Here is a 55,149-nt window from a genome sequence, read left to right on the forward strand (position 1 = left end):
GGGCGACGCCGCCTATACCCAGGCCGCGATGGAAGCGGGCATGATGGAGCACCGCTACGATATCCAGGGCACGATCTACATGCTGGCGCTGCACCGCCTGCTGCGTGCTCGCCTGGGCCGGTCCTACCGCCCGCGCGAGCAGCTGGGCGGCGCCGTGTTCCTGTTCCTGCGCGGGATCGCCAACCCGGCCACGCGCGGCTGCTGCACCCTGGCGCCGGACCTGGAGCTGCTGGACGGCCTGGAACGACTGTTGAACAAGGAAGGCCATGGCGAAGACTGAAGGCAGCACGGTGGGGAGCACTGCGGCCCTGTGGGCCGAGATCGGCCGCCTGACGGACGAGGGCGAACTGCGCCGCCTGTCGGGCGCCTTCGCGCGCTTCGTCGCCTCCCTCGGCAACGCCGCGCCGCCGCTGGTGCTGGCCGCCACCGTGCTGTCCGAGCTGGAAGGCCATGGCCACAGCTGCCTGCAGCTGTCCGACCTGGCCGACGCCCAGGCCGCCGCCGTGCTGCTGGGCTGGAGCGAGGAGCAATGGAAGGCGCTGGCGGCCACCGCGGCGCCACTGCCGCGCGGCACGAAGGCCTGGGCGGCCCAGCTGGGCGCCTGCGAACAGGTCTGGCACGTGGACGAATTCGACTACGACCAGCCGCTGGTGCTGGACGGCGAACGCCTCTACCTGCGCCGCTACTGGCGCGACGAGCTGCTGGTGGCGCAATCGGTGCGCGAGCGCGCCAAGGCGCTGCGGCCGGTCGACAGCGAAGCCGTGCGCGCATGGCTGGACACCCTGTTCGCCTCGCAGCGCGCGGCCGAAAAGCCCGACTGGCAAAAGCTCGCCTGCGCCATCGCCCTGCGCGGCGCGGTGGGCATCATCACCGGCGGCCCCGGCACCGGCAAGACCTATACGGTGGCGCGCCTGCTGGCGCTGCTGTTCGCCACCGCGCCGGAAGCGGGCAGCCAGCGCATCGCCCTGGCCGCGCCGACCGGCAAGGCGGCCGCCCGCCTCAAGCAGTCGATCGACAAGGCCCTGAACGAACTGGCCGAGCGTGTCGGCGCCAAGCTGCCGCTGCGCGAACTCACCGCGCGCATGGGGGCCGCGCGCACCCTGCACAGCCTGCTGGGCGCGCGTCCGGACAGCCGCGCCTTCGCCCACCACCGCGGCAATCCGCTCGACGTGGACGTGCTCATCGTCGACGAAGCCTCGATGGTGCACCTGGAGATGATGGCCTGCCTGCTGGACGCGCTGCCGCCGACCGCGACCCTGATCCTGCTGGGCGACAAGGACCAGCTGGCCTCGGTGGAAGCGGGCGCGGTGCTGGGCGACCTGTGTCACAACGCCCAGGCCGGGGCCTATTCCGCCGCTACGCTGGCCTATGTGCGCGAGGCCAGCGGCGAAGAGCTGCCGGACGCCTTCCTGGGCAGCGGCGGCGCGCTGGCCCAGCAGACCGTGATGCTGCGCCACAGCCGCCGCTTCGGCGGTCCGATCGGCCAGCTGGCGCTGGCCGTGAACGCGGGCGACGGTCCGCGCGCCGAGGAGGTCTTGCGGGCGGGCGAGGGCGGCGTGCGCTGGATCGACCACGCCCAGCCGCAGAACCTGCTACAGCTGGCGCAGTCGGGCTATGGCCCTTACCTGGAACTGCTGCTGGCCGGGCCGCAAGGCGGGCATGAGGAATGGGTGCGCCAGGTGCTGCTGCGCTTCGAGTCCTTCCGCATCCTGTGCGCGGTGCGCGACGGCGAGTGGGGCGTTGCCGGACTGAACGACGCCATCGCCCAGCGCCTGGAAAGCGCGCGCCTGCTGCGCCGGGGAGGGGAATGGTATGTCGGCCGCCCGGTCATGGTGACCCGCAACGACTACGGCACCAAGGTCTTCAACGGCGACATCGGCCTGACCCTTGCGGACCCGGAGCGCCCCGGTTCGCTGCGCGTCTACTTCCTGGAGGGCGACACGGTGCGCAGCGTGCTGGCGACCCGCCTGCGCAACGTCGAGACGGCCTTCGCGATGACGGTCCACAAATCGCAGGGCTCCGAGTTCCGCCACACGGTGCTGGCCCTGCCGCGCGAACGCAGCGCGATCCTGACGCGCGAGCTGGTCTACACCGGCATCACGCGCGCCAGCGAAGTGTTCACCCTGGTGACCCCGGCTGGCGAGGTGCTGCTGGATGCGATCGGGCGGCGTACGCACCGCACCAGCGGCCTGCGCGACATGATCGGCTAAATGGAAAAGGAGCCTGACGGCCCCTTTCGTATGCTGCGTCCGCTGTTCAGTTGCGGCGCTTGCGGGTGACTTTCACCTTGGCTTTGCTGCGCTTCTTGACCACCTTGAGCTTGCCGGTGCTGGCGCTCGCCTTGATGCGGGCGCGGCTTGAGCTTGCCTTGAAGCGCGGGGCGCGGCTGGAAGCCCGGGCCACCTTGGTCGCCGGCTCGCCGGTGATGAAGCGGCGGATGTTGAGCGCATCCAGGATGCGGGTCGACGAGGCGCCGGCGTTGAGCAGCACCATGGTCGCGTTCTTGCCCGCGGCCTTGATGTTCATGATCAGGCAGCGGCCCGCTTCCGAGGTGTAGCCGGTCTTCGACAGGCCGATGTCCCAGCCCTTGGCGCCCACCAGGCGGTTGGTGTTGCGGTACTCGACCTGGCGGCCGTTGATGCTGATGAGATCCTTCGACACGGTGGTCATCTCGGTGATCTCGGGGTACTTGGTCGATGCGGTCGCCATCTTGATCAGGTCGCCGGCGGTCGAGCGGTTGTGCGGCGACAGGCCGGTCGGCTCTTCGATCACGGTCTGGCTCATGCCCAGGGAAGCGGTCTTGCGGCGCACGGCGGCCTTGAAGCCGGCGGTGCCGCCCGGGAAGGTGCGGGCCAGCGCGGCGGCGGCGCGGTTGTCCGAGGACATCAGGGCCAGATGCAGCACGTCGCGGCGCGAGATCAGCGCACCGACCGGCACGCGCGAGCTGCTGTGCTTGAAGGTGTCGACGTCGCTGCGGTCGATCTCGATCAGCTCGTCCATGTCCAGCCTGGCGTCGAGCACGACCATCGCGGTCATCAGTTTGGTCAGGGAGGCGATCGGCACCACTGCGTCGGCGTTTTTCTCGAGCAGGATCTTGCCGGTATCGTCTTCCACCACGAGCACCGATTGCGAACCGAAGGGCACGGCGAAAGCCGCAGCCGAGATCGACATCAATACGGTGGCGAACAATTTTTTGATCATTGTTGGGTCTGGAATCCGGGTTGAAGTTGACAGTCTGGGAGGCGCCGAGGCTGGCGCACAATCAACATCTATCTGTAGGGCAACTACAGGAAGGACGATAGCACCACTCCGCCGCGCATGTCTATGGCGTACAAGCAAAATCGCCCTTGGAAAGGGCATTTATCGCAGAAAATATGGCGTACATGCGTCATTCCTTGTCGAGCGCACTACAAAGCTGCTCAGCAGTATACCTCGACTCCAGAAACGACAAGCCCTGCACACGGCAGGGCTTGTGACACAATCGTAAGGACGCCAGGCGCTTACTTCGACTGGTAGATCTTGTCGAATTCGCCGCCGTCGTCGAAGTGGCGGTCCTGCGCCTTCTGCCAGCCGCCGAACAGCTCGTCCACCGTGAACAGGGTGATCGGCTTGTAGTTGGCCGCGTACTTCTTCATCACCGCTTCGTTACGCACGCGCAGGAAGTGCTTGGCGCCGATTTCCTGGCCTTGCGGCGAGTACAGGAAGTTCAGGTAGGCGGTCGCGGGCTTGCGCAGGTTGCGGCGGTCGACCACCTTGTCGACCACGGCCACCGGCGACTCGGCCAGGATCGAGACCGACGGGTAGACCACTTCGAAGTTGTCGCCAAACTCGGCGCGCACCATGCTCACTTCGTTCTCGAAGGTCACCAGCACGTCGCCGATCTGGCGCTGGGTGAAGGTGGTGGTGGCGGCGCGGCCGCCGGCGTCCAGGATCGGCACGTTCTTGAAGATGCGGCCCACCAGGTCGCGCGCCTGCTGGTCGTTGCCGCCTTTCTTCAGCACCGAGCCCCAGGCGGCCAGGTAGGTGTAGCGGCCATTGCCCGCGGTCTTCGGATTCGGGATGATGACCTGCACGCCGGGGCGGGCCAGGTCTTCCCAGTTGCGGATCTGCTTCGGGTTGCCCTTGCGGACCAGGTAGACCATGGTCGAGTAATACGGGGCGGCATTGTTCGGGAACTTCTTGGCCCAATCCTTCGTCACCAGGCCGCGCTCGGCCAGCATGTCGATGTCGTTGGCCTGGTTCATGGTCACCACCGAGGCTTCCAGGCCGTCGGCGACGGCGCGTGCCTGCTTGCTCGAACCGCCATGCGACTGCTTGACGCTGACCGTTTCCCCGGTCTGCTTCTTGTAGGTTGCGATGAAGGCCGGGTTGATGTCCTTGTAGAGTTCGCGCGCCACGTCGTAGGAAACGTTGAGCAGCTCGGTGTCGGCCGCGCTGGCTTGCAGGGGCAGGGCGGCGCCCAGGGCCAGGGTCAGGATCCAGCGGCGCAGGGAATTCGGGGAAGTCGTCATGTTCTTCTCGCTTAGGAAATTAATAGTGCACAAGGACCATGTTCCGCAATTTCGCACCGGAACGGAACGACAGATTTGTCATAACCATATACGGCTTACGCACGCGCGTTCCCCATTGTGCAGTGCGAAAGCAGAGCCTCCCCCTTTTGTGTATAGTCGAGGCCTTGCGACGCGCCGGCGGCGCCCGTTCGTTATGTTTCCAACGTTGATGATTGATGTCCACCCGTATTGACATTCGCAAGGCCGCCCCCGGGGACGCGCCTGCCGCCTGCTCCCTGCTGCGCCGCTCGATCGAAGAGGGGCGCCGGGACGACCACCGCGACGACCCGGAGGTACTCGGCCCCTGGCTCGGCAACAAGACTCCGGCCACCGTCGCCACCTGGTTCTCCACGCCCAGCAATTTCGCCCTGGTCGCCGAAAGCGAAGGCCAGCTGGTCGGCCTGGCCTTGCTGACCCAGGCCGGCAAGGTGGCCCTGTGCTACGTGCTGCCCGAAGCCTTGCGCTGCGGCGTTGGCCGCGCGCTGCTGGCCGCCGTCGAGGAGCAGGCCCGCACCTGGAATATCAACAAGCTCTTCCTGCACAGCCCGGCTGGCGCCAGCGCTTTTTTCGAGCGCCACGGCTACCTCAATGCCGGCAAGGAAACGTCCTGCTTCGGCCTCGAATGCGACCTGCTCTGGAAACGGCTCGACCAGGATTGCCAGCTTGAAGAGGGCGCCGCGCGCAAGCGTTTCTGCAACTGCAGCGGATAAGCAACATATCCCGCCTCTAGATTCCCATCTACAACGCTTCTCGGCGTGTTTCCAGCTTTTACGTGCTCCTGCCTTCAGCTATAGTACGCGTCTCGCATTGATGAGTTCGTTATGGCTTCACGTAGAGATTTCCTGAAACAGGGCGCCGGCCTGTGCGCCCTTGGCGCCCTTGGCGCTCAGATTGCCGCCGCCGCATCGTCCACCACCGAGATGTCGCCGCCGCCGGATTTGTTCGATGCGCAATTGCTCGACCTGGATTTCTGGGTCAAGCCGCGCACCCTGTCGGTCGTGCGTCCCGCCAGCGGCGAGCGCGCCAAGGTGCTGTACTGGAAGGACGGCGAGGTCATCGACTCGGCCTACCAGGAACTCTGCCACCTGCTGCGCGACGTCAACGGCCGCGAAACGGCGCCGATCGATCCCAAGCTGCTCGAAATGCTCTGGGGCACCCAGGCCTTCATCGCCCGCTACGGCCTGACCCAGCCGCTCGAGATCCTGTCGGGCTACCGCACCGAAGCGTCGAACAAGCGCCTGATCGAAGAGGGCGTCCCGGCCGCGCGCAAGTCGCTGCACATGCTGGGCAAGGCGGCCGACATCCGCGTCGCCGCCCTCAACGAGGAAGTGCTGGGCGGCCTGATCCGCAGTTTCCGCCAGGGCGGGGTCGGCTACTACTACCGCTCCGGCCCGAAGGGCGGCTGGATCCACGCCGATACCGGCCTGCAGCGCACCTGGAAAGGCTGATCCGGACGCGTGCGAGGGGCGCAAAGAACTTGCGCTAGTATTTGTTGTCATGGTCAGGGGGCCAGACCCTGGCTAATCATTTCCTTAAATTAAGGAGGCTGTGATGGCAACAATGAACGCACCAACGATGGACCGCAGGACCACCGGCGAGCGCCGGGTGTCCATGCGTCCACATACCCGCTCCGCGATGTCCGGGCTGGATTACCTGGCGATGGCGCTCCTGATCATCGGTGGCCTGAACTGGGGCATGGTCGGCCTGTTCGATGTCGACATGGTCGCGACCTTGTTCGGACCGGGCAGCCCGGCGACCCGGGTGGTCTATGTGCTGGTGGGCGTGGCGGCGCTGTATTCGGTCTACACCACGGCCAAGATGGCCGGCAGCAAGCGCGGCTTGTAAGGCATGCGGGTCGGACTGATCTCCGACACGCACGGGCTGCTGCGCCCGCAGGCGCTGGACTTCCTGCGGGGCAGCGCCCATATCCTCCACGCGGGCGACATCGTCGCGCCCGACATCCTCGACCGGCTTGCCGGGATCGCGCCCCTGACGGCGGTGCGCGGCAATAACGACCGCGGCGCCTGGGCCGAGGGCTTGCCGCATACCGTGCGCCTGGACCTGGGCGGCGTCGGCATCTACATGATTCACGATCTCAAGGAGCTGGAGGGCGATCCTGCGGCGGATGGCGTGCGCGTCGTGGTGGCGGGGCATTCGCACAAGCCGGCTTGTGTGGAGAAGCATGGCGTGCTGTATGTGAATCCGGGGAGTGCGGGGCCGAGGAGGTTTTCCTTGCCGATTTCGGTGGGGGAGTTGTTGATTGAAGGCGGCAGCGTGCAGGTCAATCTGGTGACGCTGGACCTTAGTTGATGGGGTCTCGGGTTTGCGTGCAGGCCGCAGCCGTTACTCCTACCTCGAAGCCCATATAATCCCGTAAGATAGCGTTCGACCTCATTCAAACGCAGCACATGACCACCCAACCCGATTCGCCCCGCTTCAAACCCCGCCTCTGGACTCCCCTCGAGACGCCGCAGGACGTCGAACTCTGGATCGACGAGCACAACCGCTTCCTGCAGGAGACCGTCAAGCCCCAGGAAACCGGCGTCGGCATCTGCTTCACGCTCGGCGAAGGCGGCAACATCTACATGCAGACCACCGCCGACGCGGTCATCCTCGACGTCGAGCCCGACGCCTCCTGGATCGCGCCCCTGATCTCGGCCGCCACCGGCGCCGAGCCGCCGCGCGGGCAGATCTGGGTCCTGCCCGACGACAGGCTGGTCCAGCTGATTCTGGGACTGTCGATGCTGGTCGAGAGCACCACGCTCGTCACCGGCCACCATTTCGGCTCGCAGGGCCGGCGCGCCTGGTGACCAAACCCGCCCCTCGCTAGGCACCCAAGCCGGTTTTCGGTTATAAAGTCAGCTCGATATTGTTCGGAGTAAAGTGATGGGCAAGCAAGTGACGAAGCGGGGTCGGCGCGCGGCGCTCGCCCTCGGTCTGGCAAGCGGCGTGCTCCTGGCGCTGCCGGCGGTGGCGGCCGACCTGATGACGGAAGCGAAGGCGCGCGGCACCCTGCGCATCGCGATGGAAGGCACCTACCCGCCGTTCAACTACAAGGACCCCAAGACCGGCCAGCTGGCCGGCTACGATGTCGACGTCGCCCGCCTCGTGGCGGGCAAGCTGGGCCTGAAGCCCGAATTCGTCACCACCGAATGGGCCGCCATCCTGGCGGGCCTGGCGGCCGGCAAGTACGACGTCATCGTCAGCCAGGTCGGCATCACGGCCAAGCGCCAGCAGGCCTTCGATTTCTCCGTTCCCTACACCTACTCGAGCCCCCAGCTGATCGTGCGCAAGAACGAGCGCGCGGCCTACGCCAGTCTCAACGACCTCAAGGGCCGCAAGGTCGGCGTGGGGCAGGGCAGCGTGTTCGAGCAGCAGATCAAGGCGGTGCCGGGCGTCGAGGTGAAGAGCTATCCGGCGGCCCCGGAAAACCTGCAGGACCTGGCCTTCGGCCGCATCGACGCGGCCCTCAACGACAGCCTGATGGTGTCCTACCTGCTCAAGCATTCGCAACTGCCGATCAAGGCCGGTCCGCGCGTGGGCGCGGTCGAGCGCATGGGCGTGGCCATGCGCAAGGGCAATCCCCAGTTCAAGGCGGCGGTCGACAAGATCATCAACGACGCCCGCGCCGACGGCAGCCTGAAGCAGCTCTCGCTCAAGTGGTTCGGCGCCGACGCCAGCCAGGAACCCAAGTGAACGGCCCCCTGTGACCCCTGCCGACGCCGCCCCCTGGAGCGCGCCGCTGCTGGAACTCGCCGGCCTGCTGCGCGACGCGGCGCCGGTCATGCTCACCGGCGCCGGGTATACGCTGCTGTTCGCCGTCGCCTCGATGGTGGGCGGGCTGGCGCTCGGTTTTCCCGTGGCCCTGATGCGCATCGCGCCCTGGCGCGTGCTGCGCCTGCCGGCCTCGCTCTACGTGAGCGTGATGCGCGGCACGCCGCTGCTGGTGCAGATCTTCGTCATCTACTACGGCCTGCCGAGCATCGGCATCGAATTCACGCCGGTGGCGGCCGGGGTGCTGGCGCTCTCACTGAATGCCGGCGCCTATCTGTCGGAAAGCCTGCGCGGTGCCGTGCAGAGCGTCAGCGAAGGCCAGTGGCGCGCCAGTTTCAGCCTCGGACTCGGCTGGTGGCAGGCGCTCGGCTACGTCATCCTGCCGCAGGCGCTGCGCGTGGCGGTGCCGTCCATGAGCAACACCCTGATCAGCCTGATCAAGGACACCTCGCTGGTATCGGTGATCGCCCTGACCGAGCTGATGCTGGCGACCAAGGAAGTCATCGCCGCGACCTTCCAGCCCTTGCCCCTGTACCTGGCCGCCGCCGCGATCTACTGGTGCCTGAGCCTGTTCTTCGAATTCCTCCAGCGCCGCGCGGAGCTGCGTCTCAACCGTTCCTACCAGCCTCGTTGAGCAGCTGTCTAGTGTTGTAGAAATGCATTTGGCATATGTGCAACACATCTCGACAGCATCATCGACCAGTGTTAGTCTTTTTGGAAATACTGACTGTCGGCAACGATTGGCGGAGGAATTATGGAGTATGGCCAGCTAAGGCCGCCCCTTGCATCTTCCACCCCGGAAGCGGCAAGCCCTGACGCCGAGGCCGCCGCGCTGCCCGGTGGCGACGCCATGTTTTCGCCGCCCGCCCAGCCCACCGCCGGCTACAACGAGCTGTTCCTGCTGGCGCCTTTCGGTTTCTTCCTGCTGGGGCTGGACGGCGCCATCCTGCAGGCCAACCTGTGCGGCGCCAGGATGCTGGGCCTGCCGCGCGAGCGCGCGCTCGGCCTGCGCCTGCGCGAGGCCTTGGCCGACACCGACCGCCCCGTCTTCGACCGCTTCCTGATGGCCACCCGCGGCGCGGAACCCGAGCCGCGTTGCGAAGTGATGCTGCGCGCACAGGACGGCAGCGCAAGCTGGGTTTGTTTGACGGGAAGCTACGACGTCGGCACGCGTGCTTGCCGCGTGGTGGCGGAGCGAACCGGCAGTCGCCTGGAGGCGCTGGCGCGCAGCGAGGAGCGCCTGCGCCGCATCGTGCACTGCGCCGACGAGGGCGTCTGGGAAGTCGATGCGCACGGCAACACCACCTTTGTCAACCCGCGCATGGCGGCGCTGCTCGGCTACCAGATCGAGGACGTGCTCGACTTGCCCGTGGGCCGTTTCATGGACGACGAGGGCAGGGCGCTGCTGGAGCGGAACATCGCGCGGCGGCGCCAGGGCGAGGTGCGGCGCTACGAGTTCAAGTTCATCCGCAAGGATGGGGGCGCGCTGTGGACCTGTGTCGCCATCAATCCACTGTTCGATGCGGGCGGGCGCTATCTTGGCGCGCTGGCCCTGGTCAACGACATCACCAGCCAGCGCGAGGCCGCGGCGCGCATCTGGCGCCGCGCCAACTATGACGATTTGACCGGCCTGCCCAACCGCCACATGTTCATGGACCGGCTGGCGCAGGAGATCCGCCGCGTCGACCGCAGCGCGGCCTTCCTGGCGCTGCTCTTCCTCGACCTTGACCGCTTCAAGGAAGTGAACGACCGCCTCGGCCACGCGGCCGGCGACCGCCTGCTGGCCGAAGCGGCGCAGCGCATCGGAGCCTGCGTGCGCGCCGCGGACACCATCGGGCGCCTGGGCGGCGACGAATTCACCGTGGTGCTGTCCGGGCTGGACCGGATCGCGACCGTCGACCGGATCGCCCAGTCCATCGTCGATGCGCTGGCGGCCCCGTTCGTGCTCGACGGCCAGCGGGCGGAGGTGTCCGCCTCGATCGGCATCGCGCTGTATCCGGCCGACGCCGGCCAGCTGTGCGACCTGATGGCGCGCGCAGACCAGGCGATGTACGTGGCCAAGCACGCCGGCCGCAACCGCTACAGCTACTACACCGACGGCGCCCAGCAGGCCATGCTGGCGCGCCAGGCCATCGCGGCGGAGCTGCGCACGGCGCTGGCGGCGAACCAGTTCGAACTCCTGTACCAGCCGATCGTGTCGCTGCGCAGCGGGCGGGTGCGCAAGGCCGAGGCCCTGCTGCGCTGGCGCCATCCGCGCCGCGGCCTGCTGCGCCCGGCAGAATTCATGCCCTTCGCGGAGTCGAGCGGGCTGATGGTCGAGATCGGCGACTGGGTGCTGCGCGAGGCGGCGCTCCAGGTGCAGCACTGGCAGCAGCACGTGGATCCCCAGTTCCAGGTAAGCGTCAACAAGTCGCCGGCCCAGGTCCAGCGCGAACCGGGCCAGTACGACGCCTGGCTGGCCTTCCTCAGGGAGCGCGCGCTGCGGCCGCGCAGCGTGGTGATCGAGATCGGCGAGAGCATGCTGCTGGAGGGAATGGATGCGGTGATCGAGCGCCTGCGCCCTTACCGCGCCATGGGCCTGCAGGTGGCCCTGGACCATTTCGGCGCCGGCTATTCCTCGCTGGCCCACCTGGTGCGCTACGAGCTCGATTACGTGAAGATCGACCACGGCTTCGTCGACGCGCTGGACCGCGAAGCCAACGGGCTGGCGGCCTGCGAAGCCATCATCGCGATGGCGCACAAATTGGGAATGAAGGTGGTGGCCGAGGGCGTCGAGACCGAACTCCAGCGCACGCTCTTGCGCGAGGCCGGCTGCGATTATGCGCAAGGGTATGTCGTCGGCGGACCGATGTCTGCCGACGAACTGGAAAGGCTGGCGCTGGCGGCCAGCCCTTGACGGCGCACGAGGACGCCGTAGTAGTGGTTGAAGTGCTCAGCGACTAGCGGTTGCCGCGCTGCTTGTCGATGCTGTTGTCCTGGCTCCAGGCTTGAGACGCATCTTTCGCGCTCTCGCCTTGTCGCGAATCCAGGTCGTCCAGCGCCGGTGTGCCGCCGGATGCGTGCTGCCCGCGTTGCTGGCTGCCCTGTTGCCCCGATTGCTGGCTACCCTGCTGCTGGCCGGACTGCTGGCTGCCTTGCTGCCGTTGACCCGACTGCTGGCTGCCTTGTTGCTGGCCGGATTGCTGACTACCTTGCTGCCGTTGACCCGATTGCTGGCTTCCTTGTTGCTGACCGGATTGCTGGCTGCCTTGCTGCCGTTGACCGGATTGCTGGCTACCCTGTTGCTGCCCCGACTGCTGGCTGCCGGATTGCCGCCCCGATTGCATGTTGCCCTGTTGCTCCTGGTTCAGCTTGTCGCGCTGGACATTGGTGTCCATGTCGTTCAGCTGGTCGTAGCTCGGGCCTTTGGTGCCATGTCCCTTGTTTTCACCCATGGTGGTCTCCTCATTGAGTGTGTCGAGAAACCCCATCATAGGCTTCTTGGCAATCCCGGCAATCGGAGAGGGGAAGGGAGCGCCGTAGGACAGGTCGCACATACTCAGCCGTCGCGACTGCTCCCACATTGCCTTGACTCAATACCCTCCGGCACGGCGTGAAGCCGCTGGCGCCGTGCGAAGGGGATTGGTTCAGCGTCCAGGAAGACCCTGCAACTACCCCTTACATATTGGGGTAGTTCGGACCGCCGCCGCCTTCCGGCGTCACCCAGACGATGTTCTGGGTCGGGTCCTTGATGTCGCAGGTCTTGCAGTGCACGCAGTTCTGGGCGTTGATCTGCAGGCGGTCCTTGCCTTCGTCGGTCTTGACGAACTCGTAGACGCCGGCCGGGCAGTAGCGCTGTTCCGGGCCCGCGTAGGTGGCCAGGTTCACGTCCACCGGCACGCTCGGGTTCTTGAGCGTCAGGTGCACCGGCTGGTCTTCGCCGTGGTTGGTGTTCGAGATGAACACCGAGGACAGGCGGTCGAAGGTCAGCTTGCCGTCCGGCTTCGGATACACGATCGGCTTGAACTGCGAGGCCGGTTTCAGGGACTCGTGGTCGGCGTGCTGGTGGTGCAGGGTCCATGGGGCCTTGCCGCGGAAGACGATCTGGTCGATGCCGGTCATGATCGTGCCCAGCACCAGGCCCTTGGCCATCCATGGCTTGAAGTTGCGCGCGATGTGCAGTTCTTCATGCAGCCAGGACTTCTCGAAGGCTTCCGGATAGGCGCTCAGTTCGTCGCCCTGGCGGCCGGCGGCGAGTGCGTCGAAGGCGCTTTCCGCGGCCAGCATGCCGGTCTTGATCGCGGCGTGGCTGCCCTTGATGCGGCTGGTGTTCAGGAAGCCGGCGTCGCAGCCGATCAGCGCGCCGCCCGGGAACACAGTCTTGGGCAAGGACTGTAAACCCCCTGCCGTGATGGCGCGCGCGCCGTAGGAGATGCGCTTGCCGCCTTCGAAGAAGTGGCGGATCGCCGGGTGGGTCTTGTAGCGCTGGAATTCCTCGTAGGGCGACAGGTAGGGGTTCTGGTAGGCCAGGCCGACCACGAAGCCCACCGCGACCTGGTTGTTTTCCAGGTGGTAGAGGAAGGAGCCGCCATAGGTGCTGTTGTCCAGCGGCCAGCCGGCGGTGTGGATCACCAGGCCGGGCTTGTGCTTGGCCGGATCGATTTCCCACAGTTCCTTGATGCCGATGCCGTAGGTTTGCGGGTCCTTGCCCTTGTTCAGGTCATACCTGGCCATCAGCTGCTTGCCGAGGTGGCCGCGCGAGCCTTCGGCGAACAGCGTGTACTTGGCGTGCAGCTCCATGCCGAGCTGGAAATCCGGACCAGGCTCGCCGTCGCGCTTGACGCCCATGTTGCCGGTGGCGACGCCCTTGACCGAGCCATCCTCGTTGTACAGGATCTCGGCGGCCGGGAAGCCGGGGAAGATCTCGACGCCCAGGCTTTCCGCCTGCTGGCCCAGCCAGCGCACCACGTTGGCGAGCGAGATCACGTAGTTGCCATGATTGGTCAGAGCCTTCGGGATCGCGAACGACGGGGTGGCGTAGGACTTGGTCTCGGTCAGGAACAGCACGCGGTCTTCGGTGACGGCGGTGTTGAGCGGGGCGCCTTTTTCCTTCCAGTCGGGGATCAGCTCGTCCAGCGCGCGCGGGTCCATGACGGCGCCCGACAGGATGTGGGCGCCGACCTCGCTGCCTTTTTCCAATACGCAGACCGATACTTCCTGGCCCTTTTCCGCGGCCAGCTGCTTCAGCCGGATCGCCGCCGACAGGCCCGCCGGGCCTCCGCCGACGATGACCACGTCGTACTCCATCGCTTCACGCGGTCCGTATTGTTCGAGAATATTGATTGGCTCTGTCATGGTTTTTATAAGAATCTGTAAAATAAGCACGAGTGTGCGGTTTTTTTCTGCCGATTGCAACTCCGGCCGCCATTTTAAAGGCAATATTAGATGCGGCAATCTAATACTGATGTTTTGTGTAATGATGATGGCTTCGCAACAAGGTCGCGCGGCATCGCGCCGGGGAGCCATCCGTGGGGATTGAAGTTAATTTCGAAGGCAAGATTGCAATGGTGACCGGTGCTTCCAGCGGCCTGGGCGCGCGCTTCGCCAAGGCGCTGGCGGGGGCGGGCGCGCAGGTGGTGCTGGCCTCGCGGCGGGTCGAGCGGCTCAAGGAATTGCGGGCGGAGATCGAGGCCGACGGCGGCGCGGCCCACGTGGTGCGCCTGGACGTCACCGACCTGGACAGCATCAAGGCCGCGATCGCGCATGCCGAGACCGAGGCCGGGCCGATCGACATCCTTGTCAACAACTCCGGGGTGTCGGCGACCCAGAAACTGCTCGACGTGAGCGAAGACGACTACGCCTACATCATGGACACCAACCTGCGCGGGGCCTTCTTCGTCGCCCAGCAGACGGCCAAGCGCATGATTGCGCGCGCCAAGGGCGATCCGCGCAAGCAGCACCGCATCGTCAACATCGCGTCGGTGGCGGGCTTGCGGGTGCTGCCGCAGATCGGCGTGTACTGCATGAGCAAGGCCGCCGTGGTGCAGATGACCAAGGCGATGGCGGTCGAGTGGGGCAAGTACGGGATCAACGTGAACGCGATTTGTCCCGGCTACATCTCGACCGAAATGAACGAGGACTATTTTGATACCGAACAGGGCCGCAAGCTGATCGACGCCTTGCCGCGCAAGCGTCCCGGCAAGCCGGAAGACCTCGACGGGCTGCTGCTGTTGCTGGCGGCGGAGGAAGCCCACTTTATCAATGGCGCCATCATCACGGCCGATGACGGGATGACGGCGCAGTAATCGGCGCTGCCAGCGCCGCAACCGGCGCCGCACTGCGCGGCGCAACAAGCGTGTGGAAACAAAGGAAGCAATGAGCAGTAAGAAGTTCGTGCATGCGATGCGCATGCCTATCCGCTGGGGCGACATGGACGCCATGGGTCACGTCAACAACACCAACTATTTCCGGTATATCGAGTCGGCGCGCATCGCGTGGCTGGAAAGCGTGGGTGGCCTGCCAGAGCCGCGCGGGGAAGGGCCGGTGGTCGTTAATGCTTCGATGAATTTCCTGAAGCAGCTGACCTATCCGGGCGAGATCGAGGTGCGTACCTTCGTGGCGCCGCCGGGGCGCTCGAGCGTGGAGGTGTCGCACGAGATTCGCCTGGTGGGCGCGGATGGCCAGGCGGGCGACCTGCATGCCGAAGGACTGGCCAAGGTGGTCTGGGTCGATTTTGCGAAGCAGAAGTCGGCGCCCTTGCCGGAGGCTTTGCGGGCGCAGTTGCCTGCGGCTGAGTGAGTTGGTTCCGCTGATCGCGGGAAGCCCCTTGCCTTTGCAGGGGCGACACAGGTGGCGGGACCCAGAGAATCGCTGTGGTCTCGTCGCAGCATGTTCGGCAGCCTTCCAAGCTGCGCTGGTCGCATCGTTCAACACACGTTTGGCCCGGGCCGATCCCGCCTGAGAGCGCGCCACGCAGTTACCCGCCTGGCGGCGCAAGCAATGGCGCAAACGCCCGCTCCACTAACCACACCATCGCCAGCAGCGCGATGCCGGCCGAACCGCCGGTGAGCACCATCCTGCGATAGAAAGCCGTGGCGCGCAGGTGATACGCAAGCGGCAAGAACAGCGCCACGATGGCCAGCTGGCCCAGCTCGACGCCCACATTGAATCCCACTAGCGCCAGCGCCTGCGATTGGCCGGCAAGCCCGAGGTCCGCCAGCACGCTGGCGAACCCGAAGCCGTGCAGCAGGCCGAACACGAAAGCGGCCGCCCAGCGGCGCAAGGCTTCCAGCGGCCACAGGTTGTTGAGCGCCGCGACCGCCACCGAGGCCGCGATCAGGGATTCGACCCAGCGCGAGGGCAGGGAGACCAGCTGCAGGGTCGCCAGGCTCAGGGTGAGCGAGTGCGCGAGCGTGAAGGCGGTGACGATCCTGACCACGTCGACGGCCGCCGTGCGGAAGGCGGGCGCGGCGCGCCACTGTCCCTCGTGCCGCAGCAGCACCGCCGGCAGCAGCAGCGAGAGCAGGAACAGGATATGGTCGTAGCCGATCCAGATATGCCAGGCGCCGTTGCGCAGGTAGTCCAGGAACTGGCCGAGCCGGGATGCCGTGGCCGGGATGAAGCGCTGGCGCTGATGGTCGTTGCCGAAGATCGCGCTCTGGACCGTTCCCGTGCGCCCGAGGCGCAGCAGGCCCTTGTGCTGGGGATCGATATCGAACAGCAGCCGGTAGTCCAGGTCGAGCGCACGGATCGGCCGGGCGCAGGCGGCATGGAAGCGCAGCACGGTGTAAGCACCGTCGGTGTGGCGGTCGACCAGCTGCTCGCGAGCGCTCAGGCGGCAGGCCTGGCCGTCGCCCGACACGGCCAGGCGCGACAACGCATAGGCGGCAATCGCGCCATGGCGGGCGCGCACTTCGCCCCAGGTCAGCGCGCCGTCGCCATCCAGGTCGAGGCCGATGGCAGCGTCCAGGTCGCGCAAGGCGATATCCCAGCGCCCCTCGACCTCGGCGCCCTGCACGTCCAGGACCAGGTGGCTGTCGCTCGGCTTGTGCGCATGCGCCGGCCGCATGCAGGCCAGCACCAGCAGCAAGAGCAGGCCAAGGCGCGTCATCATCGCAGGCGCGCCGTTCGTGTGGCGCTGGCCTGGGCGCGCAGCCTGGCCAGGGCCGCATCTTCCAGGCCGACCCGGTCGATCCAGGACAGCGCATCGGCCACGGCCTCGTTGTTCCCGGCGGCGATGCCGGCTTCCAGCAGGATGCGAACGTCGGCCGGCTCCTTTTGCACCGCCCAGTTGGCGCGCGCCAGGCGCAGCGCCGCGCCGGCGTCCCGTTCGAGGTGCAAGGCATAGCGCGCTTCTTCACGCCGGTGCACCGTGTCGCCGCGCAGCGCCGCCGCCCGGAACCGGTCGCGCAGGGCAGTCCGCGCCGCTGCCGCGTCCGGGGCGCCGAGCCTGTCGAGTGCGATCGCCAGGCGCAGCAAGAGCGCGTCCACCTTTTCCCTGCCGCGCAGCAGCGCGGCGGCTTGTCCGGGCTGGCCCTGGTCGAGCAGCACATCGGCGCAGGCGCCCAGCGTGTACGCGTCAGTGGGCGCGAGCGCAAGCGCGGCCCCGAAATGCTGCCGGGCGGCGCCGGCATCTCCGCGCCGGGCGGCCATCTCGCCCAGCAGGGTAAGCACCCATTCGTCGACCTCGGTGGGGCTCCCCCGCTGGGCCGTGTACGCGGCCAGCAGCGTCGCATAGCTGGTCCGGGCCGCACCGTTCAGGTTGTCGACGGCCGCAAGGCAGGTCTGTGCAACGAGTGCGGGCGCGATCCCTTGCAGACGCGCGCAGCTGTGGCGCGCGCCGTCGAAGTCTCCGGTCACCTGTTGTACTGTGGCCCGCGTCAGCCAGGCCTGGGCGTTGCTCCCGTCATTGCGCACCAGCTCGTCCAGGTCGCGCAATGCGGCATCGAACTGATGCGTGCTTTGCCGGATGGTGGCGCGCAACAGCTGCACCTCGGCGGGCGGCCTCGGCATATTCCACCATGGGCCCAACACCGACTGGGCATAGCCCAGGTGGCGCGGATCGCCGTCCTTGCGCGCCAGGGCCAGGTAGCGCCGCGCCAGTTCGGCCGCCAGCGTGAGGTTCGCCGGCTCCTGGCGCAGGCCGGCGCGCATGCGGGCCAGCTCGCGCTGGCCTGGATCGCTGCGTGCCGGCAGCCGCTCCAGCACCTCGCTGTCGCGGCTGGGCAAAAAGGCTTCCGCCTGCCCGGGCAGGGGAAACAGCGCCAGGACGGCAAGCAGGCCGCACGGCAGGCTGCGCAGCAGCCCGCGCAGCAATCCGCGCCACTGCGGCCACGTATGCCTGCGCCGGTCAGGCTGCTTGTCCGCGGCAAGCCGGTGATGCCGGAACAGGCGCCATTCGCCTGCCGGCAGCTGGCCTGACCGTGGCGCCCCATGTGGCTCCGCATATAGCTGCGCACGACGCACCGAAGCTGGCACCGCGTGTGGCGCCGCATGTGGCAGCGGATGTGACGCCAACGCCTTCGTCGACATTGCCGGACTCATCTTGCGCCAGGAATCGGGGTATTCAGGTAGGGGAAGCCGGGCAGGAAGGGCTGGGCGGCCTGGTCGACGGCGTCATGCAGCCTGAGCGCGGTCGCACCCAGGGGCACCTGGCTCGGGTTGCAGTCGGGGCCGAAGCCCAGGGCGTTGTTGTTCCCGTTCGCGATGCACAAGCCGCCCAATGCCGCGACCAACGTAATGTCCACGACATCGTCCTTGGGCCGGCGCCCGTTCGGGTAGCCGGCAAAATCCGTCCCGCCGGCCAGGATATTGCCAACCAGCCCAAGGCGGTTCTGCTGTTGGAAGGGCACGGCGGGGATGGACGTGTTCAGGCGCAGCATTTCGGAGGGCGTTGGATTGGTGGGCCGGTTCACGTTGGGAATGCCGGTCAGGAAGGTGACCACCAGGTCCTGGCGCGGCAGGTTACGCGGCGCGGCGCTCCCTGCCGGCAGGCCGAAGGCGATCTCGACCAGCCTCGGGAAGGTGGGATTGGTGACATATTTGCCGAATTGCCTGTCGTTGCCCGGCACCGAGGCATTGAATTTGTCCTTGTCCGGCAGGCCGACGACCACCTCGTTCACCAGCGGCATGCCGAGCCGCGATACCTGGACGAATCCGCCGCTGTAGTTGACCGAGGTCTGGTGTCCGGACGGCGGGTAGGGATTGACCTGCTGGTTCTGGCGCACGCTGGCCGTGCTCCAGACGCCGATCACCGGATCCGACGATTTGTGGGAGAGCAGGCAGCTCTTGTGGACCTCGAGCGCCAGCGAGGTGATGTTCTTGTCGGCTAGCGGATTGGGCGCGGCGTTGATCTGCGCGGGATCGGTGATCAGGGACAGGGGCGCGTTGATCAGGTCGAAGATGGGGCCGAGGTTGACCGCGAATCCTTCCTGGCGCTGCCCGACGAACACACGTCCCGGTGTGGCGCAGCCGGGAATCTGGACCTCGTAGATGTGCTGGGCGGCATAGGCGGCGTAGTCGGGAATGGTCTTGGTGCCGATATTGTCGGCCGGCTTGTCGAAGAGCGTGGCGCCGCTTCCCATGCGCGTGAGCGGCGCCGCATAGCCGCCCCGGCGGTGTCCGCGGACGAGGGTGACCGAGAATTTCTCGTTGACGTTCAGCGCCGGCGAATTCCGCGCATTCACGGGCCCGGACTGGCTCAGGGGAATGGCCACATTCTGTGGTCCGATCGGCAGGGTAATGCCACGGAAAGCATTTTGGAAGCGAAACTGGAAAGTGAGATCTTCCCTGGCATCGCCATTATTATCGACGTGAATTTCATAAATGGCGTTTGGATCCATTTTGAAATAATTCGGACCGCCGTAGGAATCCTGCAGCGGCTGGTAATTGGCGATCAGCGTCACATAACCCGTGCGCCCGCGTTCGTAGCTGTTGAATGCGTACACATCGGTGCCGTCGACCTTGGGCTGGGTCGTGATGAATGGCGCTTCTCGGTGACTGGACGCCTGCGCCGGCAAGCCCAGCGAAAGCGCGAGCAGCGGGCAGCCGGCGGCAAGCATAAACTTTCGGAAAATTGCCCGAGGTGGATATTGCATCGGCATGATTTTCTCCTCGATAAATGCACGTAGCAAACGTCAATGACCCATGCCGAAAATTGTCCCGCGTTTGACGACGCCCCTATTCGAATTGCGTCAATCATTCGCGTCCCTGTTCTGCGAACTAATCGAGATTTATGCTGGCTGATGTATTGCGGCTAGATGAATTTCTTTTGAAAATCTTGGCTCGGCAATATTAATTCCACAAGCCATGTCATTCATGGATGGTTGGCGCAAATAAGGCGGTCAGGAAAACCGCTGGCCTGCAAGGCTTGGCGGCGCAGCCGACCACGCGATGCGCCTTGGTGGGAAGGTGAGGGAGGAGGGCAGGTGCTGTCGCGCGAGGCGAGCCCGGCACGCGGCAGACGGCGCAGGGCGCCCGGGGCCGAAGACCGTGCCGGGGGAGGTGGCGCTACCTGGTCACGCCGACCAGCTTGTGCACCAGCTCCGAAGAGGTCGAGGCGGAAAATTTGCGCATCAGGCTGGCCCGATGCATTTCCACCGTGCGCGGCGACAGGTCGGTCTCGCGCGCAATGATCTTGCTGGTCTTGCCTTCCACCAGCAGCGCCGCGATCTCGCGTTCGCGCGGCGTCAGCTCCGCCGTCACCGGCCGCTTCTCGCTCACGTCCTCGAAGGTCCAGACCCCGGCGCCCAGCGGCTGGGCGGGATCGAGGGCTCGTCCGGTCACGTGGCACCAGAACAGCTCGCCGTTGGCGCGGCGCATGATGCGCTCGTCCGAATAGCGCCCCCTGGCGTTCATGATCGGGATGATGCGGTCGCCGGTGCGCAGGAATTCGTCCATCGTCGGATAGAGCACGCGGAACGATTGCCCGTCGAGTTGCCCGCGCGCATAGCCGAACATCGAGGCCAGGGCTTCGTTGCAGGACTGGATCACGCGGTCGACCGAAACGCACATGCCGACCGGCGCGTGCTGGAAAATCATTTCGTAATCGATCGCGTAAGATGGGGTGGTCTGAGCTGGGTCGACTGCTGTGTTCATCGGCGGTGGCCCGTATTTCTACGGTATTGAACTTCGGTGTCGGCTATTTTATGCTGAGAATCTACTCTTGCAGTATAGAAGAGCTGTTCGGCTTAATTTATAAAAGGGACGGGTATGAACAAAGTGTATCCTGATGCGAAGTCGGCCCTGGCCGGTATCGTTCAAGACGGCCAGACCATCGCCGTCGGCGGCTTCGGCCTGTGCGGCATTCCGGAAGCGCTGATCGAAGCGCTGCGCGACTCCGGCGTGAAGAACCTCACCGCCATTTCCAACAATGCCGGCGTGGACGGTTTCGGCCTGGGCCAGCTGCTGGAAACGCGTCAGATCAAGAAGATGATCGCCTCCTACGTGGGCGAGAACAAGGAATTCGCGCGCCAGTTCCTGGCCGGCGAACTGGAACTCGAATTCACCCCGCAAGGCACGCTGGCCGAGAAGCTGCGCGCCGGCGGCGCAGGCATCCCGGCCTTCTACACCAAGACCGGCTACGGCACCATCGTGGCCGATGGCAAGGAAACCCGCGAGTTCGACGGCGAGCACTACGTGATGGAGCGTGCGCTGGTGCCGGACGTGTCCCTGGTCAAGGCCTACATGGCCGACAAGGCGGGCAACCTGGTGTTCCGCAAGACCGCGCGCAACTTCAACCCCAACGTGGCCACCGCGGGCAAGATCTGCATCGTGGAAGTCGAGAAGCTGGTCGAGATCGGCGAGATCGATCCGGACCAGGTGCACACCCCGAGCATCTTCGTGCACCGCATCGTCCACAACCCGACGCCGGAAAAGCGCATCGAACAGCGCACCGTGCGCGCGAACTAGAGAATCACTTCGGAGACAAGAACATGGCATGGACTCGTGATGAAATGGCCGCCCGCGCGGCGCAAGAGCTGCAGGACGGCTTCTACGTGAACCTGGGGATCGGCCTGCCGACCCTGGTCGCCAACTACGTACCGAAGGATATCGAGGTCTTCCTGCAGTCGGAGAACGGCCTGCTCGGCATCGGCCCCTTCCCGACGGAAGCGGAAGTCGACGCCGACCTGATCAACGCCGGCAAGCAGACCGTGACGGCGCTGCCGGGCGCAGCCTACTTCAGCTCGGCCGATTCCTTCGGCATGATCCGCGGCGGCAAGATCAACCTGGCGATCCTGGGTGCGATGCAGGTGTCCGAGCGCGGCGACCTGGCCAACTGGATGATTCCGGGCAAGATGGTCAAGGGCATGGGCGGCGCGATGGACCTGGTGGCCGGCGTCAAGCGCGTGGTCGTGGTGATGGAACATGTCGCCACCGCCAAGGATGGCTCGACCTCGCACAAGATCCTCAAGAAGTGCGACCTGCCGCTGACCGGCGTGGGCGTGGTGGACCGCATCATCACCGACCTGGGCGTGATGGACGTGACCGACACCGGCCTCAGGCTGGTCGAACTGGCGCCTGGCGTCAGCAAGGACGATGTCCTGGCGGCGACCGGCTGCGAGCTGGACGTATCGGCGGTCTGATCCTGTGAAAGGGGGCGGCAGCGGCCGCCCGGACCGACAGCCCGCCGAGCGATCGCGCGGGCTGTTTGCTTTTCGGGCTTGACGATGGCATGCGAGAGCGCTTGCCGCCTTGCTCGCCTGCGGCGGCGCTTGCGAGCAGGAGGGGAAAACAAAAAGGGCGGCATGCGCCGCCCAGACCTGTCCGGCGAGCGTCCTCGCCGGCAAAGTCAGCCTAGTCCAGGGACCACACGTACTTGACCTTGGCCCATGATTCGACCGGATGTCCGGCGGTCCGCGCCGGGTAGAAGCGGCACAGCGAGATGGCGCTGCGGGCTACCTCATCCAGGGCGGGATGGCCCGAGCTTACGGCGACCTTGGCTTCCCTCGCCTTGCCGTCGGCCGCGACCAGGAAGTCCAGCTCGACCGTGCCTACCTGCTTTTGCGCGAGCGAGTCCTTCGGGTAGACCGGCTTGGCGCAGGAAGCGAAATCGAGCAGGGCATGGGTATCCGGCTTCTTCGGCGTGGCCGGTGCGGCATGGGCGAATGCACCGATGCTCATGGCCGCCAGCGCCAGTGCGGGAATGGCCGCCTTCCAGTTCGACACCCGCGTTTCGGGACGTAGCAAGCGTGTGATGCGTGACATAAGATCTCCTCCGTTGGCCGCTTGGGCCAGGTGGTGGGTTGAAAACTGGAGTTTCTCCAGCTCGGAAAGCGCAAGGGCCAGGCGCCGCGGTTCGCCGAGCGTCCTTGCTGCGATATCGTCTGCGATCTGCTCACGCTCGGTGCGGATGCGGTGCGACAGCCACCACACGGCAGGGTGATAGAACAGCAGGGTCTCCACGACGTTCTGGACCAGGTTGACCAGGTAGTCGTGGCGTTTGACATGGGCCAGTTCGTGCGCCAGCAATGCTTCCAGCAGATTGGGCGCCATGCCCGACACCAGCGAGGCGGGCACCAGCACGACCGGACGCCACCAGCCGGCCGTGATCGGGCTGGCCAGATGGGCGACGACGCGCAAGCGCACGCTGCGCGTGATGCCGAGCTGTTCGGCCAGGCGCTGCAGGCGCGCCTGCCAGAGGGCGTCGACCGGTTCGCGCGCGGCGGCGCGGCGTATCCACAGCAGGCCCGCCACCATGCGCAGGGAGAGCAGGGCGGCGCAGGCGGCCCAGCCGAGCACGATCCACGCCAGGTGGTCTTGCACCAGGGTCTCCCAGCCGATGCCGCTGACCGATCCACCGCCGGCGCGGCCGGTCCGCAGGAAGGCGTCCGCATGCTCGGCGCCCACCTCCTGCAGGCGCTGCACCAGCGTCGCCGCCGGCCACAGCACGCAGGCGAGCAGGCCGATGCAGGCCGCCAGGTAACGCTGTTCCGGACGCGCGTGGCGCAACATGCCCAGCGCAGCGGCGGTGAGGCAGGCCACCAGCGCACCCTGCCACAGGAAGTCGACCAGGGTCCAGCCGATCGCGCTCACCACGACGGCGGCGTTCATTCCTTGCTCTCCGGCTTGTCTTCGCGCAGGAGCCTTTCGATCTCGTCGCGCTCCTTCCTGGAGATGCCGCTCTTGAGCGCCGCCAGCACCAGGGCCTTGGCCGAGCCGGCGAAGGCGCGCTGCATCAGGTCTTGCAGCAGGTTGGTCTGCAGCGCATCGCGGGCATGGGCGGGAGCGTAGACGTGGGAGCGCTCGCTTTCGTCGCGGATCAGCAGGCCCTTGCCGTGCATGACTTGCATGAGGCGCAGCACAGTGGCGTAGGTCACGTCGGGCCGGGTCTTGAGCATGTCCTCGTGCACCTGCTTGGCGGTGGCGGAGCCCAGGGGCCACAGCACTTGCAGCAGGTCGAGTTCGGCGGGCGTGGGCTTGGGGGCGTCGGCGGGGCGGGGCATGGGATCCTCTTGAAATGTGTGCACGGGGTCTAGAGTAGTTGGTCTAGACCGATGTGTCTACAACTTTCTTCAATCGGAACGCATAAAAAAGGCGCTGTCGCTGTTACGTGTGGAAGAGGCCCATCGCCGCTCGTAGGAATCGCTCAGGCGAAGCGATGCGCGCGCCGTCCAGCGCCCATTGCCAGCCCAGGTAGTTCGGCAGGTAACGCGAGGCGACGCCGTGAAAGCGCGCCAGCCATTGCCGGAAGCGCCGGTGGTAGGCGTTCACGTTTTGTACATGGATCGCTCCGCGTACGCGCTCGCCGGCGCGCAGGTTGACGCATTCGTGAGAAATGCCGGCTTCGCGCGCGAAGGCCCGGTAGGCGGCATGCGCATCGGTCACCAGCAGCACGTCCGGATCGAGCACGGGCAGTAGATGCCGGAACAACTGCTTCTTCGTCACCGCGCCCCGGCCGGTGACGAAATCGTGTGTTTGCCCGGTGCGGTCGCGGGCAACCAGGACGCAAACGTGCTCGTGCGAGATGCCGCGCGTGGAGGCCACCCCACCGCGCCGGCGCGCCGGGCGGTTCAGCTCGCGCGAGCCCTTTTGCGATTCGAGCAGGAACAGCTCGTCGGCTTCGGTGATGCCGTTCAGGCGCTGCGGCCTGTCGTGTTTGGCAAGCTCCAGGAAGCGGTGGCGCCAGCGAAAGCTCGTGTTCCGGTGCACGCCGACCGCCTTGGCCGCCGCGCGGACGCTGTTGGCGTCGAGCATCTTGTCGAGGTAATCGAGCCATTTGGCGCGATGGCGCAGGCGCGACAGCGGCGTGCCGCTCAGGGCGGTGAAGGTCTTGCCGCACGCGCGACAGCGATAGCGCTGCAGGCCGCGGTTCCGGCCATGCTGATACGGCCGCTCGGCCTTGCACGCCGGGCAGCAGGGCGCCGGCCCGTCCATTCCTTCGATCGCTTCGCAGAGCCGGTCCAGTCCGAGCGCCGGCGCCAGTATCTCCAGGAGTCTGCCGCGCTGATTTTTGGAAAGCAACGGGAGTTGCCGCAACCACTTCGTGAATCGCCTGCCTTCCATTTCCGCCCTCCGCCGTCGACATCGATTAACGACATTTGGACAAGGACGGAACTCGGCAGTTCAATTTCTACACTTAACGCGGACAGCGCCATAAAAAAAGACCGCACCCTCGGGTGCGGTCTTTTCGGGGAGGGCGCAGGCGATCAGGCCGCTTCGCGTACTTCCTTCAGGCTCTTGTCGTCCTCGATGGCGAGGCGGCCGTTCAGGACTTCGTCCATGCGGCTGACATCGAGTTCCTTCTCCCACTTCGACACCACCACCGTCGCCACGCCGTTGCCGACGAAGTTGGTCAGGGCGCGGCATTCGCTCATGAAGCGGTCGATGCCGAGGATCAGGGCCATGCCCGCCACCGGGATGGTCGGCACCACGGCCAGGGTCGCAGCCAGGGTGATGAAGCCGGCGCCGGTGATGCCGGACGCGCCCTTCGAGGTCAGCATGGCGACGAACAGGATGGTCAGTTCCTGGGTCAGGGTCAGGTCGGTGTTGGTCGCCTGGGCCACGAACAGGGCCGCCATCGTCATATAGATGTTGGTGCCGTCCAGGTTGAACGAGTAGCCGGTCGGCACGACCAGGCCCACCACGGGCTTGGAGCAGCCCAGCTTTTCCAGCTTGCGCATCAGGGCCGGCAGGGCGCTTTCGGACGAGCTGGTGCCCAGCACGATCAGCAGTTCTTCCTTGATGTAGGAGATGAACTTGAAGATCGAGAAGCCGGTCATCTTGGCGATGGCGCCCAGCACCACGGCCACGAACAGGAAGCAGGTGAGGTAGAAGGAACCCATCAGCTTGGCCAGCGGCAGCAGCGAATCGAGGCCGTACTTGCCGATGGTGAAGGCCATCGCGCCGAAGGCGCCGATCGGGGCGACTTTCATGACGATGTTCACGACGCCGAAGATCACGTGCGAGAAGTCTTCGATCAGCTTGGTGACCGGACGGCCGCGTTCGCCCATCATCGACAGCGAGAAGCCGAACAGGATGGCGATCAGGAGCACCTGCAGGATGTCGCCCTTGGCGAAGGCATCGACGAAGGTGTTCGGGATGATGTTCATGATGAAGTCCACCGTGCTCTGGCTGTGCGCCTTCTCGGTGTACTGCGCGATCGACTTGGTATCCAGGTGGGCCGGATCGACGTTGAAGCCGGCGCCCGGCTTGACGACGTTGGCCACAACCAGGCCGATGGCGAGCGCGAAGGTCGATACGACCTCGAAGTAGAGCAGCGCCTTGCCGCCGACGCGGCCGATCTTCTTCATGTCCTGCATGCCGGCGATACCGGCGACGACGGTACAGAAAATCACCGGAGCGATGATCATCTTGATCAGTTTGATGAAGCCGTCTCCCAATGGCTTCATCTTGGTGCCCAGTTCAGGGTGGAACACCCCGAGCAGTACGCCGACGAAGATGGCGAACAGCACCTGGACATACAGGATTTTGTAAAAAGGCTTTTTCATGACAACTCTTCAACGAGGTTGGTGGTCGTGCCATCTTCGTTGAATCCCGCATGCATAGCTATTGTGGAAATCCGCAAGCGGGAAGCGACCCGGATCCGGCCAAACGCCAGCGCCGATAAGGGGAACTACGTAGGCGCTACGCGAGTCTCGACGCGTCCACATCCGCCGTATTCCGCATCCAGCGCGTCCTTGCGCGGGCAGCCGGCGCTGCCTTTGGATGAGCTACTGCTTGCGTGAACTCGCAGGACGTTTCGCCATGGCCGCTTTCACTTTCGCGCTGACCTCGTCCTCCTCCAAGCCGTACATGGGACCCGAACCATCGCAGATGCCTATCTCGGTCTGGCCCTTCTCCAGGAACAGGATGTAGGTCTCCGCGACCGTCATCGGTATGCCGCAATCGCCGCCTCCCATACCCGTCTTGAGGGTCAGCTTCCGTGTGCGTGCTTTGCCTTTCAAGGTGTTGCGGACCTCGAAGCTGGCTTCGACACTTGGCCACTCTCGACCGCTTCCGCCCTTCACCAGCTTGGCCTGCTGGAGGTGGGCGACATGAATCGAGTCGGAGTTGGCGATAAAATCATCCAGGGTCCGGGCGACGCAGCTGCATGCGGACGCGTCGGTCGACGCGAGTGCCAGTAACAGCAGGAGTGATGCTGGAGTCTTCATGTCGGTTTGGGCAGTTCTGGAGTGGAGGTGTTCTACTGGCGCACACAGCTATTGACGGCGGTAGACCGCGCCGCCCTTCATCACGAAGCTCACCTTGGCCGAGGCGCCGATGTCCGCGGTCGGATCGCCGTCGACCGCCACCACGTCGGCCAGCATGCCTGGCTTCATCTGGCCGAGCTCCTTCGACTTGCCGAGGATGCCCGCCGCCACGCTGGTGGCCGAGCGCATCGCCTCGAGCGGCGTCATGCCGAGTTTGACCATCCAGGCCAGCTCGCGCGCATTGGTGCCGTGCGCGAACACGCCGACGTCGCTGCCGTGGCCGATGGTCACGCCCAGGCGCCGCGCCAGGCGGAAGGCGTCGTGGGCCTGCTGCATCGACGGCGTCGGTGTGCCGCCGCGCACGTGCTTCTGGAAGTATTCGCCGATCGCTTCCGGCGCCGTCAAGGTCGGGATATAGGCGACGCCGCGCTCCTTCATCAGCTTGAAGGTGGCTTCCGATGCGCCATAGCCGTGCTCGATGGTGTCGACGCCGGCCAGCACCGCCATCCGGATCGCGTCGTCGCTGCTGGCGTGGGCCGCGACCTTGCGGCCGGTGACATGGGCGGCGGCGACCATGGCCTTCATCTCGTCCATCGTGAAGGTCGGACGCGCGCTGCCGTCGACGCCGGTGCGGTAGTCGGCATAGAACTTGATCCAGTCGGCGCCGCGCGCGGACTGTTCGCGCACCGCCCTGGTCACTTCGTCGATGCCGGTGGCAGGCTGGGCGCCGTAGGGCAGCTCCATGTCGGGACGGTAGCTCTTTTCGGCCGGGCCGTAGCTGTAGCTGGCGACGATGGCCTTGGTGGCGATCAGCAGGCGCGGGCCCGGCGCCACGCCTTCCTCGATGGCGCGCTTGATGCCGGCGTCGGCGTAGTCGGCGCCTTCGGTGCCGAGGTCGCGCAGGGTGGTGAAGCCGGCCTGCAGGGTGTCGGCGGCATGCTTCGCGGCCAGCATGATGCGGTAGGCGACCGGTTCCTTGATCACCTGGTCGTCCCAGGTGGTCTCGTTATACGGGTGCAGCAGTACGTGCGAGTGCAGGTCGATCATGCCCGGGATCAGGGTCTTGCCGGGCAGGTCGATGCGTTCGGCGTCCTGCGGCGCCTGGAGCTTGTCGGCCGGGCCGGCGGCCGCGATGCGGCCGTTCGCGACCAGCACGGCCCAGCCGCGCTCGGGCGCGCCGTCGCCGGTCCAGACGCGTTCGGGGGTGATCAGGATGGGGCGCCGGTCTGCCGCGTGGGCCAGTCCGGCGCAGAAGAGGGAGGAAACTAGAAGCAGCGACTGTGCCCAGGTCCGCATGGTGGTGGTCTCGTTGTTGTTATCGAGACCGCATCATAGCGAACTCAGCCGGGGCGCGCTAACTTACTGCGCCGCCCAGCCGCCGTCCATGTTCCAGGCCACGCCGCGCACCTGGCTGCCGGCCGGGCTGCAGAAGAACACGGCCAGCGCGCCCAGTTCCTCGGGCGCGACGAACTCGCCCGACGGCTGCTTTTCCGCCAGCAGGGCGCGGCGCGCATCGTCGTTGCTCAGCTTGTCGCGCGCGGCGCGGTCGTCGACCTGCTTCTGGACCAGCGGGGTCAGCACCCAGCCCGGGCAGATCGCGTTGCAGGTCACGCCGGTCGTGGCGAGTTCCAGCGCGGTGACCTTGGTGAAGCCCACCAGGCCGTGCTTGGCGGCCACATAGGCCGACTTCTGGGCCGAGCCCACCAGGCCGTGCACCGAGGCCAGGTTGATGATGCGGCCCCAGTTCTTCTGCTTCATGCCGGGCAGCGCCAGGCGGGTGGTATGGAAGGCCGAGGTAAGGTTGATGGCGAGGATGGCGTCCCACTTCTCGACCGGGAATTCCTCGACCGGCGCCACGTGCTGGATGCCGGCGTTGTTGACCAGGATATCGACGCCGCCGAACTTGTCCGCCGCGAACTTTATCATGGCCTCGATCTGGTCCGGCTTCGACATGTCGGCATTGTGGTAGGCGGTCTGGACGCCGAATTCCGCGCCGATGTCGGTGTAGAGCTTCTCGATCTGCTGGGCGTCGCCGAATCCGTTGAAGACGATATTCGCGCCTTGCTCGGCCAGCGAGCGTGCGATACCCAGGCCGATGCCCGAGGTCGAACCGGTAACGAGAGCTGTCTTGCCCACTAACATCTTGGAATCCATTGTGTCCTCTATGGCGAATGTGAAGGGTGATCGGGAAGCTTCCTCAGAATTGGTAGAATTCTAATCGTAATGCCCGGTAAAATGTTGCGTTGCAGTGTAGAGAAGCGAACAATCTTGTTATATGGAGCAGCCCCATGTCTGAACCCAGCTTGAAGAGCGTGCAGTGCAGTTCGCCTGCGGGCCTGCACCGGGTCGCGTACAAGGAATGGGGCGACCCGCACAACCCCAAGGTCCTTGTGTGCGTGCACGGCGTCACCCGGGTCGGCGACGACTTCGACCATCTGGCGCGCGCGCTGTGCGACCGCTACCGCGTGGTCTGCCCGGACATCGCCGGGCGCGGACGCTCCGAGCGGCTGCGCGACCCGTCCCATTACGTGATCCCGCAGTACGTGGCCGACATGGTGACCCTGATCGCACGCGTCACCGCGCCGGGCGACGCGCGCGAGGTGCACTGGTTCGGCACCTCGATGGGCGGGCTGATCGGCATGATGCTGGCCTCGCTGGAGGGCACGCCCGTGAGCCGCATGCTGGTCAACGATATCGGGCCCGTGCTCGACCAGGGCGCCATGCAGCGCATCGGCGAATACATCGGCCAGGACATTCGTTTCCCCAGCTTCGAGGCCGGGGCGGAATACGTGAAGGCGGTCTCGATGTCCTTCGGCCCGCATACCGAGGAAGAATGGTTCAAGCTGTCCAGCGACGTGCTGCGCCAGGAGCCCGACGGCCAGTGGGTGCGCCACTACGACCTGGGCCTGGCCCAGCCGTTCAAGGCTATCACGCCCGAGCGCGCCGCCAGCGACGAAGCCCAGCTGTGGGCGGCCTGGGATGCGATCCGCTGCCCGACCCTGCTGGTGCGCGGCGAGCACTCCGACCTGCTGTCGCGCGAGACCGCGGCCGAGATGACCGCGCGCGGACCCAAGCCGCGCCTGGTCGAGATCCCGGGCGTGGGCCACGCTCCCACCTTCATCCAGGCATCCCAGATCGCCATCGCGCGAGAATTTTTCACCGGCTGACCCGAGCAGCCAACTTTACGAAAGCAATCATGGAAATCAAACGTATCCACGTCGGCAAGCGCCTCTCCGAAATCGCCATCCACAACGGCACCATCTACCTGGCCGGCCAGATCGCCGAAGACACCGCCCAGGGCATCGAGGGCCAGATGCGCGAGGTGCTGGGCCACGTCGACCGCCTGCTGGGCGAGGCGGGCAGCGACAAGTCCTGCATCCTGATGTGCCAGATCTTCATCTCCGACATGGCCAACTTCGCCGGCATGAACGCCGTGTGGGACGAATGGGTCGCCCACGGCCATACCCCGCCGCGCGCCACCGTGGAAGCCAAGCTGGCCAACCCCGCATGCCTGGTGGAGGTCTGCATCACCGCCGCACTGCGCTAAGCCGGGATGGTATCGACCGCCGCACTCGGCGACGCCCGGGCCCAGCTGGTCCAGGGATTGAGCCTTGATGACTGCGCGCGCGTGAACGCCGCGCTCGACTACGCCAGCGACGCCTATGGCGAACGCCTGGCCACGTCCGGGCAGAACGCGTTCGAGTTTTCGCTGGGCGTGGCGGGCACGCTGGCCTACCTGCGCACCGACACCGAGACCCGCATCGCCGGCCTGCTGTTCGAGCTGGCGACCCTCGACCCGGCCGCCGCCGCGAAACTCGAGGAGCGCTTCGGCCAGGAGGTGGCCGACCTGGTGCGCGGACTGTTCCAGCTGATTCGCCTGCGCGACCTGACCGCGGTCCAGGCCCCGGTGGGCAGCGGTAAGAACGCCGCCCAGCAGGCCGCCCAGCAGGTGGAAACCCTGCGCAAGATGCTGCTCGCGATGGCCTCGGACATGCGCGTGGTGCTGATGCGCCTGGCCTCCTGCGCGGCCACCCTGCGTTATTTCGCCGAGCAGAAGCGCTTCGACGAGGTCACCCACGCCTACGGGCGCGAGGTGCTGGACTTCTACGCGCCGCTGGCCAACCGCCTCGGCGTCTGGCAGCTCAAGTGGGAGCTGGAAGACCTGTCCTTCCGCTTCATCGAACCCGAGACCTACAAGCGCATCGCCAAGATGCTCGAAGAAAAGCGCATGCAGCGCGAAGGCTTCGTGGCGTCCTCGATCGCCAGGCTGCAGGAGGAACTCGCCGCCGCCGGGGTCAGGGCCGAGGTGTCGGGACGTCCCAAGCACATCTACAGCATCTTCAACAAGATGCGCGGCAAGGAGCTCGACTTCACCGACCTGTACGACGTGCGCGCCTTCCGCGTGATCGTGGCGGACGTGAAGACCTGCTACACCGTGCTGGGCGTGGTGCACAACATCTGGACCCCGATCCCGAAGGAATTCGACGACTACATCTCGCGCCCCAAGCCCAACGGCTACCAGTCGCTGCACACGGTGGTGACGGCCGAGGACGGGCGGCCGCTGGAAGTGCAGATCCGCACCCAGGAGATGCACAACTTCGCCGAATACGGCATCGCCGCCCACTGGCGCTACAAGGAAGAGGGCGGGTCGAACTTCAAGAGCCAGAAGTACGACGAGAAGATCGCCTGGCTGCGTCAGCTGCTGGCCTGGAAGAGCGACGTCGCCGACGTCGTGGCCGGCCAGGAGGACCTGCAGCGCGAATGGGTGGAAAAGCTCAAGGCCGCGACCCTGGACGACCGCATCTTCGTGCTCACGCCGCAGGCGCGGGTGCTGGAGCTGCCGGTGGGCGCCACGCCGATCGACTTCGCCTACCACCTGCACAGCGAGGTCGGGCACCGCTGCCGCGGCGCCAAGATCGACGGCGTCATGGTGCCGCTCAACACCCCGCTGAAGAACGGCCAGACCTGCGAGATCATCACGGCCAAGGGCGGCAGCGGCAGCCAGGGCCCGTCGCGCGACTGGCTCAGCCCCGGCTACACGGTGTCGAGCCGCACCCGCACCAAGATCCGGGCCTGGTTCCACGCCCAGGAGCTGGCCGAGACCCTGGCCCAGGGCCGGGCGCTGGTCGAGAAGTCGCTCCAGCGCGAGGGCAAGACCGCGGTCAACCTGGAAGCGCTGGCGCACAAGCTGGGCTTCGCCAAGGTGGACGACCTGTTCATCCAGGTGGGCAAGGAGAAGTTCAGCCTGCGCCACGTGGAAGCCGCCCTGCACGAAGGCGGCGAGCCTGCGCCGCAGGAAGACGCCGCCGTCATCAGCAAGAGCCGCGCCTCGAGCGTGGAGCAGGGCGCCAAGTCGGGCGTGCTGGTGGTGGGCACCGAAGGCCTGATGACCATGCTGGCCAAATGCTGCAAGCCCGCGCCGCCGGACCCGATCGTCGGCTTCGTCACGCGCGGCAAGGGCGTGTCGATCCACCGGCTGACCTGCAAGAACTTCGCCGAAATGCAGGCCAAGGCGCCGGAGCGGGTGATCGAGACCGAATGGGGGCTGGCCGGGAACGACACCGTGTATCCGGTCGACCTGTTCATCCTGGCCCAGGACCGGCAGGGGCTGCTGCGCGATATCTCCGAGGTGTTCTCGCGCGAGAAGATCAATGTGACCGGGGTGAATACCCAGAGCGCCAAGGGACAGGCGCGCATGGTGTTCACGGTGGAGATCGGGGCGACGGCGCAGTTGCAGAAGGCGCTGGGGGCGATAGGAGAGGTGTCGGGGGTGGTGGAGGCGAGGAGGCAGTAGGGGTCTTCACGCAAAACTTGGGTCCCCGCCTGCGCGGGGATGACGTGCCAGAGCAGCGGGGGCTATGTGATGCCCGTAGCTGTTGAACGTCATCCCCGCGCAGGCCGGAACAATGCCACTGGCATTGTTCCGCCCAAGTTCGCAGCGCACCAAAACGCATCCATGCACCACGAACCCCGCGCAAACCGTTGTTAAACCGGTATCATTCGTTCCATGCGCCGAACCCTCAACCTCGCAGCCCGCCCCAGCCTCTGGGGACTCGCCGTCGCGCGCTACCTGCGCAGCTGGTGGTACATGGTCCACCTGGGCGCGGTCGCGGTCGTGATGGCGCTGTCGCCCTCGACCTATCACCGCGCCAACCGGCTCGCGGCCTCGCGCTACATCTATGCCAGCACCTGGCAGGTGCTGCCCTGGTTTACGCTCGCCTCGGCCCTGGTCGGCCTGGTGATCATCCGCATCGTGCTGGTCACCGCCAAGAGCTATGGCCTGTCGCACTACGCCCTGGAGATGGTGGTGCGGGTGCTGGTGCTCGAACTCATCCCGCTGTCCGCCGCCATGTTCGTCGCCCTGCGCGCCGGCATGGCCTTCGACGCCTCGGCCCTGGGCCTGGCGCGCGCCGGGTTGTCGCCGCAGGCCGCCAGCGACGAAGCCCTGCGCCGGGTGCGGCGCGACCTGGTGCCCCAGCTGATCGCCAACGCGGTCGCGGTTCTCAGCCTGGCCATGGTCACCTCCACCGTCATGCTGGTGCTGGCCTACCTGAACGTCTACGGCCTGTCGCCCTGGGGCATCTTCGACTACACCCGCACGGTCGGGCGCGTGTTCGAGCCGGTGGTGACGGCCGGCTTCGTGCTCAAGACCGTGCTGTTCGGCCTGGCCGTGGCCCTGATCCCGACCGCCGCCATCCTGGAGCTGCAGCGTTATCCGCGCCGCGTCGTCTCCACCGTCCAGCCGGGCGCGCTGCGCCTGCTGTTCGTGCTATTGGTGATCGAGGCGGCCTCGCTCGCACTCAAATATATCTGAACGAAGGAAGTCCATGACGGAAGCCCAACCCGACGAACCCGCCCATGTCGAAGCCAAGGCCATCATCCTGCTGGTGCTGGTCGGCGCCCTGATCGCCGGCTTCGTGCTGTACGTGATGTACGCGCGCGGCGTGTTCGAGCCGACCCAGCGCCTGACCCTGGTCACCGACGATTCCTCGGGCGTGATCCCGGGCATGGACATGACCTTCGCCGGCTTCCCGATCGGGCGCGTGCGCCAGGTCGACCTGGCCCCGGACGGCAAGGTGCAGATCCTGGTCGACGTCCAGAGCAAGGACGCCAAGTGGCTGCGCACCTCGAGCGTGTTCACCCTGGAGTCGAGCATCGTGGGCGAAACCCGGCTGCGCGCCTACACCGGCCTGCTCAACGATCCGCCGCTGCCGCCGGACGCCACCCGCACCGTACTGCGCGGCGACGCCACCGCCGAGATCCCGCGCATCGTCGCCACCGCGCGCCAGCTGCTGGAAAACCTCGAGACCATGACCGCGTCGGAATCCGACATCAACGCCAGCCTGGCCAACATCCAGGCGGTGACCGGCCGCATGTCCGGCAAGTACGGCGTGCTGGGCGGGGTGCTGGGCGGCGACGAGGAAGCGCGCAAGCTGGGCGAGGCGCTGGACCGCGTGAACGCCATCCTGGCCAAGGCCGACACGCGGGTGTTCGGCAAGAACGGCGTGATGGACGACAGCCAGGCCGCCATCCAGCAGCTCAACGTGGTGCTGAAGGACGCCAGCGAGACCTTGAAGAAGGTGGATGCGGTGCTGGTCGAGGCCCAGGCCGTGGGCGCCAACGCGCGCGTGGCCACCCAGGACCTGGGCGCGCTGCGCGGCGAGGTCGACGCCAGCCTGCGCAAGGTAAACCGCCTGGTCGACGAGATCAACCGCAAGTGGCCTTTCGCCCGCAGCAACCAGGAGATCAAGCTGCCATGAGACTCGCTCCCGTATTGATCCTGGCATTGCTGGCGGGCTGCGGCAGCAAGCCGCTGCCGCCCGACTGGCAGGCCAACGCCAAGGGCTCGCTCGACGCCTTCACCGACGACTACCTGAAGGGCAACAGCGCCGCGGCGGAGGCGGAGTTCCGCCGTGCGCGCCTGGAGACCACGGCCACCGGCCGCCCGGACCACGTGGCCCAGGTCGAGCTGGTGCGCTGCGCCGCCCATGCGGCCAGCCTGGTGTTCGACGATTGTCCCGGCTACGCGGCGCTGGCGGCGGACGCCACGGCGGAGCAGCGCGCCTATGCCGACTACCTGGCCGGCCGCTGGCAAGGCTTGAGCGCGGCGCTGCTGCCCGAACAGCACCGCCCGGTGCTCGCCGGCGGCCAGCTGGCGGCCGTCGCCGATCCGCTGGCGCGGATGGTGGCGGCGGGCGCGCTGTTCAAGGCCGGGCGCATCACGCCGGAAGGCATCGCGCAGGCGGTGGACACCGCCTCGAACCAAGGGTGGCGCCGTCCGCTGCTGGCCTGGCTCGGCGTCCAGGCGCGGCGCGCCGAGGCGGCGGGCGACACGGCAGCGCTGGAACAGATCCGCAAGCGCATCGCGCTGGCGTCCGGACAGCGCTAGGAAGGCGGGCGTATGCGCATTTTCAAATCATCGGCGCTGCAAATCGCCGCGATCGTCCTGGCGCTGGCCGTGTTCGGCGTCGTCGGCGCGAAGTTCGCCGGCAGCCGCGCCGAGCAGGCGACTCTGGCGCGCATGGAAACGGTGTGGCCGGATTTCGCCGCCATGCAGGAGCCGGAGCGGATGTTCCTGATCCAGCTCTCGCTGAACTGCCAGGTGGTGCGGCGGCCCGCCGAGCGGGCCGAGGTCGTCGAATGCCTGCGCAGCGGCGCCAGGCAGGCTGGGACGGATGCCCCGGCGCGGCTCGAGCGCCTGTTGCCGCCGGGCTGAGCCACTGCTTCCGTCCGGGCGCGGATCAGCGCAGGGCCCAGGGCAGGGTGTTGTGGATGTTGGTAGCCGCAATCGCCGCCTGTCCGGTGGCGACCGCGATCTGGTTCAGGCCGCGCGTGACGTCGCCGATCGCATACAGGCCGGGCACCGATGTGCGCAGGTGGTCGTCGACCAGCAGCTTGCTGCACTCGACGGTCAGCGCGCCGAGCGAGGCGGCCAGGTCGGAGCGGGCGGTCTCGCCGAGCATGGGATAGAAGACGTCGCAGGGGTAATCCTCGCCGTCGGCCGTGTGCAGCACCGGCTTGAGGTCCTCGCTCATGGTGACGCCCACCAGCGGCGAGCCGACCAGGCGCACTTTGGCCGCGTCGAGCTGGCGCCTCTCCTCGTCGTTGATGCTGGATTCCGCGCTGCGCTCGAACAGCAGCACGTCCTGGCTGAAGGTGCGCATGAACAGCGCATGGCCGACCGGATTGACTTCCGAGGTGACCACGCCGATGCGCTTGTCGATCACGTCGTAGCCGTCGCACACAGGACAGAGGCGCACCGCGCCGCTGGCCACCGCCTCGTCCCAGCGCTCGACCGGCATGCCGGCGTCGGCCACGCCAGTGGCTAGCAGCACGGTGTGGGCGCGCAAGGGATTCGTATCGCCCTCCGGGCTCAGGTAGTCGCCGACGAACAGGCCATCCTCGATGCGCAGCCCGGTGATCTCACCCGGAATCACATGCCCGCCATAGTTGCCGAGCTGGGCGCGCAGGTTCTCCAGCAAGTCCTTGCCGTTAATGCCTTCGGGAAAGCCGGGGTAGTTGTGCGAGACCGGAATCCAGCTCAGCCGGCTGTGGCCCTTGTCGACCAGCGCGACATTGCGGGTGAAGCGGCGCAGGTAGATGCCGGCCGTAAGCCCGCCGGGGCCGCCGCCGATGATGAGGGTGTCGAATACGGTCTGGTCGAAGTCCATGCGCCGATTATCCGGACCGCGGCCGGTCCGACTATCGGCGTGCTCCCCAGCGGCTGGTAAGAACGAGCTTACAAGGATTTGCCGCCGGCGGCTTCCGGCTGCAGGGTGACGTGGTCGATGCCGTGGCGCGCGCGCAGCATGGCGCGCACCGCGTCCAGCACGGCGGGCCATTCCTCCAGCGAACGGATCTCGAGGTGGCCGATCAGGGCCGGCTCGCCAGGCGACATGTCCCAGACATGCAGGTCGTGTACCGACAGCACGCCTTCGATGCCGGCGATGTCGTTGCCGACCTCCAGGTAGTCGATCTGGTGCGGCACGCCTTCCATCAGGAAGTGGTAGGACTCGCGCAGGATGCCGACCGTGGACTTGAGGATCAGCAGGCAGACGAAGATCGACAGGATGGGGTCGATCCGGTACCAGTCGGTGTAATAGATGACGACGCCGGCGGCGATGGCGGCGATCGAGCCCAGCAGGTCGCCCATGACGTTGACCAGGGCGGCGCGGGTATTGATGCTCTGGGTGTCGCGCGACAGTACCCAGGCGACCAGCAGGTTGATGGCGGCGCCGATGGCGGCGACCACCAGCACCACGCCGCCCTGCACCGGTTCCGGATGCATCAGGCGCTGCGCGGCCTCCCAGCCGATCCAGCCCACCAGGGCCAGCATCGCCAGGCTGTTGACGAATGCGGCCAGGGCTTCCGCGCGCACGAAACCGAAGGAATGGCGCGCCGAAGGGGGGCGCTTGGCGATCAGCTGGGCCATCAGGGCCAGGCCGAGTGCGGCGGCGTCGGTGACCATGTGGCCGGCGTCCGAGATCAGGGCGAGCGAGTTCGAGATGAAGCCGGTGACGACCTCGATCACCGCGAACAGCAGGGTCAGGCCGAGCGCCACGCCGAGCGCCTTCTGGCTGCGGCCTTCGATGGTGTGCGAGTGGCTGGCATCGCCATCGAGGTGGGCGTGCAGGTGGGAAGGATCGACGGGCCGGGAAGTCATGTGGAGCGTGGTGGTTTGGACAATCCGCTAGTGTAAGGCATAGCCGTCCTCTGAGGGCGGATGGGGCCGGCAGGCAAGTATTTCCGTGCGAGGGTTGCTTATCGGGAGGCCGATCCTTATAATGGCGGCATCGGGCGGTTAGTTCAGCTGGTTAGAATACTTGGTCGACATCCAAGGGGTCGCAGATTCGAATTCTGCACCGCCCACCAAAATACTCTGTAAGAGCGAGAAAGGCACTCACGGTTATGACACCGCGAACTACAACCTGGTTGTGGGGGAATCGCTAGACGCGAAGGGGTGTGCTTTTGCTCAACACAACGGAAAAACGCGGCTAGTCCGCGTTTTTTTTCGTCTGTACAATTTTCCAAGTTCCAATTCATCAAATCTCACCGGCGCCTGCGCCACGAATGGAGAACAGCATGCTGAACGTTCGACTTCCCGATGGTTCCAACCGTCAATTTGACGGTCCCGTCACGGTCGCCCAGGTGGCCCAGAACATCGCCCCGAGCCTGGCCAAGGCCGCGCTCGCGGGCAAGGTCAATGGCAAGGTGGTCGACACTTCCTTCCTGATCGAGGACGACGCCGACCTGGCGATCGTCACCGACAAGGATCCGGAAGGCCTGGACGTCATCCGCCACTCGACCGCCCACCTGCTGGCCTATGCGGTCAAGGAACTGTTCCCGGAAGCCCAGGTCACCATCGGCCCGGTCATCGAGAACGGCTTCTACTACGACTTCTCGTACAAGCGTCCGTTCACCCCGGAAGACCTCCAGGCGATCGAAAAGAAGATGCTCGAGCTGGCCAAGAAGGACGAGCCGGTCACCCGCAAGGTGCTGCCGCGCGACGAAGCCGTGGCCTATTTCAAGTCGATCGGCGAAGACTACAAGGCCGAGATCATCGCCTCGATCCCGGCCAACGAGGACGTGTCGCTGTATAGCGAAGGCCAGTTCACCGACCTGTGCCGCGGCCCGCACGTGCCCTCGACCGGCAAGCTGAAGGTCTTCAAGCTGATGAAGCTGGCCGGCGCCTACTGGCGCGGCGACTCCAAGAACGAGATGCTGCAGCGTGTCTACGGCACCGCCTGGGCCAAGAAGGAAGAGCAGGAGCAGTACCTGCACATGCTGGAAGAGGCGGAAAAACGCGATCACCGTAAACTGGGCAAGGCGCTGGACCTGTTCCACTTCCAGGAAGAAGCCCCGGGCCTGATCTTCTGGCACCCGAAGGGCTGGACCGTCTGGCAGCAGGTGGAGCAGTACATGCGCACCAAGTACCAGGTCAACGGCTACAGCGAAGTCAAGGCGCCGCAGATCCTGGACCGCAGCCTGTGGGAAAAGACCGGCCACTGGGAAAACTACCGCGACAACATGTTCACCACCGAGTCGGAGAACCGTTCGTACGCGCTCAAGCCCATGAACTGCCCGGGCCACGTGCAGATCTATAACGCCGGCCTGCGTTCCTACCGCGACCTGCCGCTGCGCTACGGCGAATTCGGCCAGTGCCACCGCAACGAGTCCTCGGGCGCGCTGCACGGCCTGATGCGCGTGCGCGGCTTCACCCAGGACGATGGCCACATCTTCTGCACCGAAGAGCAGATCGAGGCCGAAGTGACCGCCTTCCACGCCCAGGCGATGGAAGTCTATGACGATTTCGGCTTCGAGAACATCGACGTCAAGATCGCCCTGCGCCCGGACAGCCGCATCGGCTCGGACGAGGTGTGGGACCAGGCCGAGGAAGCGCTGCGCTCGGCGCTGCGCGCCTGCGGCGTGAGCTGGACCGAACTGCCGGGCGAGGGCGCCTTCTATGGCCCGAAGATCGAGTACCACCTGAAGGACAGCCTCGGCCGTCCGTGGCAGGTCGGCACCATGCAGGTCGACTTCTCGATGCCAGGCCGCCTGGGGTCGGAATACGTCGCCGAAGATAACACCCGCAAGGTCCCGGTCATGCTGCACCGTGCGATCGTCGGCTCGATGGAGCGCTTCATCGGCATCCTGATCGAGAACTACGCGGGGGCGCTGCCGCTGTGGCTGGCGCCGGTGCAAGTGGCCATCCTGAATATCTCGGATGCCCAGGCCGATTACGTCAAACAAGTCGAAGCCCAGCTGCGCAAAGCCGGCCTGCGCGTCCACGCTGATTTGCGGAACGAGAAGATCACCTATAAAATACGCGAGCATTCCGTCCAAAAACTGCCTTATATCCTCGTTGTCGGGGACAAGGAGCGGGATGCCAACACTGTGGCCGTGCGTGCCCGCGGCAATGTCGACCTGGGCGTGATGTCCGTCGATGCGATCGTGGAGCGTCTGGTAGGCGAAGTCGCCGCCAAGACGAAATAATCCCGGCCGAACTTCATATTCTCAAAGGAAACAACATAGCTACTGACAAGCAGAATCGCATCAATGGCGAGATCACCCACCCCGAAATGCGTCTGAACGGGGTCAACAACGAGCCGCTGGGCATTGTGAGCCTGGCAGAAGCGTTTCGCCTGGCTGAAGAAGCGAACGTGGACCTGGTGGAGATCGCGCCGAACGCGGTTCCTCCGGTCTGCCGCCTGATGGACTACGGCAAGTTCAAGTATTCGGAACAGAAGAAGGCGCACGAAGCCAAGCTGAAGCAGAAGGTCATCCAGGTCAAGGAAATCAAGTTCCGTCCGGGCACCGATGAAGGCGACTACAGCATCAAGCTGCGCAACCTCATCAAGTTCCTGGAAGAGGGCGACAAGACCAAGATCACCCTGCGTTTCCGCGGCCGCGAGATGGCGCACCAGGACATCGGTATGCGCATGCTCGAGCGTCTGCGCGGTGATCTGGAGCCTTATGGCCAGGTCGAGCAGTTCCCGAAGCTCGAAGGTCGCCAGATGATCATGGTGGTCGCGCCGAAGAAGAAGAAGTAATTCTTCCTTCAGTGTAGAAGTCAGGACCGGATTCGGACCGTGGCGTTTGCCGCGGTCCGCGCCGGTTTTTGCGTTTTCTGCATCGATTTCGTTTTCACTCCTCCTTTCGATTCCTTTCCAGCGGTACGTGCCGCCGGCCGTTCTCGCTGCGCCCCGGCCTCCCTCCTGCGGTGTGGCGTCTTTCCTCGTCTCTCTTGTCGCGAACCTGATGCAGCGTTCACGCGGCGGCCGCGCGCGCGGTTTTCAAATCTCACCCTCTGAATTTTTCTCATGCCGGATTTCTCCGGCTGGCTTGCTTATTTTCTCTTTGAAATATGTATGCCGCATGATATTTCACGGATCAGGGACGTGAATATGGCATTTCGGCGATAAAAGGATCTTTGATTTTCCAGGCTCTTTCTATCGAATTCTATCGCGGAATGCTTGAAGGATATTCGCAATCAATAAAATTAACGCATGGCGAGTAATCGCAACATTTTCTGTTGTGGGTCAATTGGGTGCTTGTTATATTCAGCTCGCCCTTTCAAGCTGAATGGCGAATTGGGCGAAATATAATCAATTGAATGAGACAAGGAAAGTTATGCACCCATTTGCTTTAAATGACGAAGTTCTGGCCCAGATCGGCGGTGGCTTCCGCTTCGAGGACGTCATCATCGAAAACCCGCTGACCCCGATCGCACCGTTCCCGAAAACTCCGGGCGAAGAGACCACCATGGCGATCGGCGAAGAAGGCGGCGGCTACCCGGAGCCTTCGCTGGCCTGATCGGCAGCGCGCCGGCCGCGCGCTGTGCTGCCCACATGACGTGGGTGAGGAGCGTGCCGGCCGGCGTCCGGTTCGTCCCATCGTCGGACGTTCCATTTTTTAGACAATCGTGTGCACCATTCCTGCAAGGATCGCCATGCAAACCCTGAATACCCAAGAGATCGAACTGATCGCCGGCGCCGGAACCCCAATGCCGATCATCATCCCGGGCGGCCCGCTTCCGTACAACCCGTACGTGGACGACATTGCCTGAGCATACGCTCCGACCTGGTACGCATCATTAAATCAAGAGAGAGAACAATGCATCCTTTTTCGCTGACTGAAGAACAAATCAACGCCGTGTCCGGCGCAGGTACGTATATCGAAGACGAAATCGCCCGTCATCTCAACGGCGGCTACGGCACCATCGGCTCGCCCTGCATCCTGACTTGGGGTATTGGTGAAGCCGGCGGCTCCTACCCGGTCTACGACATGATGTAATTCTGCGCTGCCGGTATGGCCGGTCCGTTCCCGCCGACATTCGTCAGGGCATGCGCCGAATGCGGGGCGGAGCTGCCTTATCGGCGCGCATCAGGGGCGGTCAATCCGCCTCGCGATCGATAAGAGAGAGACATAAATGCATCCTTTTTCGCTGACTGAAGAACAGGTCGATGCCGTTTCCGGCGGCCGCCTGGATATTCACTATTACGACGATTTCACCAATGACGGCATGGGCGGCTACGGCTGGCCGAATCCTGTTATCACCTACGCTATCGGCGAAGCTGGCGGACCATTCGATCCGGCCAATTACATTATGTAATTCGCCCTTGCTGGCCATGTAGGATCCGTTTTCGGCACCGTACACATGTTCGGTGCTGTTTTTCCTTGGTATTACCGGAAACGGATAATGTGTCCGGCATATCTGCGCCCACGAATAAAAACATGAGGAGTTAAAAATGCATCCGTTTTCCCTGACTGAGCAGCAAATCGAAGCAGTTTCTGGCGGTAATGTCGAATTCGTTCCCGGCACGTTTTCGGCCGGCATGGTCACCGCCGAAGACGGTGAGAGCGGCAGCTGCTTCCCCGAGATGCCGTTCCCGGAGCCGGGTATTCCGCTCGAAGGCCTGACTTTCTGATCGTCAGCCTGCGTCCGTGCGCCGCCGCCCAGTACCGGCGGCGGCGCCGATTTGCGGGCGGGGGGGGCGCCAGCCCGGCCTTGCAGCGCGCAGCCCATCGGCTCTCCCCCTTGCTAACGCCACTGCAACAAAGCGCAGGCGCTATTTATTCCGTCTCGAAATTCTATGAAACACTTGGTACTCGGCCATGCGCGTGATCCGCATGCGCAACACATGATGGCACGCCTCACCGCACGCGGACACCACGCCGCCTTGATTCAAACCCATGTCTTCCCATCCGCATTTGCCATGAGCCTGTTTCCGGGCCGTTCCCTCGGCTCCCTGCGCCTGGAGGACGGGAGCAGCATCGACCTGGAAGGCATTGGCTCGGTCTACTGGCGCAACTTCGGCGGCGTCGAGGCGGAGTCGACCAGGGCGACGCGCGGCACCCCGGCGGACATCGCCTATTACGACAGCATGGCTTGCATGCGGTCCTGGTTCCAGATGAACAACCAGACCCGCTGGTTCAACAGCTGGGAGGCCTACCAGTCGCACCAGGAAAAGCCCCATCAGCTGGGCCTGGTCGCCAGGGAAGGGGTGCGGATTCCGCGCACCTATGTCGGCAACGATGCGCAGCACATCCTGGCCTTCGCCAAGATGGTGCCGGAACTGATCTTCAAGCCGGTCTACGGCGGTTCGCATACCCAGCGCATCACCGCGCACCACCTGGCCGGCGAGCACCTGGCCAAGGCCCTGAAGCAGGCGCCGATCACCCTGCAGGAATTCATCCCCGGGACCAACGTCCGGACCTATGTCATCGGCGACCAGTGCTTCACGGCCGAGTTGCATAGCGAGCAAATCGATTTCCGCGCCGACCGCGAGACCAGGGCGGCACCCATCGCGACGCCGCCCGAGGTGGCCGCCGCCGCCGCATCCATCATGCGCGTCCTGGGCCTGCGCTGGACCGCGATCGACTGGCGCCGCAGCCCGGAGGGCGAGTATTTCTTCCTGGAGGCGAATCCCAGCCCGATGTTCATCGGCTTCGAGCGCCAGTCCGGCTATCCGATCACGGATACCCTGATCGACGCGATGACGGCCTGAGCGGGGAGGGCGGTGTTGCAGATGCCGCCTTCCCTTGCGCGCAAATTGTGCTAGAATCGACGGTTCCTGTTTTTAGAAGCAGGTTGTAGCGAGCTCGCTCTCGCTGCAGGACAAGTGAAAGTAGGCATCTAAGAGCAGCGTCGCTGCCACCTGCAATCCTGTCGTACATATGAGGCTGTCCATAAAAGGACAGATGACTATGCCAAAAATGAAAACCAAGAGCTCCGCGAAAAAACGTTTTCGCGTGCGTCCGGGCGGTACCGTCAAGTCGGGCATGGCGTTCAAGCGTCACATCCTGACCAAGAAGACCACCAAGAACAAGCGCCAGCTGCGCGGCACCCGTAACATCAATGCGTCGGACGTCCAAAGCGTCTACCGCATGATGCCATCTGCTTAATCTCACACAAAAGGAGCTACCATGCCTCGAGTTAAACGTGGGGTTACTGCACGTGCCCGTCACAAGAAGGTTCTTGAACTTGCTAAAGGCTACCGTGGCCGTCGCAGCAAAGTATTCCGTATTGCCAAGCAAGCAGTCATGCGCGCTGGCCAGTACGCATACCGCGACCGCCGCAACAAGAAGCGCGTCTTCCGCGCTCTGTGGATCACCCGTATCAACGCGGCTTCGCGTTCGCACGGCATGACCTACAGCGCATTCATGAACGGCCTGAAGAAGTCCGCGATTGAACTGGACCGTAAAGTCCTGGCCGACATGGCTGTGCACGACAAGCCGGCATTCGCCGCGATTGTCAACGCAGTCAAGGCCAAGCTGGCTGCCTAATTCAGTCAGTTAGCTAGCAAGACCAGCACGGCGGCAACGCCGTGCGAAAAAGAGCGGGGCAAGGGTCAAACCTGTGCCCCGTTTTTTGATTGTGGCTCCTGCCACTCTAAACAGGAAAAGAATAAGCATGAACTCGCTGGAAGAACTCGTCGTCGCGGCCCAGGCTGACTTTGCCGCCGCAGCGGACGCCGCCGCGCTCGAAAATGCAAAAGCCAAGTACCTGGGCAAGACCGGCCAGGTCACCGACCTGATGAAGGGTCTGGGCAAGCTGGATCCCGAGCAGCGCAAGGCGCAGGGCGCCCTGATCAATGCCGCCAAAGAAAAAATCGAACAGGCACTGACCGGCCGCCGCGACGCGCTCGCCAACGCCATCCTCGAAGCCCGCCTCAACCTCGAGGCCATCGACGTGACCCTGCCGGGCCGCGGCCGCGCCAAGGGCGGCATCCACCCGGTGATGCGCACCTGGGAACGGGTCGAGCAGATCTTCCGCTCCATCGGCTTCGACGTGGCCGACGGCCCCGAGATCGAAACCGACTGGACCAACTTCACCGCACTGAACAGCCCGGAAAACCACCCGGCGCGTTCGATGCAGGACACCTTCTACATCGAGGGCAGCGACAGCCAGGGCAAGCCGCTGCTGCTGCGTACCCACACCAGCCCGATGCAGGTGCGCTATGCGCGCACCCACACCCCGCCGATCAAGGTGATCGCGCCGGGCCGCACCTACCGCGTCGACAGCGACGCCACCCACTCGCCGATGTTCCACCAGGTCGAAGGCCTGTGGATCGGCGAGGACATCAGCTTTGCCGACCTCAAGGGCGTGTACCTGAACTTCGTCAAGGCCTTCTTCGAGACCGACGACCTGCAGGTCCGCTTCCGTCCGTCCTACTTCCCGTTCACCGAACCCTCGGCCGAAATCGACATCGCCTTCGGCAGCGGTCCGCTGAAGGGCCGCTGGCTGGAAGTCTCGGGCGCCGGCCAGGTGCACCCGACCGTGGTGCGCAACTTCGGCCTGGACCCGGAAAAGTTCATCGGCTTCGCGTTCGGCTCCGGCCTCGAGCGCCTGACGATGCTGCGTTATGGGATCAACGACCTTCGCCTCTTCTATGAAGGCGATCTCCGTTTCCTCAAGCAGTTCAACTAAACCCCTCGAAGAAGAAGATTATGCAATTCTCCGAAAACTGGCTCCGTTCCATGGTCGATCCGAAGATGAATTCGGACGAACTGTCGCACCTGCTCACCATGTCCGGCCTGGAAGTGGAAGAAGTGGAACCGGTCGCGCCCCCGTTCTCGAACGTGGTGGTGGCCGAAGTCAAGGAAGTGGCCAAGCACCCGGACGCCGACCGCCTCAACGTTTGCCAGGTGGACGTGGGCACCGGCACCCTGCTGAACATCGTGTGCGGCGCGCCGAACGTGCGCGCCGGCATGAAGGCGATCTGCGCCAAGGCCGGCGCCGTGCTGCCGCCGGGCGCCGACGGCAAGCCCTTCGAAATCAAGGTCGGCAAGCTGCGCGGCGTCGAGTCGCAGGGCATGATGTGCTCGGCCAAGGAACTGAAGATCTCGGAAGAGAGCAGCGGCCTGATGGAACTGCCGGCCGACGCGCCGGTGGGCGCCAACATCCGCGACTACCTCGGCCTGAACGACCTGAAGTTCACCATCAAGCTGACCCCGAACAAGGCGGACTGCCTGTCGGTGCTGGGCGTGGCGCGCGAAGTCGCCGCCCTGACCGGTTCGCCGCTGCACGTGCCGACCACGCGCCTGGTTCCGGTGACCAGCGACGACAAGCTGCCGGTGAAGGTGTCGGCCCCGGACCTGTGCGGCCGTTTCGCCGGCCGCATCATCCGCGGCCTGAACGCGCGCGCCGCCACTCCGGAGTGGATGAAGCGCCGCCTGGAGCGCAGCGGCCAGCGTTCGGTGTCGGCCCTGGTCGACATCTCGAACTATGTCATGCTGGAAGTCGGCCGTCCCTCGCACGTGTTCGACCTCGCCAAGATCCACGGCGGCCTCGATGTCCGCTGGGGCAGGAAGGGCGAACAGCTCAAGCTCCTGAACGGCAACACCATCGAGATCGACGAGTGGGTCGGCGTGATCGCCGACGACAAGGAAATCGAGTCCCTGGCCGGCATCATGGGCGGCGACTCGACGGCCGTGTCCCTCGACACCACCGACATCTACCTGGAAGCCGCATTCTGGTGGCCGAACGCCATCCAGGGCCGTGCGCGCCGCTACAACTTCTCGACCGATGCCGCGCACCGCTTCGAGCGCGGCGTCGACTACGCGACCATCCCCGAGCACATCGAGCGCATCACCTCCTTGATCGTGGAAATCTGCGGCACCGGCGATACCAGGGTCGGCCCGCTGGACGACCAGATCGTCAACCTGCCGCAGCGCCAGCCCGTGACCATGCGCACCGCGCGCGCCGCCAAGGTGATCGGCGTGCCCCTGACCGATGAAGTCGTGGCCGACATCTTCACCCGCCTGCAGCTGCCGTTCACGCATGAAGCCCGTGGCGACGGACCGGGGGTGTTCAGCGTGACCTCGCCGACCTACCGCTTCGATATCGAGATCGAGGAAGACCTGATCGAGGAAGTGGCGCGCGTCTACGGCTTCGAGAACATCCCGACCCTGCCGCCGGTGGCGCCGAGCGCGATGCTGATCGAGCCGGAAAACACCCGCTCGCTGTTCGCGATCCGCCATGAGCTGGCCGACCTGGGTTACCAGGAAGTGGTCAACATGAGCTTCGTGGAAGCCCAGTGGGAGCAGGACTTCGCCGCGAACGCCGAGCCGATCCGCCTGCAGAACCCGATCGCCAGCCAGATGAGCGTGATGCGCTCGAACCTGATCGGCAGCCTGGTCGCCAACGTGCGCTACAACGTCAACCGCAAGGCCGGCCGCGTGCGCGTGTTCGAAGTCGGCGCCGTGTTCCACCGCAACCCGCAAGCCGTGGACGGCCCGCTGGCGGTGGCCGGTTTCGACCAGCCCAAGCGCGTCGCCGCCATCGCCTATGGCCCGGCCGTGGACGAGCAGTGGGGCGAAAAGACCCGTGCGGTCGACTACTTCGACGTCAAGGCCGACCTGGAAGCCCTGTTCGCGCCGCGCGTCCCGCGCTTCGTGAAAGGCGAGCATCCGGCCCTGCACCCGGGCCGCAGCGCCGTCGTCGAGCTGGACGGCAAGGTGGTCGGCTTCATCGGCGAATTGCATCCGCGCTGGCTGCAGAAGTACGACCTGCCGCAGGCCCCGGTGCTGTTCGAGGTGGATGCCGAAGCCCTGCGCCAGCGCAAGGTGCCGAGCTATGCCGAGATCTCCAAGTTCCCGGGCGCCACGCGCGACCTGGCGCTGGTGGTCAAGCAGGACGTGGCGGCCCAGGCCGTGCTCGACGCCTTCCAGGCCGAGCTGGCCGCCAACGCCGCTGGCAAGATCGTGCAAGGCATTGTTTTGTTTGATGAATATCGCGGCAAGGGCCTGGAGACGGATGAAAAAAGTCTTGCTTTCCGCTTTAGCTTGCAAGATACTCAATCGACGCTGCAGGACGACGCCGTGGACGCCATCATGGGTGCATTGGCCGAGGCCGCGAAGAACAAGCTCAACGCGAAGCTGCGTGCATAAGACATCTCTCCAGAACTCGTTTGACTTGAAGGCAGGGCTTCAAAATTAATAACAACGACGTTGATTCGGCCGTACTCCAGGAGGCCCTCGCGGCCGACCTGGATCGCGCAATGCATGTGGCGCGGGTGCGGAAGGAACAGGAAAAGGCATTACCGACCTTGACCAAGGCCGAGCTGGCCGAGCTGCTCTTCGAGCAGGTCGGCCTGAACAAGCGCGAGGCCAAGGACATGGTCGAAACCTTTTTCGACGAGATCCGCAATGCGCTCGAACGGGGCGAAGCGGTCAAGCTGTCCGGCTTCGGCAACTTCCAGTTGCGCGACAAGCCGCAGCGGCCGGGCCGCAATCCCAAAACCGGGGAAGAAATTCCCATCACGGCGCGCCGCGTCGTGACTTTCCACGCCAGCCAGAAGCTCAAGGGAATGGTTGAAGAGACCAATCCGTCGGGCACGCCTTCGGGCTCGCTGGCACGTGCCGCTTGAATAGCTGGTGAATGCGCCGATGAACGACCGTCCGAACAAGACCGAGCCGACCGTGCTGCCGCCGATCCCGGCGAAGCGCTACTTCACCATCGGCGAGGTCAGCGATCTGTGCGGGGTCAAGCCCCATGTCCTGCGCTATTGGGAGCAGGAGTTCACCCAGCTCAAGCCGGTCAAGCGCCGTGGAAACCGGCGCTATTACCAGCACCATGAAGTCCTCCTGATCCGCCGCATCCGCGAGCTGCTGTACGAGCAGGGCTTCACCATCAGCGGCGCCCGCAACCGCCTCGACAGCCGCGCCAGCGCGCTGGCCGGGGCCGAAGAGCCGGAGCTGCCGGACATGGCGCCGGCCGTCGATGTCGAACACATGCGCGCCGAACTGCTGGGGATCCTCGACATTCTCAAGAACGGTCCGCAGCCGGCCTGAGCTGAAAACCTCTATTGGATTCGACGGGATTGTGTAGCAGGACGCTACCCAGGCACGTCCAGAGCTCAGGCATTCGTGCGCTGCTGTTGAAGCCCAGCGCCGGAGTGTTAAAATGTCACTCGCGGTTAGGCTGAATCAACGCATGCAAGCTGGGCGGATGAGAACCCGGTACTTTCCTGCGCAAGGAAAATTTAAGGGAAGACAATGATACGCGTTGCCATTTGTGACGATCACCAAATAGTTCGAGCAGGTTTCAAACAGATTTTCTCGTCGTCGGGCGAATTCGAAGTCGTTGCCGAGGGCGCTACCGGCCGTGAGGCCCTCGATATCGCCCGTCGCGAGATCTGCGATGTGCTGTTGCTCGATATCGCGATGCCGGACCAGAGCGGCATCGACATCCTGCGCACGATCCGCCAGGGGCAGCCCAATCTGCCGGTACTGATCCTGTCGGGCTATCCGGCGCAGCAATACGCGCTCAACCTGTTCAAGATGGGCGCGAACGGCTACCTGAACAAGGAATGCGAGGCGGACGAGCTCAAGACCGCCGTGCGCACCGTCTACCAGGGCCGCCGTTACGTGAGCTCGACCGTCGGCGAACTGCTGGCCCAGAGCTTCGACCGCGATCCGAACACGGCCTTGCACACCGAGCTCTCGGACCGGGAATTCCAGGTCTTCCTGCGCCTGGCCAAGGGCGCGACCGTGTCCGATATCGGCAATGCCCTGTCGCTGTCGATCAAGACCGTGTCGACTTACCGTACCCGCATCATGGAAAAGATGGGTCTGCAGTCCAACAGCGACCTGACCTATTACGCCATGAAGAACAATCTCCTCGATTGATTCCCGCTGCGCGCGCTTCGGCGCGCGCATCTTCTTCCTCCCAAGTAGTTCCTACGGGCAGCCGTCCCCGCTGCATGCGTGCGGCCGCCCGGCCGCCCACACCCTTCCGACTTGATCGTCCCGGCCATGCCCCGCATTTCTATGCGGCCGAGTCCGCTCAACCTTCATCAATTGCGCGTAAGATGAAGCGCATCCCGCAGCCGAGAGAGGGGGCAGGCATCGGTCTCGCAAATCTTTTCTGGTACGCAATTTGTGTATTTCTCCTGCAACCAATTTGAAACATTGAGTTACAGGAAGGCATTTCGCAGTGCAACATTTCCTTCAATCCGTCTATAATCAGGCGACGGCAACGTTGCGCGAAAGGAAGCCTCAGGATGACCACTTCAACCGCTCGGGCCGGCAAGCCTGTCCGCACCCTGCCGCTCAACAAGACCCTGCTGTGCCTGGCATGCGTCATTCTGCTGATCGTGAATGGCGTCTTCCTGGTCCGTAACCTGGACGACCTGCGCGCCGCCAATGCGCTGCAGACCCAGACCGCCCGCGTGTCGGACGAACTCCAATACCTGAACCTGCTCGTGACCGACGCCGAAAGCGGACTGCGCGGTTACTTCCTGTCGGGTTCCGATGTCTACCTCGGCCCGCTGCACGCCGCGCCCCAGCAGATCGACAACCAGCTGCGCGCCCTCGGCGTGCTGCTCGCCGACAGCCCCTCGCAAACCAGGAACCTCAACCAGCTGCGCACTCTTGTCCAGAAGAAACTGGGCCTGATGCACCAGGCGCTCGAGGTCTACCGCCAGGGCGGCTTGGTCGACATCGTCGCTATCGCGGCGGCGCCCGACGAGCGTGCCGACATGGATGAGATCCGCCTGCAGGTGGTGATCATGACCCATGAGCAGACCGAATTGCTGGCGGCGCGCACCGCCGCCTTCTACCAGCAGTACCGCCACGCCGCGCTGTTCGGCGTGGGCATCAATGCGGCCGCCATCATCGTCTTGCTGCTCTTCTATAAGCTGATTCGCCGCGCCTTCAAGCTGCGCCTGCGGGCAGAGCAGGCGCTGCAGCAGTCGAACGAGCACCTCGAGCAGATGGTTGTCGAGCGTACCGAGCAGCTGTCGGTGCTGTCCCGCCACCTGATCAAGGTCTCGGAAGAAGAAAAGTCGCGCCTGGCGCGCGAACTGCACGACGAGATGGGCGCCAACCTGACCGCGATCGGCATGGACCTGACCACGGTGGGCGAACAATTGCGCCTCAGCCATCCGGAGCTGGCGGCCAAGCTCGGCCGCGCGCGCCGCACCCTGGTCGACACGGTGCAGCTCAAGCGCCGCATCATCGAAAACCTGCGCCCGAGCCTGCTCGACAACATGGGCTTGTCGGCCGCACTGCAGAGCTATTGCGCCGATTATGCGCGCATCACGGCCCTCGACTGCGACGCCCTGATCGACCGCCAGGCCGATGCGGCCGGCCCGATGCAGGCCATCGCGCTGTTCCGTATCACCCAGGAAGCGCTGAACAATATCGCCAAGTACGCGAAGGCGCATTCGGTGATCATCAACCTGTCCCGCGAAGAAGATGGCTGGGACCTGGAAATCACCGACGACGGCATCGGCATCGCGGAAGGCGCCATGGCCAAGTCGAAATCGCATGGCTTGCTGGGCATGCGCGAACGCGCCTTGCTGCTGGGTGGGACGCTGGAGGTGGAGCGGGGAGTGAACGGCATCGGGACTTGTGTGCGCGCCTGGATTCCGGCGCAAGCCCCAGGTGGGGAAGGGACGGCCGCATCAAAGGCCGTGCCCGGTCAAACCGAGGATCCGCCGCCGGCCTTGCCGGAGACGGATCCCCTCAAACTCAACGCGCCACATCCATGAGCAGGCGGTCGTATTCCGACTTGGCGACCTTGTAGCACTCGCCGGCATATTCTTCCAGGCCGGCACGGTCCAGGACGGTGATATTGCCGCGGCGATACTGGATGAGGCCTTCATCCTGCAGCTTGCCGGCGGCGGCGGTGATGCTTTCGCGGCGCACGCCCAGCATGATCGAAATCAGTTCCTGGGTCACTTTCAGCTCGTTGGTCGGCGAACGGTCCAGGCGGTCCAGCAGCCAGCGGCAGAGCTTTTGCTCGATCGAGCTGTGGCGGCCGCCGACGGCGTTCTGGGCCATCTGGGCGAACAGGGCGTTGGTGTAGCGCATCAGGAGCTGCGGCAGGGCGCCGCCGCGGTTGAAGGCGTCACGCAGGTACTGGGTCTTGAGGCGGTAGCCGTAGCCGGCGCTCTGGACAACGGCGCTGCACATCGCACGTTCACCCATGAAGAGCGACACGCCGACCACGCCTTCGTGGCCTACCACGGCGATCTCGGTGGTGGCGCCGTCTTCCATCACGTAGAGCAGCGACACGATTGCCGTGGTCGGAAAATACACGTATTCCAGTTTGCTGCCATACTCGAACAACTCCTTGCCGAATGGCAGAGGGACGAGTTCCAGGTGCTCGAACAGGGTTTCCAGGTCTTGGCGCGGGAGGGCGGCCAGCAATTCGTTTTGCTGGGTGCCGCTGTAGCTGACAACGGGGCGGGACGCTTTCGACTCCTCACTGGCAGGGAGCTGGTTCTTCGCTTTTTGCGTGGCACCACCAAGTTGAGTGTTGTTCATTTGTTGTCCTCTTTGATCTCTAACATGCTTCATGAGCGACTTGTGGAGGCCGGGGCTTTCGTTGCCTCATCGCGATGTGTGTACATTAAAGCTATAGTCCGGTGCCGAACATAAGATTAGCAGTCGCACCCATGTAGGCTGTATGCATGATGTTTTGTCAGTCCAGTCCTACTAGACAGGATGGCGAAATTCACGCCTTTTGTTTGGTTTAGGCAACGAAAATAGCCCATAATGGGCGCTTTCCTGGTGGCGGAGCGACAAGGCAAAGATGGGGCCGCAAGTATTGCTGGTGGAAGACGACGCTGTCCTGGCCGACGGCCTGATGCGCGCACTGCAGGCCCAGGGCATGCAGGTGGCGCTTGCCCGCGACGGCTCGAGCGCCGACCAGCTCTTGCAGGGCGCAGCATCGGCCGGCGCGTCCACCTCCGCCGACGCTCCGCCGCCCGACGTCGTCGTCCTCGACATCGGCCTGCCCGGCATCGACGGCTTCGAGGTCGTACGCCGCCTGCGCGCCCGCGGCGGCGCCATCCCGGTCTTGCTGCTGACCGCCCGCGACGCCGTCGAGGACCGGGTGCGCGGCCTGGAGACCGGCGCCGACGACTACCTGGTCAAACCCTTCGCCACTCCTGAACTGGTCGCCCGCATCCGCGCCCTGGTCCGCCGTCACGCTCCCAAGCCCGCCGTCCTGGCCCTCGGCCGCCTCGCGCTCGACAGCGCCACCCGGCGCGCGCGGGTAGGCGAGCGCAGCCTCGAACTGTCGGTGCGCGAGTGGGGCGTGCTCGAATACCTGCTCCAGCACGCCGGACGCGTCGTGTCCAAGCAGCAAATCATCGACGCCATCCTGCCCTGGGGCGAAGACCTGACCCAGAACGCGGTCGAGGTCTATGTCTCGCGCCTGCGCCTCAAGCTCGACGGCGCCGGCGTGGCGATCCGCACCATCCGCGGCTTCGGCTATCTGCTGGAAGCGGAAGCGCCGGGCGCATGACCAGCATCCGGCTGCGCCTCCTGAAGTGGCTGCTCGGCCCCATCCTGCTGCTCAACCTGGTGCTGGCGGGCCTGGTTTACGCCCTGGCCTGGACCCCGGCCCAGGTGGCCTTCGACCAGGGCCTGGCCGACACCGCCGCCACGCTGGCCGGCCGCATCCGCGACGGCGCGCCCGCGTTCGTGCCGGCCACGCTGGCCGGCCAGGACCGCCTGTGGTACGTGGTGCGCGACGCCGCAGGCGCCCACCTGGAGGGCAGCGTAGGATTCCCCGCGTTGCGGCCGGGCGCGCCGGCCTATGACGCCGCGATCGGCGGCGAGCCGGTGCGCGTCGCGGCGCTGCTGGTGTCCACGCCGGACGGTCCGCGCCAGGTCGGCGTCGCGCGCACCCTGCGCCAGCGCCTGGAAGTGCGTTCGGCCATCCTGCGCTCGCTGTTCGTGCTCGTCACGCTGGCCACGCTCACCCTTGTAGGATTGGTCTGGCTATCGGTGAGCAACGGCTTGAGGCCGCTGGCGCGCATCCGCGCCGACCTCACGGGACGCGGGGCCGGCGACCTCGCGCCCATCGCGGCCGACGAGGTGCCTTACGAGATCGCGCCGGTGGTAAGCGGCTTCAACGAATTGCTCGACAAGGTCGAGGCGGGCGCGCGCGCCCAGCGCGACTTCATGGCCGACATGGCGCACCAGCTGCGCACGCCGCTGGCCGGCCTGCAGCTGCAGCTCGAATGGCTGGCCGCGCGCCACGCCGGCGACGCCGAGACCCTGCGCTCGCTCGGCCTGATGCGCCTCGCCAACGAGCGCATGATCCGCCAGGTGAACCAGCTGCTGGCGCTGGCCCGGGCGCGCCAGGGCCAGCCCGGCGCGGCCCACGAGGCGCTCGACCTGGCCAGCCTGGTGCAGGATGCGATCCAGTACTTCGTCGAGGAAGCCGCGCGGCGCGGCATCGACATCGGCTTCGAGCTGGCGCCGGCGCCGCTGCGCGGCGACGCCTTCCAGCTGCGCGACCTGGTCGACAACCTGGTCGACAACGCGCTGCGCTACACGCCGCGCGGCGGCAGTGTGACGGTGATCGCGAAGCAAGAGGGGGAGGGGGTGCTGTTCGCCGTGGAAGACACGGGGCCGGGCATCGCGCCGGCGCGGCGCGCCCAGGTCTTCGAGCGCTACGTGCGCCTGGACGACAAGACTTCCGGCAGCGGCCTGGGCCTGGCCATCGTGCGCGACATCGCGCTCGCGCACGGGGCCCGGGTCGCGCTGGAGGATGGCCCGGGCGCACGCGGCACCCGGGTCACGGTCCGGTTTCCCCGGACCGCGGCGCCGGATCAGTCGGCGCCCGAGGTATAGCTGTAGGTGCGCTTGCGCTTGGAAGTGATGGCCGGGCGGATCTTCTGCGGGGCGATCGGGACGCTGGCGCCGGGCGCGCCATCCGAGCCTTTCTGCACCGCGCCGATGACCACCGTGGTGGCCTTGCCGTCGATCGGCACGCCGCTCGCCAGGACCGGCGAGGGCGGCAGGCCGCCGCCCACGAAGGGCGAGGAACGCTCGCCGCCGCAGGTGCCGGCCACGCCGATCGCGCCGCAGCCGTTGAGCAGGTTGACCCAGTAGCCGCGCGCTTCGCCCAGGGTGGTGGCGCAGGTGCCGGCCGAGGCCTTGATCGGGCGGTTCGAGCTGAAGGTCACCATGCCGCCCGCGATCAGGGCCGAGGTCACCACTTGCTCACCCTGCCCATTCTGGTTCAGGTCCATGTACCAGCCTTTCAGGCTGCCGGCCGGCAGCACCGCCGGCGCGGACGCGCTGTTGGTGGCGGTCACGTCTTGCAGGCCGTCCAGGTCGACGGTGGCCGCGCCCAGGGCGACCGACAGGTCGTCCTTGTAGACGTAGAAGCGGTTGGTCACCTGCTCGAAGGGATAGTGGGTGGCCAGCGGATGCTCGCGGTCGCCGCT

The 55,149-nt window shown here is 65.4% G+C and carries 57 protein-coding genes and 1 tRNA gene (2 of these 58 running past the window's edge); 39 read left to right on the forward strand and 19 right to left on the reverse strand.

Annotation, left to right across the window (positions count from 1 at the left end):
- Positions 1-280, forward strand: the final stretch of a protein-coding gene (recB, locus tag KBW95_RS08355) for an exodeoxyribonuclease V subunit beta (RefSeq protein ID WP_211527964.1). 3,365 nt of this gene lie to the left of the window's left edge; 280 of the gene's 3,645 nt are visible here — the last part of the coding sequence; its start codon lies off the left edge, out of view; its stop codon occupies positions 278-280.
- On the forward strand, positions 267-2,210 hold the full coding sequence (gene recD, locus KBW95_RS08360; protein ID WP_211527965.1) for an exodeoxyribonuclease V subunit alpha: 1,944 nt from the start codon (positions 267-269) through the stop codon (positions 2,208-2,210). Before recB ends, recD begins: the two co-directional genes overlap by 14 nt.
- A 46-nt stretch (positions 2,211-2,256) precedes the next feature.
- On the opposite strand, the gene KBW95_RS08365 is transcribed toward recD, so the two are convergent.
- Together KBW95_RS08365 and KBW95_RS08370 are read right to left on the reverse strand one after the other, a co-directional pair.
- Positions 2,257-3,201, reverse strand: a complete 945-nt coding sequence (locus KBW95_RS08365) for a serine hydrolase (RefSeq protein WP_211524353.1) — start codon at positions 3,199-3,201, stop codon at positions 2,257-2,259.
- A 299-nt stretch (positions 3,202-3,500) separates the two neighbouring features.
- A complete protein-coding gene (locus tag KBW95_RS08370; protein WP_211524352.1) occupies positions 3,501-4,511 on the reverse strand; it encodes a sulfate ABC transporter substrate-binding protein in 1,011 nt (336 codons plus the stop codon).
- Between the two features lie 215 nt (positions 4,512-4,726).
- Between KBW95_RS08370 and KBW95_RS08375 the strand changes: the two genes are divergently transcribed.
- From KBW95_RS08375 to KBW95_RS08410, 8 genes are all read left to right on the forward strand, one after another.
- Positions 4,727-5,260 carry a GNAT family N-acetyltransferase gene (locus KBW95_RS08375; RefSeq protein WP_211524351.1) on the forward strand — a complete coding sequence of 178 codons (534 nt, stop codon included), beginning with the start codon at positions 4,727-4,729 and terminating at the stop codon, positions 5,258-5,260.
- Positions 5,261-5,371: 111 nt separating this feature from the next.
- Positions 5,372-5,998: a DUF882 domain-containing protein gene (locus KBW95_RS08380; RefSeq protein ID WP_211524350.1), complete on the forward strand. Its 627-nt coding sequence runs from the start codon at positions 5,372-5,374 to the stop codon at positions 5,996-5,998.
- 103 nt (positions 5,999-6,101) lie between these two features.
- Entirely contained in the window at positions 6,102-6,395 is a 294-nt protein-coding gene (locus KBW95_RS08385) for a DUF378 domain-containing protein (RefSeq protein ID WP_211524349.1), read from the forward strand.
- 3 nt (positions 6,396-6,398) lie between these two features.
- Positions 6,399-6,860, forward strand: coding sequence for a metallophosphoesterase family protein (locus KBW95_RS08390; protein WP_211524348.1), 462 nt, complete (start codon positions 6,399-6,401; stop codon positions 6,858-6,860).
- A gap of 98 nt (positions 6,861-6,958) precedes the next feature.
- On the forward strand, positions 6,959-7,360 hold the full coding sequence (locus KBW95_RS08395; RefSeq protein ID WP_211527966.1) for a hypothetical protein: 402 nt from the start codon (positions 6,959-6,961) through the stop codon (positions 7,358-7,360).
- A gap of 76 nt (positions 7,361-7,436) precedes the next feature.
- The gene (locus tag KBW95_RS08400) at positions 7,437-8,246 is read left to right on the forward strand and encodes a transporter substrate-binding domain-containing protein (protein ID WP_211524346.1); all 810 of its coding nucleotides are present in this window, start codon (positions 7,437-7,439) and stop codon (positions 8,244-8,246) included.
- A 49-nt stretch (positions 8,247-8,295) separates the two neighbouring features.
- On the forward strand, positions 8,296-8,958 hold the full coding sequence (locus tag KBW95_RS08405; RefSeq protein ID WP_211527998.1) for an amino acid ABC transporter permease: 663 nt from the start codon (positions 8,296-8,298) through the stop codon (positions 8,956-8,958).
- Between the two features lie 216 nt (positions 8,959-9,174).
- Positions 9,175-11,220 (forward strand): bifunctional diguanylate cyclase/phosphodiesterase, encoded by a 2,046-nt coding sequence (locus KBW95_RS08410; protein ID WP_229429627.1) that lies wholly within the window; start codon positions 9,175-9,177, stop codon positions 11,218-11,220.
- A gap of 43 nt (positions 11,221-11,263) precedes the next feature.
- Here KBW95_RS08410 and KBW95_RS08415 read toward each other — a convergent pair whose 3' ends face one another.
- Together KBW95_RS08415 and KBW95_RS08420 are read right to left on the reverse strand one after the other, a co-directional pair.
- Positions 11,264-11,860 carry a hypothetical protein gene (locus KBW95_RS08415; protein WP_211524344.1) on the reverse strand — a complete coding sequence of 199 codons (597 nt, stop codon included), beginning with the start codon at positions 11,858-11,860 and terminating at the stop codon, positions 11,264-11,266.
- Positions 11,861-11,981: 121 nt separating this feature from the next.
- The gene (locus KBW95_RS08420; protein ID WP_211524343.1) at positions 11,982-13,658 is read right to left on the reverse strand and encodes an electron transfer flavoprotein-ubiquinone oxidoreductase; all 1,677 of its coding nucleotides are present in this window, start codon (positions 13,656-13,658) and stop codon (positions 11,982-11,984) included.
- A gap of 173 nt (positions 13,659-13,831) precedes the next feature.
- Between KBW95_RS08420 and KBW95_RS08425 the strand changes: the two genes are divergently transcribed.
- Complete coding sequence (locus KBW95_RS08425; RefSeq protein WP_211524342.1) at positions 13,832-14,608, forward strand: SDR family oxidoreductase; 777 nt, start codon at positions 13,832-13,834, stop codon at positions 14,606-14,608.
- Between the two features lie 70 nt (positions 14,609-14,678).
- Positions 14,679-15,101 carry an acyl-CoA thioesterase gene (locus KBW95_RS08430; RefSeq protein WP_211527968.1) on the forward strand — a complete coding sequence of 141 codons (423 nt, stop codon included), beginning with the start codon at positions 14,679-14,681 and terminating at the stop codon, positions 15,099-15,101.
- A gap of 178 nt (positions 15,102-15,279) precedes the next feature.
- Here the strand turns inward: KBW95_RS08430 and KBW95_RS08435 are convergent, their stop codons facing one another.
- The 4 genes from KBW95_RS08435 to KBW95_RS08450 all read right to left on the reverse strand — a co-directional run bounded on the left by KBW95_RS08435 (position 15,280) and on the right by KBW95_RS08450 (position 20,342).
- The gene (locus KBW95_RS08435) at positions 15,280-16,416 is read right to left on the reverse strand and encodes a HupE/UreJ family protein (RefSeq protein WP_373888774.1); all 1,137 of its coding nucleotides are present in this window, start codon (positions 16,414-16,416) and stop codon (positions 15,280-15,282) included.
- Positions 16,413-17,531 carry a hypothetical protein gene (locus KBW95_RS08440; protein WP_229429628.1) on the reverse strand — a complete coding sequence of 373 codons (1,119 nt, stop codon included), beginning with the start codon at positions 17,529-17,531 and terminating at the stop codon, positions 16,413-16,415. The genes KBW95_RS08435 and KBW95_RS08440 overlap by 4 nt, the downstream gene beginning before the upstream one ends.
- 311 nt (positions 17,532-17,842) lie before the next feature.
- Entirely contained in the window at positions 17,843-19,405 is a 1,563-nt protein-coding gene (locus KBW95_RS08445) for a DUF4331 domain-containing protein (protein WP_307727641.1), read from the reverse strand.
- A 406-nt stretch (positions 19,406-19,811) separates the two neighbouring features.
- On the reverse strand, positions 19,812-20,342 hold the full coding sequence (locus tag KBW95_RS08450; RefSeq protein WP_307727642.1) for a PAS and helix-turn-helix domain-containing protein: 531 nt from the start codon (positions 20,340-20,342) through the stop codon (positions 19,812-19,814).
- Positions 20,343-20,513: 171 nt separating this feature from the next.
- Between KBW95_RS08450 and KBW95_RS08455 the strand changes: the two genes are divergently transcribed.
- On the forward strand, positions 20,514-21,212 hold the full coding sequence (locus KBW95_RS08455) for a CoA transferase subunit A (RefSeq protein WP_211524339.1): 699 nt from the start codon (positions 20,514-20,516) through the stop codon (positions 21,210-21,212).
- 23 nt (positions 21,213-21,235) lie between these two features.
- The gene (locus KBW95_RS08460; RefSeq protein WP_211527970.1) at positions 21,236-21,886 is read left to right on the forward strand and encodes a 3-oxoacid CoA-transferase subunit B; all 651 of its coding nucleotides are present in this window, start codon (positions 21,236-21,238) and stop codon (positions 21,884-21,886) included.
- A gap of 211 nt (positions 21,887-22,097) precedes the next feature.
- On the opposite strand, the gene KBW95_RS08465 is transcribed toward KBW95_RS08460, so the two are convergent.
- The 7 genes from KBW95_RS08465 to KBW95_RS08495 form a co-directional block, all read right to left on the reverse strand.
- Positions 22,098-23,354, reverse strand: coding sequence for a M56 family metallopeptidase (locus KBW95_RS08465; protein WP_211527971.1), 1,257 nt, complete (start codon positions 23,352-23,354; stop codon positions 22,098-22,100).
- The gene (locus KBW95_RS08470) at positions 23,351-23,746 is read right to left on the reverse strand and encodes a BlaI/MecI/CopY family transcriptional regulator (protein WP_211524336.1); all 396 of its coding nucleotides are present in this window, start codon (positions 23,744-23,746) and stop codon (positions 23,351-23,353) included. The genes KBW95_RS08465 and KBW95_RS08470 overlap by 4 nt, the downstream gene beginning before the upstream one ends.
- Positions 23,747-23,849: 103 nt before the next feature.
- A complete protein-coding gene (locus KBW95_RS08475) occupies positions 23,850-24,806 on the reverse strand; it encodes an IS1595 family transposase (protein WP_211527972.1) in 957 nt (318 codons plus the stop codon).
- Between the two features lie 143 nt (positions 24,807-24,949).
- Positions 24,950-26,251, reverse strand: coding sequence for a dicarboxylate/amino acid:cation symporter (locus KBW95_RS08480; RefSeq protein WP_211524334.1), 1,302 nt, complete (start codon positions 26,249-26,251; stop codon positions 24,950-24,952).
- Positions 26,252-26,473: 222 nt separating this feature from the next.
- Positions 26,474-26,914 carry a hypothetical protein gene (locus tag KBW95_RS08485; protein ID WP_211527973.1) on the reverse strand — a complete coding sequence of 147 codons (441 nt, stop codon included), beginning with the start codon at positions 26,912-26,914 and terminating at the stop codon, positions 26,474-26,476.
- Between the two features lie 48 nt (positions 26,915-26,962).
- Positions 26,963-28,249: an amidohydrolase family protein gene (locus KBW95_RS08490; RefSeq protein ID WP_211527974.1), complete on the reverse strand. Its 1,287-nt coding sequence runs from the start codon at positions 28,247-28,249 to the stop codon at positions 26,963-26,965.
- Between the two features lie 63 nt (positions 28,250-28,312).
- The gene (locus KBW95_RS08495; protein WP_229429629.1) at positions 28,313-29,107 is read right to left on the reverse strand and encodes a 3-hydroxybutyrate dehydrogenase; all 795 of its coding nucleotides are present in this window, start codon (positions 29,105-29,107) and stop codon (positions 28,313-28,315) included.
- Positions 29,108-29,241: 134 nt separating this feature from the next.
- On the opposite strand from KBW95_RS08495, the gene KBW95_RS08500 reads away from it, so the two are divergent.
- The 7 genes from KBW95_RS08500 to KBW95_RS08530 all read left to right on the forward strand — a co-directional run bounded on the left by KBW95_RS08500 (position 29,242) and on the right by KBW95_RS08530 (position 35,669).
- Positions 29,242-30,120: an alpha/beta fold hydrolase gene (locus KBW95_RS08500; protein WP_211524331.1), complete on the forward strand. Its 879-nt coding sequence runs from the start codon at positions 29,242-29,244 to the stop codon at positions 30,118-30,120.
- Between the two features lie 29 nt (positions 30,121-30,149).
- Positions 30,150-30,500 (forward strand): RidA family protein, encoded by a 351-nt coding sequence (locus KBW95_RS08505; protein ID WP_211527975.1) that lies wholly within the window; start codon positions 30,150-30,152, stop codon positions 30,498-30,500.
- A gap of 6 nt (positions 30,501-30,506) precedes the next feature.
- Positions 30,507-32,747 carry a bifunctional (p)ppGpp synthetase/guanosine-3',5'-bis(diphosphate) 3'-pyrophosphohydrolase gene (locus tag KBW95_RS08510; RefSeq protein ID WP_211527976.1) on the forward strand — a complete coding sequence of 747 codons (2,241 nt, stop codon included), beginning with the start codon at positions 30,507-30,509 and terminating at the stop codon, positions 32,745-32,747.
- 213 nt (positions 32,748-32,960) lie between these two features.
- The gene (locus KBW95_RS08515; protein WP_211524328.1) at positions 32,961-33,767 is read left to right on the forward strand and encodes an ABC transporter permease; all 807 of its coding nucleotides are present in this window, start codon (positions 32,961-32,963) and stop codon (positions 33,765-33,767) included.
- A 13-nt stretch (positions 33,768-33,780) separates the two neighbouring features.
- On the forward strand, positions 33,781-34,713 hold the full coding sequence (locus KBW95_RS08520) for an MlaD family protein (RefSeq protein ID WP_211527977.1): 933 nt from the start codon (positions 33,781-33,783) through the stop codon (positions 34,711-34,713).
- Positions 34,710-35,342: a hypothetical protein gene (locus KBW95_RS08525; protein ID WP_211527978.1), complete on the forward strand. Its 633-nt coding sequence runs from the start codon at positions 34,710-34,712 to the stop codon at positions 35,340-35,342. Before KBW95_RS08520 ends, KBW95_RS08525 begins: the two co-directional genes overlap by 4 nt.
- A 12-nt stretch (positions 35,343-35,354) precedes the next feature.
- Positions 35,355-35,669, forward strand: coding sequence for a hypothetical protein (locus KBW95_RS08530; RefSeq protein ID WP_211527979.1), 315 nt, complete (start codon positions 35,355-35,357; stop codon positions 35,667-35,669).
- 25 nt (positions 35,670-35,694) lie between these two features.
- Here the strand turns inward: KBW95_RS08530 and KBW95_RS08535 are convergent, their stop codons facing one another.
- Together KBW95_RS08535 and KBW95_RS08540 are read right to left on the reverse strand one after the other, a co-directional pair.
- Positions 35,695-36,624, reverse strand: a complete 930-nt coding sequence (locus KBW95_RS08535; protein WP_211527980.1) for an NAD(P)/FAD-dependent oxidoreductase — start codon at positions 36,622-36,624, stop codon at positions 35,695-35,697.
- A 68-nt stretch (positions 36,625-36,692) separates the two neighbouring features.
- Positions 36,693-37,616 (reverse strand): cation diffusion facilitator family transporter, encoded by a 924-nt coding sequence (locus KBW95_RS08540; protein ID WP_211527981.1) that lies wholly within the window; start codon positions 37,614-37,616, stop codon positions 36,693-36,695.
- 132 nt (positions 37,617-37,748) lie between these two features.
- On the opposite strand from KBW95_RS08540, the gene KBW95_RS08545 reads away from it, so the two are divergent.
- The 16 genes from KBW95_RS08545 to KBW95_RS08620 all read left to right on the forward strand — a co-directional run bounded on the left by KBW95_RS08545 (position 37,749) and on the right by KBW95_RS08620 (position 51,450).
- A tRNA-Val gene (locus KBW95_RS08545) sits at positions 37,749-37,825 on the forward strand.
- 210 nt (positions 37,826-38,035) lie between these two features.
- Positions 38,036-39,946 carry a threonine--tRNA ligase gene (gene thrS / locus KBW95_RS08550; protein ID WP_211527982.1) on the forward strand — a complete coding sequence of 637 codons (1,911 nt, stop codon included), beginning with the start codon at positions 38,036-38,038 and terminating at the stop codon, positions 39,944-39,946.
- A gap of 17 nt (positions 39,947-39,963) precedes the next feature.
- Entirely contained in the window at positions 39,964-40,503 is a 540-nt protein-coding gene (gene infC / locus KBW95_RS08555) for a translation initiation factor IF-3 (RefSeq protein ID WP_373888775.1), read from the forward strand.
- A gap of 580 nt (positions 40,504-41,083) precedes the next feature.
- Positions 41,084-41,266 (forward strand): hypothetical protein, encoded by a 183-nt coding sequence (locus KBW95_RS08560; RefSeq protein WP_211524321.1) that lies wholly within the window; start codon positions 41,084-41,086, stop codon positions 41,264-41,266.
- Positions 41,267-41,566: 300 nt separating this feature from the next.
- Positions 41,567-41,746 (forward strand): hypothetical protein, encoded by a 180-nt coding sequence (locus tag KBW95_RS08565; protein WP_211527983.1) that lies wholly within the window; start codon positions 41,567-41,569, stop codon positions 41,744-41,746.
- 136 nt (positions 41,747-41,882) lie between these two features.
- Positions 41,883-42,065 (forward strand): hypothetical protein, encoded by a 183-nt coding sequence (locus KBW95_RS08570; protein WP_211524319.1) that lies wholly within the window; start codon positions 41,883-41,885, stop codon positions 42,063-42,065.
- Between the two features lie 136 nt (positions 42,066-42,201).
- Positions 42,202-42,381, forward strand: a complete 180-nt coding sequence (locus KBW95_RS08575; RefSeq protein WP_211524318.1) for a hypothetical protein — start codon at positions 42,202-42,204, stop codon at positions 42,379-42,381.
- Positions 42,382-42,669: 288 nt separating this feature from the next.
- Positions 42,670-43,461, forward strand: a complete 792-nt coding sequence (locus KBW95_RS08580; RefSeq protein ID WP_211527984.1) for a RimK family alpha-L-glutamate ligase — start codon at positions 42,670-42,672, stop codon at positions 43,459-43,461.
- A gap of 199 nt (positions 43,462-43,660) precedes the next feature.
- On the forward strand, positions 43,661-43,858 hold the full coding sequence (gene rpmI, locus KBW95_RS08585) for a 50S ribosomal protein L35 (protein ID WP_056135342.1): 198 nt from the start codon (positions 43,661-43,663) through the stop codon (positions 43,856-43,858).
- 21 nt (positions 43,859-43,879) lie between these two features.
- Complete coding sequence (rplT, locus tag KBW95_RS08590) at positions 43,880-44,239, forward strand: 50S ribosomal protein L20 (RefSeq protein WP_211519450.1); 360 nt, start codon at positions 43,880-43,882, stop codon at positions 44,237-44,239.
- Between the two features lie 127 nt (positions 44,240-44,366).
- Positions 44,367-45,383, forward strand: a complete 1,017-nt coding sequence (pheS, locus tag KBW95_RS08595; protein WP_211527985.1) for a phenylalanine--tRNA ligase subunit alpha — start codon at positions 44,367-44,369, stop codon at positions 45,381-45,383.
- Positions 45,384-45,403: 20 nt separating this feature from the next.
- Positions 45,404-47,845, forward strand: a complete 2,442-nt coding sequence (pheT, locus tag KBW95_RS08600; protein ID WP_211527986.1) for a phenylalanine--tRNA ligase subunit beta — start codon at positions 45,404-45,406, stop codon at positions 47,843-47,845.
- Between the two features lie 110 nt (positions 47,846-47,955).
- A complete protein-coding gene (locus KBW95_RS08605; protein ID WP_211524314.1) occupies positions 47,956-48,324 on the forward strand; it encodes an integration host factor subunit alpha in 369 nt (122 codons plus the stop codon).
- Between the two features lie 19 nt (positions 48,325-48,343).
- Positions 48,344-48,748 carry a MerR family transcriptional regulator gene (locus KBW95_RS08610; protein WP_211527987.1) on the forward strand — a complete coding sequence of 135 codons (405 nt, stop codon included), beginning with the start codon at positions 48,344-48,346 and terminating at the stop codon, positions 48,746-48,748.
- A gap of 204 nt (positions 48,749-48,952) precedes the next feature.
- Positions 48,953-49,585: a response regulator transcription factor gene (locus tag KBW95_RS08615; protein ID WP_027865355.1), complete on the forward strand. Its 633-nt coding sequence runs from the start codon at positions 48,953-48,955 to the stop codon at positions 49,583-49,585.
- A gap of 374 nt (positions 49,586-49,959) precedes the next feature.
- A complete protein-coding gene (locus KBW95_RS08620) occupies positions 49,960-51,450 on the forward strand; it encodes a CHASE3 domain-containing protein (RefSeq protein WP_211527988.1) in 1,491 nt (496 codons plus the stop codon).
- On the opposite strand, the gene KBW95_RS08625 is transcribed toward KBW95_RS08620, so the two are convergent.
- Positions 51,431-52,228: a Crp/Fnr family transcriptional regulator gene (locus KBW95_RS08625; protein WP_211524311.1), complete on the reverse strand. Its 798-nt coding sequence runs from the start codon at positions 52,226-52,228 to the stop codon at positions 51,431-51,433. The two genes, KBW95_RS08620 and KBW95_RS08625, sit on opposite strands and share 20 nt — an antisense overlap.
- Before the next feature lie 268 nt (positions 52,229-52,496).
- Between KBW95_RS08625 and KBW95_RS08630 the strand changes: the two genes are divergently transcribed.
- Together KBW95_RS08630 and KBW95_RS08635 are read left to right on the forward strand one after the other, a co-directional pair.
- Positions 52,497-53,213, forward strand: a complete 717-nt coding sequence (locus KBW95_RS08630) for a response regulator transcription factor (protein ID WP_211524310.1) — start codon at positions 52,497-52,499, stop codon at positions 53,211-53,213.
- Complete coding sequence (locus KBW95_RS08635) at positions 53,210-54,550, forward strand: sensor histidine kinase (protein WP_211527989.1); 1,341 nt, start codon at positions 53,210-53,212, stop codon at positions 54,548-54,550. The genes KBW95_RS08630 and KBW95_RS08635 overlap by 4 nt, the downstream gene beginning before the upstream one ends.
- Here the strand turns inward: KBW95_RS08635 and KBW95_RS08640 are convergent.
- A protein-coding gene (locus tag KBW95_RS08640) for a pilus assembly protein (RefSeq protein ID WP_211527990.1) crosses the window boundary here: on the reverse strand, positions 54,529-55,149 show its 3' end. Its footprint extends 2,682 nt past the window's final position; only the last 621 of its 3,303 coding nucleotides appear in the window; its start codon lies beyond the right edge, outside the window — the gene reads right to left on this strand; it ends in the stop codon at positions 54,529-54,531. The genes KBW95_RS08635 and KBW95_RS08640 overlap by 22 nt on opposite strands.

Source organism: Massilia sp. ZL223, from assembly GCF_018119395.1.
Taxonomy (GTDB): Bacteria; Pseudomonadota; Gammaproteobacteria; order Burkholderiales; family Burkholderiaceae_D; genus Telluria.

Excerpts from the sequence above, each read along its gene's own strand:
- recD (WP_211527965.1), top strand. The coding sequence starts at position 267 with ATGGCGAAGACTGAAGGCAGCACGGTGGGGAGCACTGCGGCCCTGTGG.
- KBW95_RS08365 (WP_211524353.1), bottom strand. The coding sequence starts at position 3,201 with ATGATCAAAAAATTGTTCGCCACCGTATTGATGTCGATCTCGGCTGCG.
- KBW95_RS08370 (WP_211524352.1), bottom strand. The coding sequence starts at position 4,511 with ATGACGACTTCCCCGAATTCCCTGCGCCGCTGGATCCTGACCCTGGCC.
- KBW95_RS08375 (WP_211524351.1), top strand. The coding sequence starts at position 4,727 with ATGTCCACCCGTATTGACATTCGCAAGGCCGCCCCCGGGGACGCGCCT.
- KBW95_RS08380 (WP_211524350.1), top strand. The coding sequence starts at position 5,372 with ATGGCTTCACGTAGAGATTTCCTGAAACAGGGCGCCGGCCTGTGCGCC.
- KBW95_RS08385 (WP_211524349.1), top strand. The coding sequence starts at position 6,102 with ATGGCAACAATGAACGCACCAACGATGGACCGCAGGACCACCGGCGAG.
- KBW95_RS08390 (WP_211524348.1), top strand. The coding sequence starts at position 6,399 with ATGCGGGTCGGACTGATCTCCGACACGCACGGGCTGCTGCGCCCGCAG.
- KBW95_RS08395 (WP_211527966.1), top strand. The coding sequence starts at position 6,959 with ATGACCACCCAACCCGATTCGCCCCGCTTCAAACCCCGCCTCTGGACT.
- KBW95_RS08400 (WP_211524346.1), top strand. The coding sequence starts at position 7,437 with ATGGGCAAGCAAGTGACGAAGCGGGGTCGGCGCGCGGCGCTCGCCCTC.
- KBW95_RS08410 (WP_229429627.1), top strand. The coding sequence starts at position 9,175 with ATGTTTTCGCCGCCCGCCCAGCCCACCGCCGGCTACAACGAGCTGTTC.
- KBW95_RS08415 (WP_211524344.1), bottom strand. The coding sequence starts at position 11,860 with ATGTGCGACCTGTCCTACGGCGCTCCCTTCCCCTCTCCGATTGCCGGG.
- KBW95_RS08420 (WP_211524343.1), bottom strand. The coding sequence starts at position 13,658 with ATGACAGAGCCAATCAATATTCTCGAACAATACGGACCGCGTGAAGCG.
- KBW95_RS08430 (WP_211527968.1), top strand. The coding sequence starts at position 14,679 with ATGAGCAGTAAGAAGTTCGTGCATGCGATGCGCATGCCTATCCGCTGG.
- KBW95_RS08435 (WP_373888774.1), bottom strand. The coding sequence starts at position 16,416 with ATGATGACGCGCCTTGGCCTGCTCTTGCTGCTGGTGCTGGCCTGCATG.
- KBW95_RS08445 (WP_307727641.1), bottom strand. The coding sequence starts at position 19,405 with ATGCCGATGCAATATCCACCTCGGGCAATTTTCCGAAAGTTTATGCTT.
- KBW95_RS08450 (WP_307727642.1), bottom strand. The coding sequence starts at position 20,342 with ATGATTTTCCAGCACGCGCCGGTCGGCATGTGCGTTTCGGTCGACCGC.
- KBW95_RS08455 (WP_211524339.1), top strand. The coding sequence starts at position 20,514 with ATGAACAAAGTGTATCCTGATGCGAAGTCGGCCCTGGCCGGTATCGTT.
- KBW95_RS08460 (WP_211527970.1), top strand. The coding sequence starts at position 21,236 with ATGGCATGGACTCGTGATGAAATGGCCGCCCGCGCGGCGCAAGAGCTG.
- KBW95_RS08465 (WP_211527971.1), bottom strand. The coding sequence starts at position 23,354 with ATGAACGCCGCCGTCGTGGTGAGCGCGATCGGCTGGACCCTGGTCGAC.
- KBW95_RS08470 (WP_211524336.1), bottom strand. The coding sequence starts at position 23,746 with ATGCCCCGCCCCGCCGACGCCCCCAAGCCCACGCCCGCCGAACTCGAC.
- KBW95_RS08475 (WP_211527972.1), bottom strand. The coding sequence starts at position 24,806 with ATGGAAGGCAGGCGATTCACGAAGTGGTTGCGGCAACTCCCGTTGCTT.
- KBW95_RS08480 (WP_211524334.1), bottom strand. The coding sequence starts at position 26,251 with ATGAAAAAGCCTTTTTACAAAATCCTGTATGTCCAGGTGCTGTTCGCC.
- KBW95_RS08485 (WP_211527973.1), bottom strand. The coding sequence starts at position 26,914 with ATGAAGACTCCAGCATCACTCCTGCTGTTACTGGCACTCGCGTCGACC.
- KBW95_RS08490 (WP_211527974.1), bottom strand. The coding sequence starts at position 28,249 with ATGCGGACCTGGGCACAGTCGCTGCTTCTAGTTTCCTCCCTCTTCTGC.
- KBW95_RS08495 (WP_229429629.1), bottom strand. The coding sequence starts at position 29,107 with ATGGATTCCAAGATGTTAGTGGGCAAGACAGCTCTCGTTACCGGTTCG.
- KBW95_RS08500 (WP_211524331.1), top strand. The coding sequence starts at position 29,242 with ATGTCTGAACCCAGCTTGAAGAGCGTGCAGTGCAGTTCGCCTGCGGGC.
- KBW95_RS08505 (WP_211527975.1), top strand. The coding sequence starts at position 30,150 with ATGGAAATCAAACGTATCCACGTCGGCAAGCGCCTCTCCGAAATCGCC.
- KBW95_RS08510 (WP_211527976.1), top strand. The coding sequence starts at position 30,507 with ATGGTATCGACCGCCGCACTCGGCGACGCCCGGGCCCAGCTGGTCCAG.
- KBW95_RS08515 (WP_211524328.1), top strand. The coding sequence starts at position 32,961 with ATGCGCCGAACCCTCAACCTCGCAGCCCGCCCCAGCCTCTGGGGACTC.
- KBW95_RS08520 (WP_211527977.1), top strand. The coding sequence starts at position 33,781 with ATGACGGAAGCCCAACCCGACGAACCCGCCCATGTCGAAGCCAAGGCC.
- KBW95_RS08525 (WP_211527978.1), top strand. The coding sequence starts at position 34,710 with ATGAGACTCGCTCCCGTATTGATCCTGGCATTGCTGGCGGGCTGCGGC.
- KBW95_RS08530 (WP_211527979.1), top strand. The coding sequence starts at position 35,355 with ATGCGCATTTTCAAATCATCGGCGCTGCAAATCGCCGCGATCGTCCTG.
- KBW95_RS08535 (WP_211527980.1), bottom strand. The coding sequence starts at position 36,624 with ATGGACTTCGACCAGACCGTATTCGACACCCTCATCATCGGCGGCGGC.
- KBW95_RS08540 (WP_211527981.1), bottom strand. The coding sequence starts at position 37,616 with ATGACTTCCCGGCCCGTCGATCCTTCCCACCTGCACGCCCACCTCGAT.
- thrS (WP_211527982.1), top strand. The coding sequence starts at position 38,036 with ATGCTGAACGTTCGACTTCCCGATGGTTCCAACCGTCAATTTGACGGT.
- KBW95_RS08560 (WP_211524321.1), top strand. The coding sequence starts at position 41,084 with ATGCACCCATTTGCTTTAAATGACGAAGTTCTGGCCCAGATCGGCGGT.
- KBW95_RS08565 (WP_211527983.1), top strand. The coding sequence starts at position 41,567 with ATGCATCCTTTTTCGCTGACTGAAGAACAAATCAACGCCGTGTCCGGC.
- KBW95_RS08570 (WP_211524319.1), top strand. The coding sequence starts at position 41,883 with ATGCATCCTTTTTCGCTGACTGAAGAACAGGTCGATGCCGTTTCCGGC.
- KBW95_RS08575 (WP_211524318.1), top strand. The coding sequence starts at position 42,202 with ATGCATCCGTTTTCCCTGACTGAGCAGCAAATCGAAGCAGTTTCTGGC.
- KBW95_RS08580 (WP_211527984.1), top strand. The coding sequence starts at position 42,670 with ATGAGCCTGTTTCCGGGCCGTTCCCTCGGCTCCCTGCGCCTGGAGGAC.
- rpmI (WP_056135342.1), top strand. The coding sequence starts at position 43,661 with ATGCCAAAAATGAAAACCAAGAGCTCCGCGAAAAAACGTTTTCGCGTG.
- rplT (WP_211519450.1), top strand. The coding sequence starts at position 43,880 with ATGCCTCGAGTTAAACGTGGGGTTACTGCACGTGCCCGTCACAAGAAG.
- pheS (WP_211527985.1), top strand. The coding sequence starts at position 44,367 with ATGAACTCGCTGGAAGAACTCGTCGTCGCGGCCCAGGCTGACTTTGCC.
- pheT (WP_211527986.1), top strand. The coding sequence starts at position 45,404 with ATGCAATTCTCCGAAAACTGGCTCCGTTCCATGGTCGATCCGAAGATG.
- KBW95_RS08605 (WP_211524314.1), top strand. The coding sequence starts at position 47,956 with ATGCATGTGGCGCGGGTGCGGAAGGAACAGGAAAAGGCATTACCGACC.
- KBW95_RS08610 (WP_211527987.1), top strand. The coding sequence starts at position 48,344 with ATGAACGACCGTCCGAACAAGACCGAGCCGACCGTGCTGCCGCCGATC.
- KBW95_RS08615 (WP_027865355.1), top strand. The coding sequence starts at position 48,953 with ATGATACGCGTTGCCATTTGTGACGATCACCAAATAGTTCGAGCAGGT.
- KBW95_RS08620 (WP_211527988.1), top strand. The coding sequence starts at position 49,960 with ATGACCACTTCAACCGCTCGGGCCGGCAAGCCTGTCCGCACCCTGCCG.
- KBW95_RS08625 (WP_211524311.1), bottom strand. The coding sequence starts at position 52,228 with ATGAACAACACTCAACTTGGTGGTGCCACGCAAAAAGCGAAGAACCAG.
- KBW95_RS08630 (WP_211524310.1), top strand. The coding sequence starts at position 52,497 with ATGGGGCCGCAAGTATTGCTGGTGGAAGACGACGCTGTCCTGGCCGAC.
- KBW95_RS08635 (WP_211527989.1), top strand. The coding sequence starts at position 53,210 with ATGACCAGCATCCGGCTGCGCCTCCTGAAGTGGCTGCTCGGCCCCATC.